The 57,340-nt window shown below is 69.8% G+C and carries 50 protein-coding genes, 2 tRNA genes and 1 pseudogene (2 of these 53 running past the window's edge); 29 read left to right on the top strand and 24 right to left on the bottom strand.

Annotated elements, in window-relative coordinates; all coding sequences use genetic code 11:
• A protein-coding gene (locus tag ACIA1L_RS04670; RefSeq protein ID WP_396071145.1) for a 1-phosphofructokinase family hexose kinase crosses the window boundary here: on the top strand, positions 1–847 show its 3' portion. The gene continues 92 nt to the left of window position 1, outside the view; the window shows 847 of its 939 coding nt (coding positions 93–939); its start codon lies beyond the left edge, outside the window; it ends in the stop codon at positions 845–847.
• Positions 844–1,686: a 5'/3'-nucleotidase SurE gene (gene surE / locus ACIA1L_RS04665; RefSeq protein WP_396071144.1), complete on the top strand. Its 843-nt coding sequence runs from the start codon at positions 844–846 to the stop codon at positions 1,684–1,686. Before ACIA1L_RS04670 ends, surE begins: the two co-directional genes overlap by 4 nt.
• A gap of 61 nt (positions 1,687–1,747) precedes the next feature.
• On the opposite strand, the gene ACIA1L_RS04660 is transcribed toward surE, so the two are convergent.
• Entirely contained in the window at positions 1,748–2,116 is a 369-nt protein-coding gene (locus tag ACIA1L_RS04660) for an STAS domain-containing protein (protein WP_396071143.1), read from the bottom strand.
• Between the two features lie 362 nt (positions 2,117–2,478).
• Here ACIA1L_RS04660 and ACIA1L_RS04655 point away from each other — a divergent pair, with 362 nt between their 5' ends.
• From ACIA1L_RS04655 to ACIA1L_RS04645, 3 genes are all read left to right on the top strand, one after another.
• Complete coding sequence (locus tag ACIA1L_RS04655) at positions 2,479–3,057, top strand: hypothetical protein (protein WP_396071142.1); 579 nt, start codon at positions 2,479–2,481, stop codon at positions 3,055–3,057.
• A gap of 317 nt (positions 3,058–3,374) precedes the next feature.
• Complete coding sequence (locus ACIA1L_RS04650) at positions 3,375–4,910, top strand: serine/threonine-protein kinase (protein WP_396071141.1); 1,536 nt, start codon at positions 3,375–3,377, stop codon at positions 4,908–4,910.
• A 179-nt stretch (positions 4,911–5,089) separates the two neighbouring features.
• Positions 5,090–6,346: a hypothetical protein gene (locus ACIA1L_RS04645; RefSeq protein ID WP_396071140.1), complete on the top strand. Its 1,257-nt coding sequence runs from the start codon at positions 5,090–5,092 to the stop codon at positions 6,344–6,346.
• A gap of 55 nt (positions 6,347–6,401) precedes the next feature.
• On the opposite strand, the gene ACIA1L_RS04640 is transcribed toward ACIA1L_RS04645, so the two are convergent.
• Positions 6,402–8,183 (bottom strand): bifunctional metallophosphatase/5'-nucleotidase, encoded by a 1,782-nt coding sequence (locus ACIA1L_RS04640; protein WP_396071139.1) that lies wholly within the window; start codon positions 8,181–8,183, stop codon positions 6,402–6,404.
• Between the two features lie 187 nt (positions 8,184–8,370).
• On the opposite strand from ACIA1L_RS04640, the gene ACIA1L_RS04635 reads away from it, so the two are divergent.
• The 6 genes from ACIA1L_RS04635 to ACIA1L_RS04610 are packed head-to-tail and all read left to right on the top strand — an operon-like array spanning position 8,371 to position 14,041.
• On the top strand, positions 8,371–9,192 hold the full coding sequence (locus ACIA1L_RS04635) for a hypothetical protein (RefSeq protein ID WP_396071138.1): 822 nt from the start codon (positions 8,371–8,373) through the stop codon (positions 9,190–9,192).
• Positions 9,189–9,764 carry a DUF4129 domain-containing protein gene (locus ACIA1L_RS04630; RefSeq protein ID WP_396071137.1) on the top strand — a complete coding sequence of 192 codons (576 nt, stop codon included), beginning with the start codon at positions 9,189–9,191 and terminating at the stop codon, positions 9,762–9,764. The genes ACIA1L_RS04635 and ACIA1L_RS04630 overlap by 4 nt, the downstream gene beginning before the upstream one ends.
• Positions 9,761–11,086 (top strand): DUF4350 domain-containing protein, encoded by a 1,326-nt coding sequence (locus ACIA1L_RS04625; RefSeq protein ID WP_396071136.1) that lies wholly within the window; start codon positions 9,761–9,763, stop codon positions 11,084–11,086. Before ACIA1L_RS04630 ends, ACIA1L_RS04625 begins: the two co-directional genes overlap by 4 nt.
• Positions 11,083–12,069, top strand: a complete 987-nt coding sequence (locus ACIA1L_RS04620; RefSeq protein WP_396071135.1) for an AAA family ATPase — start codon at positions 11,083–11,085, stop codon at positions 12,067–12,069. Before ACIA1L_RS04625 ends, ACIA1L_RS04620 begins: the two co-directional genes overlap by 4 nt.
• Before the next feature lie 7 nt (positions 12,070–12,076).
• A complete protein-coding gene (locus tag ACIA1L_RS04615; RefSeq protein WP_396071134.1) occupies positions 12,077–13,396 on the top strand; it encodes a DUF58 domain-containing protein in 1,320 nt (439 codons plus the stop codon).
• Between the two features lie 60 nt (positions 13,397–13,456).
• The gene (locus ACIA1L_RS04610) at positions 13,457–14,041 is read left to right on the top strand and encodes a biotin transporter BioY (protein ID WP_396071133.1); all 585 of its coding nucleotides are present in this window, start codon (positions 13,457–13,459) and stop codon (positions 14,039–14,041) included.
• 78 nt (positions 14,042–14,119) lie between these two features.
• On the opposite strand, the gene ACIA1L_RS04605 is transcribed toward ACIA1L_RS04610, so the two are convergent.
• Positions 14,120–15,109 carry a stage II sporulation protein M gene (locus ACIA1L_RS04605; protein WP_396071132.1) on the bottom strand — a complete coding sequence of 330 codons (990 nt, stop codon included), beginning with the start codon at positions 15,107–15,109 and terminating at the stop codon, positions 14,120–14,122.
• Positions 15,110–15,150: 41 nt separating this feature from the next.
• On the opposite strand from ACIA1L_RS04605, the gene ACIA1L_RS04600 reads away from it, so the two are divergent.
• Positions 15,151–16,089: an RDD family protein gene (locus ACIA1L_RS04600; protein ID WP_396071131.1), complete on the top strand. Its 939-nt coding sequence runs from the start codon at positions 15,151–15,153 to the stop codon at positions 16,087–16,089.
• Here the strand turns inward: ACIA1L_RS04600 and argS are convergent.
• A pseudogene (gene argS, locus ACIA1L_RS04595) lies at positions 16,076–17,743 on the bottom strand (arginine--tRNA ligase). The gene ACIA1L_RS04600 and the pseudogene argS sit on opposite strands and share 14 nt — an antisense overlap.
• A 265-nt stretch (positions 17,744–18,008) precedes the next feature.
• Between argS and ACIA1L_RS04590 the strand changes: the two are divergent.
• Complete coding sequence (locus ACIA1L_RS04590) at positions 18,009–18,869, top strand: dienelactone hydrolase family protein (protein ID WP_396071130.1); 861 nt, start codon at positions 18,009–18,011, stop codon at positions 18,867–18,869.
• 19 nt (positions 18,870–18,888) lie between these two features.
• Positions 18,889–19,326: a protein phosphatase gene (locus tag ACIA1L_RS04585; RefSeq protein WP_396071129.1), complete on the top strand. Its 438-nt coding sequence runs from the start codon at positions 18,889–18,891 to the stop codon at positions 19,324–19,326.
• A gap of 75 nt (positions 19,327–19,401) precedes the next feature.
• Here the strand turns inward: ACIA1L_RS04585 and ACIA1L_RS04580 are convergent, their stop codons facing one another.
• The 5 genes from ACIA1L_RS04580 to ACIA1L_RS04560 form a co-directional block, all read right to left on the bottom strand.
• Complete coding sequence (locus ACIA1L_RS04580) at positions 19,402–20,124, bottom strand: class I SAM-dependent methyltransferase (RefSeq protein ID WP_396071128.1); 723 nt, start codon at positions 20,122–20,124, stop codon at positions 19,402–19,404.
• A gap of 76 nt (positions 20,125–20,200) precedes the next feature.
• Positions 20,201–21,817 (bottom strand): methyl-accepting chemotaxis protein, encoded by a 1,617-nt coding sequence (locus ACIA1L_RS04575; protein WP_396071127.1) that lies wholly within the window; start codon positions 21,815–21,817, stop codon positions 20,201–20,203.
• 71 nt (positions 21,818–21,888) lie between these two features.
• Complete coding sequence (locus tag ACIA1L_RS04570; protein ID WP_396071126.1) at positions 21,889–22,692, bottom strand: TrmH family RNA methyltransferase; 804 nt, start codon at positions 22,690–22,692, stop codon at positions 21,889–21,891.
• An 11-nt stretch (positions 22,693–22,703) separates the two neighbouring features.
• Entirely contained in the window at positions 22,704–24,248 is a 1,545-nt protein-coding gene (locus tag ACIA1L_RS04565; protein WP_396071125.1) for an aldehyde dehydrogenase family protein, read from the bottom strand.
• A gap of 68 nt (positions 24,249–24,316) precedes the next feature.
• Positions 24,317–24,850 carry a flavoprotein gene (locus ACIA1L_RS04560; RefSeq protein WP_396071124.1) on the bottom strand — a complete coding sequence of 178 codons (534 nt, stop codon included), beginning with the start codon at positions 24,848–24,850 and terminating at the stop codon, positions 24,317–24,319.
• A 35-nt stretch (positions 24,851–24,885) separates the two neighbouring features.
• On the opposite strand from ACIA1L_RS04560, the gene ACIA1L_RS04555 reads away from it, so the two are divergent.
• A complete protein-coding gene (locus ACIA1L_RS04555; RefSeq protein ID WP_396071123.1) occupies positions 24,886–25,428 on the top strand; it encodes a dihydrofolate reductase family protein in 543 nt (180 codons plus the stop codon).
• 137 nt (positions 25,429–25,565) lie between these two features.
• Here the strand turns inward: ACIA1L_RS04555 and ACIA1L_RS04550 are convergent, their stop codons facing one another.
• The 4 genes from ACIA1L_RS04550 to ACIA1L_RS04535 all read right to left on the bottom strand — a co-directional run bounded on the left by ACIA1L_RS04550 (position 25,566) and on the right by ACIA1L_RS04535 (position 28,891).
• A complete protein-coding gene (locus ACIA1L_RS04550; RefSeq protein ID WP_396071122.1) occupies positions 25,566–25,955 on the bottom strand; it encodes an HPF/RaiA family ribosome-associated protein in 390 nt (129 codons plus the stop codon).
• Between the two features lie 91 nt (positions 25,956–26,046).
• Entirely contained in the window at positions 26,047–27,159 is a 1,113-nt protein-coding gene (gene mycP, locus ACIA1L_RS04545; protein ID WP_396071121.1) for a type VII secretion-associated serine protease mycosin, read from the bottom strand.
• Positions 27,156–28,487, bottom strand: coding sequence for a hypothetical protein (locus ACIA1L_RS04540; RefSeq protein ID WP_396071120.1), 1,332 nt, complete (start codon positions 28,485–28,487; stop codon positions 27,156–27,158). Before ACIA1L_RS04540 ends, mycP begins: the two co-directional genes overlap by 4 nt.
• Positions 28,487–28,891 (bottom strand): hypothetical protein, encoded by a 405-nt coding sequence (locus tag ACIA1L_RS04535; protein WP_396071119.1) that lies wholly within the window; start codon positions 28,889–28,891, stop codon positions 28,487–28,489. Before ACIA1L_RS04535 ends, ACIA1L_RS04540 begins: the two co-directional genes overlap by 1 nt.
• Before the next feature lie 284 nt (positions 28,892–29,175).
• Between ACIA1L_RS04535 and ACIA1L_RS04530 the strand changes: the two genes are divergently transcribed.
• Positions 29,176–30,249 (top strand): FG-GAP repeat domain-containing protein, encoded by a 1,074-nt coding sequence (locus tag ACIA1L_RS04530; RefSeq protein WP_396071118.1) that lies wholly within the window; start codon positions 29,176–29,178, stop codon positions 30,247–30,249.
• A gap of 558 nt (positions 30,250–30,807) precedes the next feature.
• Here the strand turns inward: ACIA1L_RS04530 and ACIA1L_RS04525 are convergent.
• The gene (locus ACIA1L_RS04525; protein ID WP_396071117.1) at positions 30,808–30,966 is read right to left on the bottom strand and encodes a hypothetical protein; all 159 of its coding nucleotides are present in this window, start codon (positions 30,964–30,966) and stop codon (positions 30,808–30,810) included.
• A 139-nt stretch (positions 30,967–31,105) separates the two neighbouring features.
• Between ACIA1L_RS04525 and ACIA1L_RS04520 the strand changes: the two genes are divergently transcribed.
• From ACIA1L_RS04520 to ACIA1L_RS04490, 7 genes are all read left to right on the top strand, one after another.
• Complete coding sequence (locus ACIA1L_RS04520) at positions 31,106–31,405, top strand: NUDIX domain-containing protein (protein ID WP_396071116.1); 300 nt, start codon at positions 31,106–31,108, stop codon at positions 31,403–31,405.
• Between the two features lie 134 nt (positions 31,406–31,539).
• Positions 31,540–32,685: a hypothetical protein gene (locus tag ACIA1L_RS04515; protein WP_396071115.1), complete on the top strand. Its 1,146-nt coding sequence runs from the start codon at positions 31,540–31,542 to the stop codon at positions 32,683–32,685.
• 641 nt (positions 32,686–33,326) lie between these two features.
• Positions 33,327–33,539, top strand: a complete 213-nt coding sequence (locus tag ACIA1L_RS04510; RefSeq protein WP_396071114.1) for a type II toxin-antitoxin system HicB family antitoxin — start codon at positions 33,327–33,329, stop codon at positions 33,537–33,539.
• Positions 33,539–33,757 (top strand): type II toxin-antitoxin system HicA family toxin, encoded by a 219-nt coding sequence (locus tag ACIA1L_RS04505; protein ID WP_396071113.1) that lies wholly within the window; start codon positions 33,539–33,541, stop codon positions 33,755–33,757. Before ACIA1L_RS04510 ends, ACIA1L_RS04505 begins: the two co-directional genes overlap by 1 nt.
• A gap of 127 nt (positions 33,758–33,884) precedes the next feature.
• Entirely contained in the window at positions 33,885–34,127 is a 243-nt protein-coding gene (locus ACIA1L_RS04500) for a hypothetical protein (RefSeq protein WP_396071112.1), read from the top strand.
• 361 nt (positions 34,128–34,488) lie between these two features.
• Positions 34,489–36,237 carry a hypothetical protein gene (locus tag ACIA1L_RS04495; protein ID WP_396071111.1) on the top strand — a complete coding sequence of 583 codons (1,749 nt, stop codon included), beginning with the start codon at positions 34,489–34,491 and terminating at the stop codon, positions 36,235–36,237.
• A gap of 271 nt (positions 36,238–36,508) precedes the next feature.
• Positions 36,509–37,036, top strand: a complete 528-nt coding sequence (locus ACIA1L_RS04490) for a YcxB family protein (RefSeq protein ID WP_396071110.1) — start codon at positions 36,509–36,511, stop codon at positions 37,034–37,036.
• 273 nt (positions 37,037–37,309) lie between these two features.
• Here the strand turns inward: ACIA1L_RS04490 and ACIA1L_RS04485 are convergent.
• Both ACIA1L_RS04485 and ACIA1L_RS04480 read right to left on the bottom strand, forming a co-directional pair.
• A tRNA-Ile gene (locus ACIA1L_RS04485) sits at positions 37,310–37,383 on the bottom strand.
• A gap of 71 nt (positions 37,384–37,454) precedes the next feature.
• Positions 37,455–38,729, bottom strand: coding sequence for an NAD(P)/FAD-dependent oxidoreductase (locus ACIA1L_RS04480; protein ID WP_396071109.1), 1,275 nt, complete (start codon positions 38,727–38,729; stop codon positions 37,455–37,457).
• Between the two features lie 199 nt (positions 38,730–38,928).
• On the opposite strand from ACIA1L_RS04480, the gene ACIA1L_RS04475 reads away from it, so the two are divergent.
• The gene (locus tag ACIA1L_RS04475; protein ID WP_396071108.1) at positions 38,929–41,028 is read left to right on the top strand and encodes a BTAD domain-containing putative transcriptional regulator; all 2,100 of its coding nucleotides are present in this window, start codon (positions 38,929–38,931) and stop codon (positions 41,026–41,028) included.
• Here ACIA1L_RS04475 and ACIA1L_RS04470 read toward each other — a convergent pair.
• On the bottom strand, positions 40,979–41,950 hold the full coding sequence (locus ACIA1L_RS04470; RefSeq protein ID WP_396071107.1) for an MsnO8 family LLM class oxidoreductase: 972 nt from the start codon (positions 41,948–41,950) through the stop codon (positions 40,979–40,981). The genes ACIA1L_RS04475 and ACIA1L_RS04470 overlap by 50 nt on opposite strands.
• Before the next feature lie 365 nt (positions 41,951–42,315).
• Between ACIA1L_RS04470 and lanKC the strand changes: the two genes are divergently transcribed.
• From lanKC to ACIA1L_RS04450, 4 genes are all read left to right on the top strand, one after another.
• The gene (lanKC, locus tag ACIA1L_RS04465) at positions 42,316–45,000 is read left to right on the top strand and encodes a class III lanthionine synthetase LanKC (RefSeq protein ID WP_396071106.1); all 2,685 of its coding nucleotides are present in this window, start codon (positions 42,316–42,318) and stop codon (positions 44,998–45,000) included.
• Positions 44,997–46,226, top strand: a complete 1,230-nt coding sequence (locus ACIA1L_RS04460) for an MFS transporter (protein WP_396071105.1) — start codon at positions 44,997–44,999, stop codon at positions 46,224–46,226. The genes lanKC and ACIA1L_RS04460 overlap by 4 nt, the downstream gene beginning before the upstream one ends.
• A 47-nt stretch (positions 46,227–46,273) precedes the next feature.
• Positions 46,274–47,455, top strand: coding sequence for a benzoate/H(+) symporter BenE family transporter (locus ACIA1L_RS04455; RefSeq protein WP_396071104.1), 1,182 nt, complete (start codon positions 46,274–46,276; stop codon positions 47,453–47,455).
• Positions 47,456–47,566: 111 nt separating this feature from the next.
• A complete protein-coding gene (locus ACIA1L_RS04450) occupies positions 47,567–48,916 on the top strand; it encodes a phospholipase (protein WP_396071103.1) in 1,350 nt (449 codons plus the stop codon).
• 5 nt (positions 48,917–48,921) lie between these two features.
• On the opposite strand, the gene ACIA1L_RS04445 is transcribed toward ACIA1L_RS04450, so the two are convergent.
• Positions 48,922–48,997 (bottom strand) — tRNA-Asn (locus ACIA1L_RS04445).
• Positions 48,998–49,213: 216 nt separating this feature from the next.
• On the opposite strand from ACIA1L_RS04445, the gene ACIA1L_RS04440 reads away from it, so the two are divergent.
• Positions 49,214–49,522: a hypothetical protein gene (locus ACIA1L_RS04440; RefSeq protein ID WP_396071102.1), complete on the top strand. Its 309-nt coding sequence runs from the start codon at positions 49,214–49,216 to the stop codon at positions 49,520–49,522.
• A gap of 349 nt (positions 49,523–49,871) precedes the next feature.
• Here ACIA1L_RS04440 and ACIA1L_RS04435 read toward each other — a convergent pair whose 3' ends face one another.
• The 6 genes from ACIA1L_RS04435 to ACIA1L_RS04410 form a co-directional block, all read right to left on the bottom strand.
• Positions 49,872–50,891 (bottom strand): sugar phosphate isomerase/epimerase family protein, encoded by a 1,020-nt coding sequence (locus ACIA1L_RS04435; protein ID WP_396071101.1) that lies wholly within the window; start codon positions 50,889–50,891, stop codon positions 49,872–49,874.
• Positions 50,892–51,048: 157 nt separating this feature from the next.
• The gene (locus ACIA1L_RS04430) at positions 51,049–52,098 is read right to left on the bottom strand and encodes a xylose isomerase (protein ID WP_396071100.1); all 1,050 of its coding nucleotides are present in this window, start codon (positions 52,096–52,098) and stop codon (positions 51,049–51,051) included.
• Between the two features lie 593 nt (positions 52,099–52,691).
• Entirely contained in the window at positions 52,692–53,870 is a 1,179-nt protein-coding gene (locus tag ACIA1L_RS04425) for a Gfo/Idh/MocA family protein (protein WP_396071099.1), read from the bottom strand.
• A 23-nt stretch (positions 53,871–53,893) separates the two neighbouring features.
• Positions 53,894–54,934 carry a substrate-binding domain-containing protein gene (locus ACIA1L_RS04420; RefSeq protein ID WP_396071098.1) on the bottom strand — a complete coding sequence of 347 codons (1,041 nt, stop codon included), beginning with the start codon at positions 54,932–54,934 and terminating at the stop codon, positions 53,894–53,896.
• Between the two features lie 61 nt (positions 54,935–54,995).
• On the bottom strand, positions 54,996–56,078 hold the full coding sequence (locus tag ACIA1L_RS04415; protein ID WP_396071097.1) for an ABC transporter permease: 1,083 nt from the start codon (positions 56,076–56,078) through the stop codon (positions 54,996–54,998).
• A 254-nt stretch (positions 56,079–56,332) separates the two neighbouring features.
• On the bottom strand, positions 56,333–57,340 hold the 3' portion of the coding sequence (locus ACIA1L_RS04410; protein WP_396071096.1) for an ATP-binding cassette domain-containing protein. It continues 726 nt past the right edge of the window; the window shows 1,008 of its 1,734 coding nt (coding positions 727–1,734); the start codon falls outside the window, past its right edge — the gene reads right to left on this strand; it ends in the stop codon at positions 56,333–56,335.

The following is a 57,340-nucleotide window of genomic DNA, read 5'->3' as shown; positions in this document are numbered from 1 at the left end:
CCCCGGCGGTCAAGGTGTCTGGCAGGCCCGCATGATCACGCTCCTGGGCGCGCAGGTCACCCTCTGCTCCGCCGCGGGCGGCGAGGTCGGCCGGGTCCTGGAGCCGCTGCTCAAGTTCCACGGCGTCACGCTCAAGACCATCAAGCGCGAGTCGGGTACGGGCTGGTACGTGCACGACCGCCGCAGCGGCAAGCGCGAAGAGCTCGCCGAGGACCCGGGACAGCCGCTGTCCCGGCACGAGATGGACGAGCTGTACAGCCTCGCGCTGGCCGAGGGACTGCGCGCCGGAATCGCCGTGCTCAGCGGCCCCGCGCACCCGTCTGTCGTGCCCGCCGAGGTCTACCGCCGGCTCGCCACCGACCTGGGCGCCAACGGCTGCAAGGTGATCATCGACCTGTCCGCCGCGCACCTGATGGCCGCCCTGGAGGCACGCCCGTACGTGGTCAAGGTCAGCCACGAGGAGCTGCTCCGCGACGGGATGATCAAGGACGCGTCGGTCAAGTCCATCACCAAGGCCCTCTTCAAGCTGCACGACGACGGCGCCCAGGTCGCCCTGGTGTCCCGCGCCGATGAGGGCGCACTGGCCCTGATCGAGGACACGGTCTACGAGGTCGACATGCCCCGGATGGTGGCCGCCGAGTCGCGCGGCGCGGGTGACTCCATGACCGCGGGAGTGGCCGCCGTACTGGCACAGGGCGGCACGCTGTGTGACGCTGTGCGTACGGGCGCCGCCGCCGGTGCCCTCAACGTCACCCGCCACGGACTCGGGACGGGCCGCATCGACGCCGTCCAGGTACTCACCGAGCGGGTACGGCTGACCCCCGTCGACGCGAAGGTGCCCGCATGACGCCACGCATTCTCATCACCAACGACGACGGCATCGACGCCCCCGGCATCCGTTGGCTGGCCCGCGCAGCCGCCCGGCAGGGCTTCGACGTCGTGGTGGCGGCACCGATGACCGAGGCCAGCGGCACCAGCGCTGCCATGACCGCGGTCGAGAAAAACGGCCAAATCTGCGTCGAGCCCCGCGAACTGCCGGGGGTCAAGAACGTTCCCGCGTACGCGGTAGCGGCCTCCCCTGCCTTCATCGTCCTGCTCGCCATGCGCGGCGCCTTCGGCCCGCACCCCGACATCGTCCTCTCCGGCATCAACCGGGGCGCCAACGCCGGCGCGGCCGTGGTTCACTCGGGCACGGTCGGCGCCACCCTGACGGCCTCCCACGCCGGGCTGCACGGCCTCGCCGTGTCCCTGGACGTCCTCTCCCCCGCCAACGGCACCGCGGCGAGCGGCGGCCAGGCGATCGCCGACCTCGACAAGGCCGATGACGAGAAACGGCACTGGGTGAGCGCGGCCGAGCTGGCGGTCAAGTTGCTGCCGACGTTGACGCACACCCCGCCCGGCACCGTACTCAACGTGAACGTGCCTGACCTGCACGTCGATGGCATTCGGGGGTTGCGTCGGGCGCGGTTGGCCCGATTCGGCCAGGTCCAGATGAGCATCGCGGAGGCTGGTGAGGGCTTCGTCCGCACGGCGGTCCAGGCTGCCGACGAGGAGCTCGAGCCGGGCACCGACCTGGCCGCTCTCGCCGAGGGCTACGCGGTAGTGACGCCGATCCGGGCGCCCGGCGAGGCCACCGATGTAAAGATCAACCTCGAGAACATCGTCGTCCAGACGCCCGCGATCTAAGCGCACACAAAAGCGGCGGCCACCTGCACAGGTGGCCGCCGCTTTTCCAGGTCTGCGAAGATCAGGCGCGGGAGGGCACCTTCTGATGGGCCGGGTCGCCGCAATTCGTGCACGGCTCCGGTGCGCCGAACAAGCCGAGCAGGCCGGTCACCCACAGCTGGCGGTGCGCAAACCGACTCGGCCGGGTCACGACCAGCTTCACCCCGCCGACGCTGGCGAGCTGGAAAGCAGCCACCAGGGCAGAGATGCCCACGGAGTCAATGAAAGAGACGCCGTGCATGTCGAGCTCAATGCGCTGCGGTGTGCCCGCGGCCAGCTGCTGCGCCACGGCATCCTTGATTTCGTACGCGTTCTCGACGTCGATCTCACCCTGCGGTGAGATCTCCACCACACCGGTGGTCCTCATCGACGTCGTTATCGACAACGTCACGTGTGTTACCTCCACCCACCCGGGATGCCCCAGGCGTTCTCTCCTCGTACGAGAGGGTCCGCACACTCACGGACGTCCCTCGCCGGGGGCGGCGTTTACTACCCCCGTAGGGTCCGGTGAAACCGCACCGGACAGTAGCGCGCCAAACTGACAGGTGGCTGTGTGCCACCTATGAAGTCACCGCGCGCCATGTGCGAAACCGGAGCAAGCGTACCCAGGCCGGTCTATCGAATAATGGGCGCGGGGCCGTCCACATGTGACGGACCACTGCTGTTCACGACACGTTTGCGCGCCGATCGAGGTGGGCAACCCACCAGGCAGTGACCGAGCGCCGCAATCGGCGATCGCAGGAGGTAGAGACGATGTTTTCCCGTAAGAGCACGGCCGAGCGCACCGCCGCCGAGGCCTGGGACTACCTGTCGTCGGCCATGGCGTCGGCCGGCGAGAGCGCCCGAGATGCCGGCAAGATCACCGCAGGCTACGCCGGCGCGAAAGCCACCGAACTGGCCGGCAAGGCGTCCCAGCAGGCGGACAAGGCCGCGAAGCACAGCCACAAGCTGGCGGACAAAGCGACCAAGGAAAGCCACCGGCTGGCCAAGCGGGCGACAAAGGAAAGTCACCGCCTCGCCGACAGAGCCAGTAAGGAAAGCCACAAATTCACGAAGGAAGGCCACAAGCTAGCCGGCAAGGCCGGCGCGCGGGTGAACGCGGCAACCGACGAGGCCTGGGCCAGGGCACACCTGGCCGCCGACGCCCTTGCCGGCCGCAAGCCGGGCCTGCCGTGGGGGCTCATCCTCGGTGCCAGCCTGATCGGGGTCGCCCTCGGTTGGGCCGCAGCCGCCACCGCCCGCGCCGCGGCCGAGCGCCGGGCCGAGAACGAGCAGCTCGAGCTGGCCGAAACCGCGATCGTCGTCACCCCGACGTACGACGCCCCCAAGTAACGACTTCGGCAGTACTGACTTCGGCGGGTGACTGCCGGGCGGAGCCCTTTGCCGCCCGGCAGTCACCCGCCGTTCTTGTGCGCGCACCTCGGTTGACACCGCGCGCTACTCTCCCGTTTCGGTGGGTGGCAGAGCCATCCGTACGGGGAGAAAACTGACCTTGTGCCTGCTTGACGGCACCATTCGGGGGGTTCTGTCCGCAACCCACCGACCTCGCCGGAGCAGGCGAGCAATCTGTATCGTTGTCCGCGGCTCGGGGGCCTGACCTCGAGTCGTCCGGTCCGGTCGTGGCAACACCCGAGTAGATAGGTCCGCTGGTGCTCAGTTCGGGAAGTCTCCTGGACAACCGCTACCGGTTGGACGAGCGCATCGCCACCGGTGGGATGGGCGACGTGTGGCGGGGCACCGACGTCGTGCTCAACCGGACGATCGCCGTCAAGGTGCTGCGCACTGCGATGCTGACCGACCCCGAATTCGCAGCCCGCTTCTACGGCGAGGCCCGGATGATGGCCGCGTTCCGACACCCCGGCGTCGTCGAGGTCTACGACTACAGCGCAGGCGATGCCGACGACGAGGAGCAGTGCGCCTACCTGGTCATGGCGTTTGTCGACGGGGAGCCGCTCTCCGCCCGGCTCAAAGAGCAGGGCCGGCTCGGGGTCGCCGAGACCATGTCGATCGTCTCGCAGGCCGCCGACGCCCTGCACGCCGCGCACGAGAACGGCACCGTCCACCGTGACGTGAAGCCCGGCAATCTCATCGTCAAGCCGAACGGCGCGGTGATCCTCGTCGACTTCGGGGTGGCCCGCTCCGCGCAGGTGACCAGCGTGACCGGCCTGAACGCCATCGTCGGCACCGCCCTCTACATGGCGCCCGAACAGGTCTCCAAGGGCAATGTCAGCTCCGCGACCGACATCTATGCGCTCGGCGCCGTGGCGTACCACTGCATTTCCGGCGTGCCGCCCTTCGACGGCGACAACGCGTTGCAGGTGGCGTTGCGGCATCTCGAGGACGACCCCGAGCCGCTGCCCGACACCGTGGCGCCGCCGGAGGTGCGCGCGCTGATCAGCCGGGCAATGGCGAAGAAGCCGGCCGACCGGTTCGCGAGCGCCGCAGAGTTCGCCGAGGCCGCGCTGGCCGTGACGGGAACCCTGGACTGGCGTGCACAAACCGGCACCGGCCTCACCCGCACGGCGATCGTGCGACCCGCCACCGGCGGCGCCTCACTCCACGGCGCCGCCAGTTCGGGCGCTCGGATGACCCGGCAGTCCTCGACCCGGACCGCGATGACCCGCCCGGTGGCCGCCGGTGCGCCCGGGCGGATGCCGGTGCAGCGCAACCTGCTCGAAGCTGCCCCGGCGCCAACCGCCGCCCCGCCACGGCAGTCGAAGGGACAGCGGGCCGCGCTCCTCATGGTCATCGCCCTGTTTGTCGTGGCCGCCGGACTCGGCGCCGCCATCTGGGTGAACAGGTCCAACTCCAGCGACGCGGACCAGAACCGCACCGGCGACCCGGCGGTCACGCAGCCCGCGGAGGAGACCGAGAGCCCGCTCGAGCCAGCCAAGGACGAGCCCACCAAGGCCCCGCAGCGCAACGATCCGCCGCAGCTCCCGCCGGTGACGTCCAAGCCCGCCACGTCGGCTCCGGCCACGGCCACCACCACCAAAACGGTGGAGCCGACCGCCACGACGACGAAGCCATCCATCCCGCCAGTTCCGTCCACCCCGCCGTCCGTCGACCCCAAGCCGAGCGACGGTGACGGTGGCGGCAGCAACAACGGCGACGGTGCGGGCGGCGACGCGGGTGGCGCCGCCGGCGCAGGCATCGCCAACGGCGTGGGCGTCGGCACTAACTAGCGCTTCCCACGCACACAGCAGTTACGCGGGCCACAGGCCGGTTCAGGGCAGCACCGACGCCGGCCGGCGGATGGTTTCCATCGGGTTGCGAGGCAATTCTCAGGTCCGGGGCGTGGTAGCCGATGAAGGGGGCTCTGGCACGCGCTGCACCCGAGCTGCTACCCGGAAAGGCCCCCCGAATGACCACGCAGACCCCGTACGGCCCCCCGAGCGCGGAACCTCCGCAGTTCGTCGCGGGTCATGCGCCGCTCCCGCCGGGTGAGTTCTCGACGTCAGCGACTCCGCAATTCGGCATTCCGCAGGAGCCGGGTTACGCGCCGACGGCATACGGCTCGCCCGCCCAGGTAGCACCGGACTACGCGCACCAGACCTACGCACCAGCGGGCTACGCACAAGCGGGCTACGCACAGCCGGGCTCCTCGCAGCCTGGGCACGCGCAGACTGCATACGCGCAGACTGAATACGTGCAACCAGCCGTAGCTGCACAGCCGCAGGTCGCCGGCCCGGAGATGGCGTCGCAAGTGCCGTCGGGACTGCCCGACCGCCGCCCGGCCGCAGTGGCGGAACAGCAGCTCGTCGCAGCGGCTCACCCGACCATGCAGCACCCACCGGCGTACGCCCCGCCAGGAGAACTTGCCGCGCCGATGTACCCGCAGGAGGGTGCGGTCGGCTACCCGCAGCCCGTCGCCTACGCCCAGCCGGCTGTGCTCGAATCCCCGGCCGGACCCGACTGGTCGCCGCAAGCTACCGCCGGATACGCCGAGGTGCTGCACCCTGGTGAGGGCGCCGACGCTGCGGCTTACCCGGTCGAGGCTGCGACGGCCGCGTACCCGCCGAGTGCGTATCCGACGGCTCCGCCGTGGGCCTCCGGTGCCGCTGCGGCGCCTGTCGCTGATCAGCCGCGGAGTCAGGCGGCTGTCGTCGCGCCGTACGGGGTGGTGCCGCAGGTGGGCGGGCTGCTGGTCCCGTACCCGGAGGAGCTGAAGAAGGCACCGCACGCGCAGGCGCCGGCGGTGTGGCCGGTGCTGATCTTCACGCTGTTCTTCAATGTGCTCGGGGTCATCTCGGCGGCGCGGCGGGCGGGTCAGGCCCAGCGGGGCCGCAACAAGACGGCGCCGTACTGGCTGGTTTTCGCGGCCACGTTCGCCGTCAGCTCCGTCTTCTGGCTGGTGATCGGGGCCAGTGTCGCCGTGCCGGTGTACCTGAACATTCGGGAGGGTGCGACGGTCACCGCGCTGGAGGAGCAGGTGCTGAACGACGGACAGCTCGCGAAGGCGAACGTCAAGGCGACCGAGGCGGACTGTCGGGCCGCCGGTGAATGGATCAGCGGGCACCGTGACTTTCTGTGTCAGTTGAAGCTCGAGGACGGGCGCACCGGGCAGGTGCTGGTGACGTCGGACGACCAGGGCAACTGGCGGCCGCTCGAAGATAAGTGACTTGTCGTGGCGCACCCTGGGGGGCCGGGGTGCGCCACGACAGACAGCGTGCGGGTCAGAACACGGGGACCCCGGCCCGGACCAGGCGCCAGTTCGAGACGGCGAAGTCCGCAGGGTTGATCGCGCCCTTGGCCTGCGCCCAGTCGATGAGCAGCTGCCGGATCTCCTGCTGGGCGTTGTAGACCTGCTCCTTCACGATCCCCGGGAAGTTACCGCCGCCGCTGCGCCGGTAGTTGTTCACTGCGACCACGAAGCGGGCGTCGGCGGCCACCGGCGCTCCGGCCAGTTCGAGCCGGGTGATCCGGGATCCGATCGGCTGACTGATGTCGATGTCGTAGTCGAGGCCCGAGAACACGTCGTAGTTGTAGTCCGGGATGGCCGGGTCGTTGATCGTCGCCGGGTCGGGCGTCGCACCGACGGGCAGCGTCACGAAGTACCGGGCCGAGAACTCCAGATAGGTGCGAACTTCGGCGCCCGTCAGCACCACCGCTTCGAGCGTGTTGTCGTAGATGTAAAGCCCGGCCACGTCCTTGATCTTGACGTCGCCCTTCGGGAACACCGCGGTACGGCTGAACGGCGCCGTGATCGCCAGCACCGGCAAGGCCGCGTGCTCAGTGCCGGCCAGGGCGGCAGTGACCGTGTCGATCTGCACCTTGTTGATGTAGTCGAGGATCGCCGTGTCCTTGTAGCGGGATTCGGCGGCGGACAGTTCCTCGGTGGACTGGGCGACGACCTGGTTCACGTACGCGACAGTCTTGTTGTGTTGTGAGCGCACCGCGGCGAGCACCTTGGGGTCCTCGGTGACCGTGTTGGTGTTGAGCGCGGCGGCCTTCTTGCTGGTGATGCTCCAGCGGCCGCGTTCGCGGACCAGGGTGAAGTCCATCCGGGTGAGGCGCTGGCCCCACTTCGACGGCTCGGAGAGCAGCACCTGGGCACCGGTCTGCTGGTTCGCGACGAAGCGCTCCGGCACCTCGCGGTGGGCGTGGCCGAACAGGATCGCGTCGATGCCGGGGACCTGCTCGGCGATCAGCGCGCACGGGTTCTCGTTGGGCAGCTCGGGGCCGTAGCTGCTGGTTCCGCTGTCACCACCGTGTGCGGAGATGAGCACGAGGTCGGCGCCGCGGGCGCGCATGATCGGCACCCACTTCGCGGCGGTGGAGATCATGTCCTGGAAGACGAGCTTGCCCTCGACGTTGGCCTTATCCCAGATCGCTACGCCCGGGTTGGTGAGACCCAGGATGCCGACCCGCAGGGTCGGTGCGCCCGGACCGAGACACACCTTCTTGATCACGTACGGGGTGAAGGCCGGCTTGCCGCTCTTCGCGTCGACGGCGTTGGCCGCGAGGGCGGGAAACCCGAGCTGGCGGATCCACAGGTGCAGCAGCGGCAGCCCATAGTTGAACTCATGGTTGCCCAGCGTGACAGCGTCGTAGTGCAGGACGTTCATCGCGCGGGCCATCGGGTGCCGCTCGCCGGTGGAGGTGATCGGCTCCTGCTTGGCGTAGTACGTAGCCAGCGGCGTGCCCTGGATCGTGTCGCCCGCGTCGAGCACCAGCGTCGCCTTGCCCCGGCGCTCGGCCCGGATCTGGTTGACCAGGGCGGCCAGTTTCGCGACGCCGACGTCGTTGTGCGCGCTGTCGTCGTACTCGAGATCCCTGTAGTAATCCCAGTTGAAAACGTTACCGTGCGTGTCGGAGGTGCCGAGCACGGTCAGGTCGTACGTCTTGGGGCCGGCCGGGTGTGCCTCGGCGGCGCCGGAAGCGACGACGGGTGCGGCCGCACCGGCAGCGGCGACAGCGAGCACGCTGCGCCGGGAGACGCCTGCGGGAAGGGTCATACCGAACTCCTCGAGCGAAGGTCCAGGCACCTCGCGGGCACCCACCGACGCACCATAACTGTCCATGCATCGATGCATGTTCGGCGGGATCAGGGCACACCGTGGAGCAGGTCCTGGAACGCGCTCGGGCGCGGTGACCGAGCGCCGGGTGCCCGCTCCGGGGGCCCAATCGCCTAGGATCGCCGCCATGTCCGCGCAGCCTGACCTGCCCTTGCGTCCGATGACGCTGGGTGAGCTGCTCGACGCCGCTATGACCCTGCTCCGGGCCCGGGCCTTGCCCCTGCTGCTCACCGCCGGCGTGCTCGCGGCGCTCGAGCAAGCCCTCCTCGTGCCGTTACGCGCCGCCGCCTCGCTCGATCCCCCGTGGTACGAGCCCAGCCGGGACGACTTCGGGACCTGGTGGTCGCTGATCGCCGTCGGATTCGCCACCGAGGCGTTCATCATCTGTGTGGTCGGCGCGGTGGCCGCCGCGGCCGCCGGACCCGCACTGATCGGCCGGCCGCTGCGCACCCGCGAGCTGTGGGCGCGAACCCGACCGGTGCCCACGCTGCTGGCCGCCGCGGGCCTGGGCCTCGCCTGCGGGCTGGCCGCGTTCGCCGGATTCCTCGGCTGGCTCCTGGTCTACGGACTTTTCGGCCTGGTCAGCGCCGTCATCGTGATCGATCGGCGTGGGTCGTTCGGCCGCGCCGCTCAGCTCGGCTCCCGGGGCATGCGCGGGGTCTGGACCCGGCTTGCCGCGTACCTGACCTGGTTCGCCGTCCGGTTCGTGCTCGGGGTGGGCTGGGTTTCCGCCGCCGAACTGGTGGGGGGAAACCTGCCGGCCTGGGCCGACTGGATCGCTCCGGTCGCGTGGGGGCTCGCCAACACCGTCGCGTACGCCGCACTGGCCTGCGTTGACGCGGTGCTGCTGCTGGAGCTTCGGATCCGTACCGAAGGCCTCGATATTGCTCTCAGCCGAGCCCGCAGCCGCGGCGAGGACCTGGCCGCAGTGTTGGTGCGCACGCGATGACACGGTCCTGGGATGAGTTCGCCGCGGCGGTGTTCGACGTTGTTCCGCCCGGCCTGCTCCTGCTTCTCCTGCTCGTCGCTGCCGGTCTGATCGGCGCACTGTGGTACTGGTTCCCGGCTTGGGTGCCCCGGCGACTGCCTCGGCTGCGGATGCCCCGCTGGCGCCGGCCGCGGTGGCGCCGCCGCCTGAAGAAGACCAAGGCCAACCCGGTCTCGGCGCCGACCGAGCCGCCAGCCTTCGCGCCGACCGTCGTGCTGCCGGATGGGATGTTGCTCGCTGACCGGTTCGCCGCCGAGGGCCGCTTCGCGGAGGCCATCCGGCAACGGCTGCGCGACGTCGTCGGTGACCTCGCCGCCGCCGGTGTCGTCACCCCGCTGCCCGGCACCACCGCCGCCGAGGTCGCGGCGACTGCCGCCCGGCACCGGCCGGCGGTCGCGGCGCCGCTGGGCGGCGCCACCGACATCTTCTCCGACGTCTGGTACGGCGACCGCCCCGCCGAACGCACCCACGACGACCGGATGCGTGACCTGACCAACGAGGTCCGCACCCGGATGCGAGGTGGTACGCCGTGAAGAACCCCCGCCGCCTGCGCCTGATCGTCCCCTTCGCGGTGGTGCTCGGCCTCGCCACGGCCACCGGCATCGTGCACGCCGTCGAACAGCCCGACCCGGAGGACATCACCTTCCTGTCCCCCACCAGCGACGCGGGTGACGGCGCCAAGCAGCTCGCTGACGGCCTGACCCGTGCGGGCGTGACCGTGGACGTCCGTAAGGACAGCCCGCAGGCGCTGACCGCGCTCGCTACGGGCGACGAGGTGACGCTCTTCATCACCACGCCGGAGCTGGTGCATCCCAGCTATCTGCGGCGATTCAGCACGCAATCGAACCGGGTGCGGGTCGTGCTGGTGGCGCCGACTCAGCGGCAACTGGATGATGCGTGGCTCGATGTCCGGGTGGGCGGCCCGCGTTGGACGGCGGCTGCACCGGAACCGGACTGCACGATCACTCCTGCCGCGGCGGCCGGACCGGCGGCGGCCCTGCGGTGGCGGTACGAGGCGCTCCAGGACACTCCGCAGTCCTGCTACGACGGTGGCCTGGTCGAGCTGGGCAGGACGGGCCAGCTGAGCCTCGTCGGTGCGGCGGATCCGTTCCGTAACGACCGCGCCGACGAGCACGGCAATCAGCGACTCGCCCTCGGCCTGCTGTCGCGGTCCTCCCGGGTGGTGTGGTTGGACCTGCACGAGCGTGAGCCGGCGCCGGAGCGCACTCGACCACCAGTCGCACCGACTGCGGATCCCCGTGACCCGTGGGGCACTGGCGACTCGCAAGGAGACCGCGCTGACGGCTCGGGGAGCAACGGCTCGGGCGACGGCCGCGCCGGCGACCCGGAGGATTCCGCCCAGGGCAGCGGCCGCAGCGAGCAGGAACAGGACAACCCGCTGCTGAACGCGTTCCCGCCGGGGGTGTGGGCGGCGCTGCTGCTGCTCGTCCTCGCGGCGATCGCCCTGGCCCTGGCCTCGGCTCGGCGGTTGGGCAGCCCGGTCACCGAACCGTTGCCGGCCCGGGTCCGCGCCGCCGAGACAGTTCGTGGACTGGGCGGGCTCTATCGGCGGGCGGGTGCGCGGAGCACGTCGCTGCGGACCGTACAGTCGGCGGCGCGGTCGCGGTTGATTGAGCACTTCGGCCTGCCATCCGGCACCTCGGTGGACGAATTGGCCGCCCGGGTGGCCGCCGAGACCGCGCTACCCACCGACGACGTCCGGCATGCGCTCGGCGGCGGCACCGAGGACAGCGACGCGGAGCTGGTACGCGCCGCGACCGTCGTACAAAACCTGGTCCGGTTTGTGACCGGCGGGCAGAACTGGCACCACGAAGACGAGGGGAATCTGACGTGACGTCGTTCGAATCCGGCGCGGTATCCGGCGAGGCCGCCGCGGCCCGCGACGCGTTGCAGCGCCTGCGGACCGAGGTCGCCAAGGCGGTCGTCGGCCAGGACGCGGTGGTCGGCGGCGTGGTGATCGCGCTGCTCTGCGGCGGCCACGTGCTGCTGGAAGGCGTGCCCGGCGTCGCCAAGACCCTGCTGGTGCGGGCGCTGTCCACGGCGCTGGACGTCGACACCAAACGGGTCCAGTTCACGCCTGACCTGATGCCCGGCGACGTGACCGGCTCGCTGGTCTACGACTCGCGGTCCGCGGCGTTCAACTTCCGGCCCGGCCCGATCTTCACCAGCATGCTCCTTGCCGACGAGATCAACCGGACGCCGCCGAAAACCCAGGCTGCGCTGCTCGAGGCCATGGAGGAGCGGACGGTCAGCACCGACGGCGAAACCCGCCGGCTGCCCGAGCCGTTCATCGTGGTCGCCACCCAGAACCCCATCGAGTACGAAGGCACGTACCCGCTGCCCGAAGCACAGCTCGACCGGTTCCTGCTGAAACTGTCGGTGCCGCTGCCCGAGCGCGCGGAGGAGCTGGGTGTGCTCCGGGCGCACCACAACGGTTTCGACCCGCGCGACCTCAAGGCCGCCGGGGTTTCCCCGGTGGCTTCCGCCGCGGACCTGGCCGCCGGGCGGGAGGCGGCCCGCCGGGTTGCCGTCGCCGACCCGGTCCTCGAATACGTCGTCGACCTGTGTCGGGCCACCCGGGTCGCCCCCGCGCTGGAGCTCGGCGCCTCGCCGCGCGGCACCACCGCCCTGCTGGCCGTCGCGAAGGCACGGGCATGGCTGAGCGGCCGCGAATACGTGCTCCCCGACGACGTGCAGGCGTTCGCCATTCCCGTCCTTCGGCACCGGGTGCGGCTGCGCGCCGAGGCTGAGCTGGACGGCGTCACCACCGACTCGGTGCTGCGGAGCGTGCTCGGCGCCGTACCCGCACCCCGCTGAGCCGGCCGTGGTCACGAGGCGTTTCGCGCTGGTCCTGGTCCTGGGCATGCCACTGCCGGTGTTGCTGCCCTCGCCCTGGCTGCTGACCCTGGCCGTCGTCGGCCTGGTCACCGGCGCAACGGTGGTGGACCTGCTGGTCGCGGCGCCGGTGACTGCGGTGATGTTGCGCCGGACCGGCGCCGAGACGGTGTGGCTCGGCGAGACCACGACCACCACGCTGACGGTGACGAACACGGCAGGCCGGCCGATGTGGCTGCGGCTGCGCGACCGCTGGGTGCCGTCGGCCGGCGCGGATCGCACCGAACACCGGCTCAACCTGCTGGCCGGCACGCAGGCCGAGGTCACCACGACGCTCACGCCGACCCGGCACGGCGACCGGGCGGCGGTACGGGTTTCGCTGCGCTCGTACGGCCCGCTGGGGCTCGCGTACCGGCAGCGGCGACAGCGGTGGGATGAAAGCCGCACGCCGAAGTGGACTTTGCGGGTGCTGCCGCGCTTCCCGTCCCGCCGGCTGCTGCCGGAGAAGCTCGCCAAGCTGCGCATTTTCGACGGTTCGGTGGTCACCCGGGGCCGCGGCCAGGGCACCGAGTTCGACGTGCTGCGCGAGTACGTGGTCGGCGACGACGTCCGCTCGATCGACTGGCGGGCGTCGGCCCGTACCCATGATGTGGTGGTCCGGACCTGGCGCCCGGAGCGGGACCGGCGGGTGGTCTGCGTGCTGGACACCGGCCGCACCTCGGCGGCGCGGATCGGCGACGAGCCGCGCCTGGACGCGGCGATCGACGCCGCGCTGCTGCTGGCGGTGTTGGCGTCGAAGGCGGACGACCGGGTCGACCTGCTTGCGGTGGACACCGCCGTCCGCGCCCGGGTCGAGGGCGGCGGGCACCGGACGAAGCTGCCGCGGCTGATCAGCTCGCTGGCCGCGTTGGAGCCGGCCCTGGTGGAGACCGACTTCGGGCTCGCGGCGAGCACCCTGTTGCGCCGGGACCACAAACGCGCCCTCGTGGTGATCTTCGCCGCATTGGACGCGGCTCCGATCGTCGAAGGGCTGCTGCCGGTGCTGTCCCGCCTGACGACGCGGCACCGCGTGCTGCTTGCCAGCGTGCGCGACCCGGAGACCGCGCTGCTGGCTCGACTGCCGGAGAGCGGCGCCACCGCGGACGACGTTCACCTGGCCGCGGCCGCCGAATTGGCCCTCGCCGAGCGCACCCGGGTGCGGGCGCTGCTGCAGCAGCAGGGAGTGATCGTGGTCGACGAACCGCGGGAGACGTTCGCGTCCAAGGTGTCCGACGCCTACCTCATGTTGAAGGCGGCCGGGCGGCTGTAGGACGTACGGGCTTGATAGCTTCGCGCCTGCACTGTCCGAGATCTCTCCCAGAGGACCCCTATGTCGCAGGCTGTCACCCTCAGTCCACCCCGTACCGCCGTGCTCGCCGACCTCATTCCGGGGGCGCTGGCCCGTGACGTGCTGCTGGTCGCCGGCGGCGCCGGGTTCGTCGGCCTGCTCGCGCAGGTGTCGGTGCACATCCCCGGCACGCCGGTCCCGATCACCGGCCAGACGTTGGGTGTGCTGCTCGTCGGCGCGGCGTACGGCTGGAAGCGCGCCGCCGCCACCATCACCCTCTACGCCGCGCTCGGCCTTGCCGGCGTGCCCTGGTTCGCCGGCGGTAGCGGCGGCTACGTCGGCGCGTCGTTCGGCTACATCATCGGTTTCGTCCTCGCGGCGACCGTCGCCGGCTTCCTCGCGGAGCGTGGCGCCGACCGGACCGTGCTGCGGTCGCTGCCGGCGATGCTCGCCGCGTCGGCGATCGTCTACGCGTTCGGCGTGACCTGGCTCGGCTTCTACGCCGGCATGGGCGTCACGGAGACACTGGAGAAGGGCCTGGTTCCGTTCCTGATCGGCGACGCGATCAAGGTGGCGCTGGCGGCCGGGCTGCTGCCCACGGCGTGGGCCCTGACCGGCCGGCGCTGACCTTTCTCAGGCTTCGTCAGGCTTCGACGGGCTTCGACGGGGCTTCGACGGGGCTTCGACGGGCTTCGTCAGGCTTCGTCAGGCGGAGGGGAGCTCGGTTTTCGCGTATTCCAGCTCCGAGCTCTCCCCGCGCCGGTCCGCGGCCGCGCCGACCACTAGCGCATAGCCCAGGAACGCCAGCCACACCACGGCACCGATCCCGATCCGGATCGCGTCGGGCCAGCCCGAGGGCGTCACGTACGCCTCGAGGACACCCGCGACCAGCAGCATCGCGACCAGCCCGAGCGCCACCAGGATCCCGGCGCGGGCCCGCTCGGCCAGCGCCCGGCCGCGGGTGCGGTGTGGTCCCGGCGCGATCCAGGCCCAGCCGATCCGCAGGCCCACCCCGGCCGCGACGAAGACGGCGGTCAGCTCCAGTAGGCCGTGCGGCAGGATGTAGGTGAAGAAGGTGGAGCCGTAGCCGGAGCCGGTCATCATGCCGCCGATAAGCCCGAGCTGGAACAGGTTCGTGGCGAGGATGTAGAACACCGGCACCACCAACACGCCGGAGGCCAGGCACTGCCCGGCGATCATGGCGTTGTTGGTCCAGACCCGCGCGGCGAAGTTCTGCGCCTGGAACTCGCTGTAGTAGTTGACGAAGTCCTCGCCGGCGTACTGCTCGGCTTCCGCGGCGGACATGAACATCGCGACGATGTCGGGATGCTCCGCGAAGTAGACCATCAGCCCGCCGGCGAACAGCACGCTCAGCACCATCACGGACAGCCACCAGCGTCGCGCCCGGTAGAGCTCGAGCGGCAGGGTCGTGGTGAAGAACCGGGCCACCGGCCGCCAGGAGTAGCTGCGGCTGCCGGTCAGCGAGGACCGGGCCGCGAGCACGAGCTGGGACAGCGATGCCAGCAGGATCGGATCGGGCGAGTGACTGCGCACCACGGACAGGTGGGTGGCCGCGCGTTGGTAGAGCAGGACCAGCTCGTCGGCCTCGGCGGCGGTCAGCTTCCGGCGGCGGGTGAGGGCGTCGAGCCGGTTCCACTCCCCGCGGCGCTCGCCGACGTACGCATCCAGGTCCACCGGCGCAGCGTAGCGGGCAGCGATGGGGTTAACTAACGCCCATGACGGTGGCGGTGACGGGCGCAGAACGGGCAGAACAGCTCGTCAACGGCGAGGCCGTGGAGGTCGACGTCCGTTACGCCCGGATCGGCTCGCGTGGTCTCGCCCTCTTGCTCGACCTGATGGCGCAGGTCCTCCTCGCGATCCTGCTCCTCGTCGTGATCCAGATCATCACCTTGGCCGCCGGCGCGGAGGCCGCCCTGGTCCAGGCGATGTTCACCGTCGGCCTGATCCTCGTCTTCGTCGGCTACCCCACGGCGGTCGAGACGTTCACCAACGGCCGCAGCCCGGGCAAGCGGGCACTGGGCCTGCGGGTGGTCCGCGAGGACGGCGGCCCGATCCGCGTCCGGCACGCCCTGGTCCGCAGCCTCGTCGGCCTCGCCGTCGAATGGCCCGGCCTGCTCTTCCCGCCGCTCACCTGGGCGGTGGCGTTGACCACCATGCTCTTCTCCCCCCAGGGCCGCCGGCTCGGCGACCTGGCCGCCGGCACCTTCGTCATCCACGAACGGTCCGCCGCCCCGTGGGGCTGGTCGCCCGTCATGCCACCGGCGTACGCCGGCTGGGCCGCCCAGCTGGACCTCACGAACCTCGACGACGAACTGGCCCTGGCCGCCCGGCACTACCTGGCCCGGGCGGCGCAGATCCGGCAGCCGATGAACGGCCAGTTCGCGTACTCCCTCGCCACCGAGGTGAGCGCGAAGATCGGCGTGCCGGTGCCGCCGGGCATTCCAGCCTGGGCCTACCTCAGCGCGATCCTCGCCGAACGCCGCCGCCGGGCCGCCGACCGGGCCCAGGCGAGCCGAGCCCTCACCCAGCGCATCTGGCCCGGCTTCGGCCGACTCGAGTGGGCGGCCCCGCGCGTCGGCCCCACCTGGGACCCGGCCGTCACCCACCCGCCGCTGCTCGGCGTCATGAAGGAAGACGGCGTCACAAAGGGGTAGGGGTAGCGATCCCCAGCAGGTCCAGCCCCTGCCGCAGGGTGCGACCGGTCAGCTCACACAGCGTCAGCCGGCTCGCCCGGACCGCACCTGCCGACTTCAGCACCGGACAGTTTTCGTAGAAGCCGCTGAACAGCGCCGCCACCCCGTACAGGTAGGCGGCGAGCCGGTGCGGCTCCAGCGTTTCGCCGACCGCCAGCACCACCGGCTCGAACGCCGCCAGTTCCAGGGCCAGGGCCCGCTCGGCCGGGTGGGTGATCTGCACCGGGCCCCGGTCGCTGCCGGCCCGGTCCAGGATCGACCGGGTCCGGGCGTACGCGTACTGCAGGTAGGGCCCGGTGTTGCCGGTCAGGGCGAGCATCCGGTCCCAGTCGAACACGTAATCCGAGCGCCGGTCCCCGGCCAGATCGGCGTACTTGACCGCGCCCGCACCGACCGCCGTGGCAGCCGCTGGACTCGGCGCGAGCGCCGCCGTCCGGGCCTCCGCCTCGTCGAGCACGGCGGCCAGCGGTACCGCATCGCCGGACCGGGTGCGGAACATCCGGCCGTCGGTGCCCAGGATCGACCCGAACGCGACGTGTTCCGCGGTCACGCCGTCGGGCAGCCAGCCCGCCGCCGCGGCTACCGCGTACACCAGCTGGAAGTGGGTCCGCTGCGGCGCGCCGACCACGTAGAGCAGCCGGGTCGCGCCGAGGTCGGTGACCCGATGCCGGAGGGCGGCCAGGTCGGTGGCCGCGTACCCGAAACCGCCGTCGCTCTTGCGGACGATCAGCGGAAGCGGCCCGCCGTCCCGTCCGGTGAAGCCAGCCGGGAACGCGCACAGCGCGCCGTCGCTCTCGACCAGCAGCCCATTCTCACTCAGCTCAGCCACGACCGACGCGAGCTGGTCGTGATAGCTGCTTTCGCCCGCGAAATCGGCCGCCGTCAGGGTCACCCCGAGCCTTTCGTACGCGGCCAGCAGGTACTGCTGCGACGCCGCCACCAGCCCCCGCCACAGCCGAGTCGTCTCCGCGTCGCCGGCCTGCAACGCCACCACCCGCAGCCGCGACCGGTTCCGGAACTCCTCGTCGGCGTCGAACTTCGCCCGCGCCTTCTGGTAAAACGCCGTCAGTTCCCCGGCCTGCGCCACCCCGGTGGCACCCTAGTCCCGCAGCTGCTCGATGAGCATGCCGAACGCGGTCCCCCAGTCGCCGACATGATTGGCCCGCACCACGTCGTGCCCGAGCCACTCCAGCGTCCGAGCCAGCGCGTCGCCGATCACGGTCGACCGCAGATGCCCGATCGTCAGCTCCTTGGCGATGTTCGGCGCCGAGTAGTCCACGACGACGGTCTGCGGCTGCCCGACCCGGGGCACCCCCAGCCGCGCGTCCCCGGCCAGCGCATCCACCGCGCTCGCGATCGCCGCGTCCGTGACCGTCAGATTGAGGAAGCCGGGTCCGGAAACCTCCACTGTCGCCAGCCCGGCCAGCTCGGCCCGCTCGGCGACCTCCACCGCGATGGCACGCGGCGCCCGGCCCAGCTCCCGGGCCAGCGCCAGCACCACCCCGGACTGAAAGTCGGCGTGCTGCGAACGCCGCACCGCCGGTTCCACGGCCGCCTGCGCGACCTCGGCCAACGCGGGCGCCAGCCGCGCGGACAGCAAAGCTTCAAGATTCATGACCAGACCCCTCGACGGTACGCGGCGACGAGCCGACCGGACGGAGTCACGACCACACCTGCGACCACCGGCGGACAACCCGCCGGTGGAGGACACGTGCTAGCTCAACCGGAAGGCGATGACCCGGCGTCGCTCACGACTGATGCTCTGCACGCCGCCCACCTTAGCGGCCCCGTCCGGCCGCAGCGATCGGGTTGTCCCGCTCCCCACCCGCACCCATCTTTGATATAGATAGATCTATATCAATTTAGGGAGTGTCCTGAAGATGCTGCGCAACGCTGCCCTCTCCCTCCTGACGACCGCCACTGTCATCCTGAGCGCCGCCACGGCGCCCACCCCGGTCGCCGCCAATCCGTACGAGCGCGGCCCCGCACCGACGGTGGCCGGCATCGAAGCCACCCAGGGTCCATTCACCACGGCCACCGTCACCGTGCCGCGGTCGAGCGCCACCGGCTTCGGCGGCGGCACCATCTACTACCCGACCACCACCACCGCGGGCACCTTCGGCGCCGTCGCCATCTCCCCCGGCTACTACGGCACCAAGGGCAGCATCGCCTGGTACGGCAACCGAGTGGCCTCCCAAGGCTTCGTGGTGTTCACGATCAACACCTTCAGCATCGTCGACGATCCCGACAGCCGGGGCGCACAACTGCTCGCCGCCCTGGACTACTTGACACAGCACAGCAGTGTCCGCACCCGGATCGACGCCACCCGGCTCGGGGTCATGGGCCACTCCATGGGCGGCGGCGGCAGCCTCGTCACCGCGTCGGCCCGGCCGCAGTTGCAAGCGGCAATTCCGCTGACGCCGTACCACGACACGACGAACTGGTCGGCGGTGAGCGTGCCCACCCTCGTGATCGGCGCCGAGAACGACTCCACGGCACCAGTCGACTCGTACGCCGAACCGTTCTACGTCAGCCTGCCGGCCACGCTCGACAAGGCGTACCTCGAATTGAACAACGCCGGCCACTCGGCGCCCATCGTGGCCAACACGACGATCGCGAAGTACAGCATTTCGTGGCTCAAGCGGTTCATCGACAACGACACCCGCTACGAGCAGTTCCTCTGTCCCGCACCGAGCGGACCGACCATCCAGGAGTACCGCGACACCTGCCCACACTCCTGACTCGGCCAGAATGGGCTGGGTGGACGAAACCTGGGACGCGGCCGCCGCCGGCGTGCTTGCGCTGCCGTCGGGGCGGCTGATCCGCGGACGGGGTTTGCGCAAGCCCCTGCCACCGGGTGTTGCCCCGCAGTTCGGTCTCTATCTGCTGGGGCGGCCGCCCGCGCCGCCGCCCTGGGAGAGCCGCTGGCTGCGCTGGCCCGACTTCCGGCTGCCCACCGACCGGGACCTCGCTGCCGCCACCCTTCGAGAGCTCTGGGACCGGTCCGCCGTGCAACGGGTGGAGGTCGCCTGCGGGGGCGGGCGAGGACGAACCGGCACCGCACTGGCCTGCCTCGCCGTGCTCGACGGCGTAGCACCCCCGGACGCGATCGACTACGTCCGGGAGCGATACGACCGGTACGCGGTGGAGACGCCATGGCAGCGCCGCTATGTTCGAGCCTTCAGTCCGCCCGGATAGCGATCGCCTCCAGATACGCCGAAGGCACCTTGACCGTGCTGTCCTTTGCGACGTTGTGCCGGTTCACGAGGTCGATCAGGTCGGCATACAGCAGCTTGCCGTCGTCGTCGCTCGAAGCTTCGAAGGCTTCAGCGTGGGACCGTAGTGGGCCCGGAAGTACTCGACGAACGCCTCGGCAGACACGAACCGGAACACGAAGTCGCGGCGGACCGTCCGCAGGTCGGCAATCTGGTCACCGAACAGCTCCCGCAGCCGCGGCTCGCTGCCCCATTCGGCCGGAGCACGCAGGCCTGGTGGGGGCGGGACGCGGCGGCCCACCGTACGGAAAAGTTCGCCGATGAAGCCGTCGGGCGCCCAGTTCGCGAGGGCGATCGTGCCGCCCGGGCGGCAGACCCGAAGGATTTCGGCGGCGGTGCGTTCCTGGTCGGGGGCGAACATCACGCCGACGACCGAGAACACCGCGTCGTACTCACCGTTGTCGCTGGGCAGCGCCTCGGCGTCGCCCTCGGTGAACCGGACCGGCAGGTGCTCGGCCTGCGCCCGGGCGCGGGCCCGGTCCAGCAGTTCGGGCACGTAGTCGACGCCGGTCACCTCGCACAGGCAGCGGGCGGCAGCGATGGCGGCGTTGCCCGTACCCGTGGCGATGTCGAGCACCCGCGACCCGGCGGACAGGTCGGCGGCCTGGACCAACCGCTCGGAGATGGGCTGGATGAGGGCCGCCACGGCGCCGTAGTCGCCGCTGGCCCACGTCTTCTGCTGCCGGGCCTTGATGCCGGTCAGCTCGGAATTCATCGTCATGACTCCGACGCTAGAATCCCGGCCGGCCGGCTCCCACCCAACGTCAGGGCTCCGACAGTTCGGGGCAGGATAGGCCCTAGACGGTGAAGCTGGCGACGAGCTTCTGCAATTCGCTGCTGGTGCGGGCGAGGTCCTCGGCGGAATCCTGCGCCTGCCGGACCACCGTCGTGGTTTCGCCGACCGCGGTGGACACCCCGGCGATGTTCATCGCGATCTCCCGGCTGCTCTGCGCGGCCTCGGCCACGTTGCGGCCCATCTCGCCGGTGGTCGCCGTCTGCTCCTCGACCGCCGCGGCGATGAGGTTCTGGAAGTCGCTGATCCGCGTCACCACGTTGCCGATTTCGGCGATGGCGGAGACGGCGTCGCCGGTGTCCGACTGGATCGTCTGCACCAGGCGGGAGATCGTCTCGGTGGCCTTCGCGGTTTCCTGGGCCAGGTCCTTCACCTCGCCCGCCACGACGGCGAAGCCCTTGCCCATCTCGCCGGCCCGGGCCGCTTCGATGGTGGCGTTGAGGGCGAGCAGGTTGGTCTGCTCAGCGATCGAGGTGATCAGCTGCACGACGGCACTGATCTCGGCGGAGGACTCCCCGAGCTTGCCGACGCTGACGTTGGTCCGGTCGACCACGGTGACCGCCTCGGCGGCAACCCGCGCCGCCTCGCCGGCGTTGCGGCTGATCTCGTCGATGGCCGAGCCCATTTCCCGGCTGCCCGCTTCCAGCGTGCGGACGTTGCCGGAAACGTCACCGGCCGCTTCCGCCACCGCGGACGCCTGCTGATCGACGTGGTTGCTGGAGTCGGCGACGCGGTTGGAGATCGCCGACATCTCCTCCGATGCGGTGGAGATCGTTCCGGCGTGTCCGGCGATGGCGGACACGGTCTCGCGCAGTGATTCCGCCGTCGTATTCAGCGCCAGACCGAGGCGACCGAGCTCGTCACCGCGCTTCAGGTTGGTCCGGGCGGTGAGGTCCCGCCCGGCCAGCCGGCCGAGGGCGGCGACCACGATCGTGAGCGGGCGCACGACCGACCGGGTCGCCCACAGCGCCAGCAGCACCGCCGCGATCAGGGCGATCAGCAGCGTGCCGCCGAGCACCTGCATGCTCCGCGTCTTGACCTTCGCCGCATCGGCGGTCAGCTGCTCGACCCGCTTGACGACCGAGTCGTACAACTGGGTGGTGACCTCCAGCACGAGACCCCAGGAATCGGACGCCTCGCCGCCGTTGATCTGATTCATCACCGCCCGCAGGGTGGCCTGGCTGTCGTCCGCCTCGAGCATCTTGTAGAGCTTCTCGTCCCAGGCGAAGAAGTCGTCCCAGGCTGGCTTGAGCTTGTCGAACGTGGCCTTCTCGGCAGCGGTGAAGCTGCTGGTGTCCATGTCCTTCAGGATTTCGTAGACCGACGTCTTGGCGTCCATCAGACCCGGGCGGTTGAACTCTTCCTCGCTGCTGAGGTATTCGAACCCGAACGCGGCGACGTCGTTCACCCACAGGGACTGCCACCCGGAAGCGTCGGCGGCGTAGTACTCGATCTCCTGGATGCCGGTCCGGGCGGCTTCCAGGTCCGCCACCCGGCCGTGCGCCACGCTCTGCTCCCGCATGCCCCACCAGCCGGCGCCGGCGGCGAGGACGATCAGGCTGGCGAGCACGAGGAAGGACGCGCCGAGCCGTTTTCCGACGCTGACGTCTGAGATGCGCACAGGTAGCACTCCGGGTGATATTCGGGTCTCACCCGCCTGTTCGACCGCAGCGCCCGGATTCTGAGCCGGTGTCAGCTACGTCGCTGTCGCGCCGCCTCGTAGAGCGCGACCGTCCCCGCGGCGCCAGCGTTCAGCGAGCTAGCCGCCCCCACCATGGGAATTCGGACAATCTGGTCGCAAGCCTCGCGCCAGGCCGCACTGAGGCCCTGCGTCTCGTTACCCACAGCCAGCACAGTCGGACCGGTCAGGTCATGCTCGGCGATCTCCACCGCGCCGGTCTCATCGGTGCCCACCATCTGCACCCCCAGCGGCTCCGCCCAGGCCACGACCTCCCGATGGCTCGGCACCCGCACCACGGGCAGGGCGAACAGCGAACCGGTGGACGCCCGCACCGCTCGCGGGTCGTACGGGTCGGCGGCATGCCCCGTCACGATGACACCGGCGGCCCCGAACGCGTCCGCCGAGCGCACCAGCGTGCCGATGTTGCCCGGCGTCGTCGGCCGGTCGAACACGACGACCAGCAGATCCGGGCGTACAGAAATCCGCTCCGGGTCGTCGGCCGGCAAGCCCACCACGGCAAGGAGCTCCGGCGTCTCCTCGTCCTTACCACCCAGCTCCCGCATCAGCTCAGCGGACAGCAGCGCCCGCGGCGCCCTTGCGGTGTCGATCAACTCCCGCGCCCACCGGGACAGGCCGGGGCCCTCGGCGTTGAGCAGCATCCGGATCTCATGGCCGTGCTCCACGGCCTGCGAGATCGGGCGTACGCCCTGCACGAGGAACTCCCCGGCCCGCTGCCGTTTGGTCCGGTTGACGAGCAGCGCCTGCCACTGCTGGAAGGTCGCATTACGGGTGGTGATCCTCAGAGTCCTCGGCACGCCGTCCGAGGTTACGGCGTCGGCGGGAAGCTGGTGTAGTCGGGGAAGTTGCCGAACAGCCGCTCGTCGGGCTCACCCACGGTGACCGCGTGCACGAGCAAGTCGCCGCCGACGAAGGCACCCTTCCACGAGGCGCCCCGCCCACCGAACGTCTCCTCCCGGTCACCGCGCGAGCGCGGCTTGTTGATCCCCACCTTGTACGCCTGCACGTCCTGCGCCAACTTCGCGGCCAGCTCCTCGTCGTCCACGGCCAGGCTGGCGACCAGCGAACCGTTGCTGGCGTTCATGGCGGACAGCAGCTCGTCCGGGGTGTCCACCACGATGATCGTGTCGACCGGCCCGAACGGCTCGGCGTGCATCAGCCGGGACCGACCCGGCGGGGCCAGCAGCGCGGTCGGACCCACGTACGCGCTCACATCCTGCCCCTCAAGAAACCGCCCAGCCGCAGCCGCGCCGCGATGCAGGGGCACCGCCCCGCCGCGGATCGCCTCGTCGACCTTACGGCGCAGCTCGTCGGCCTTCGCGGCGCTGATCAGCGGACCGAAGTCGAGCTCGGGCAGCGGGTCGCCGGCCCGCTCCACGGCAAGCGGGTGTCCGAACCGGACGGACTTCACCACCGGCAGATAGACGTCGAGGAAAGCGTCGACCAGATCCCGCTGCACAACGAAGCGCGGATAGGCGGTGCAGCGCTGCTTGCCGTACTCGAAACCCTTGCGCAGGTGACCTTCGAGCAGATCCCACTGGGAGAATCCCCAAATCCCCCAGGCGTTGAGACCTTCCTGCTCGATGAAGTGTCGCTTGTCGGAGTCGAGCAGTGCCGCGGCCACCTTCCCGCCGTTCGACCGCCCGCCGACGAAGGCCACCGCCCCGATCCGCGGATCCCGCACGAGAACCTCGGACAGCTCCTCGCCGCTGCCGGACAGCAGTGTCACGGGCAGCCCGGCCCGGGCCATCAACGCGTGTGCGAGCGTCAGACACACCGCGCCGCCCTGCGAGGGGGTCTTGGCGATGACCGCGTTGCCGGCGAGCAGCTGCACCAGCTCGGCGTGCACCAACACGCTCATCGGATAGTTCCAGGAGGCGATGTTGCTGACCGGGCCGGCCAGCGGCTCCCGGCCGGCCACCTGGCGTTCGATCTGCTCGGCGTACCAACGCACGCCGTCCAACGCCCGGTCCACATCGGCGCAGGCCAGCCGCCACGGCTTACCGATCTCCCAGACCAGGGTCAAGGCAAGCAGATCGCGGTGCACAGCCAGCGCTTCCACAGCGGCGCACACCCTGGCCCGGCGCTCAGCGAGTGGGACGCCAGCCCAATCGTGATGCTCTCGCGCGGCGGCACGCACCGCTTCCGCCGCCGTCGCGGCATCAACCCGGGAGACGTGGGCAACGACGGTCCCGTCCACCGGGGTACGCAGCTCCGCCGGCGCACCGCTGTCCTGCCAGGCACCGGCGTACAGATTGCGCAGCCGACTCCCGTCGAATATCTCCGGCGCGGCCGCCAACACCTGAGCGAAGACGTCGTTCCATGCGGTTCCGGGGGCAAGGATCAGGCTCATACCCCACTGTGCGACCGCCCCCGCCGCGCCGCCACGTATCCGACACGGAAGAATCGACGAACTTCTCTCTACGGAAAGCGCGAATCTTTCCGCACGCCCGCCAACAAATCCAACCCCGCAAACCCATCCACCGCGAAACGTACGCCCTCAGCCTGCAAAGCCCGCACCGCCTGCTGGTAAGGCACCCGCGAGGCCAACGCCGAGTTCACGGCCGGCACCACCACCGTCGGCACACCCCGCCCGATCACCTCAGCAACCGAACTCAACGGGTAGGTATCGGCGATCCCCAGCGCCAACTTGTTGATGGTGTTGAACGTCGCCGGCACCACAAGCAGCGCATCCGCGACCGGCGACACCCGCCGACCGTCCGGCGCGTACTCATAGGTCGTCCGCACCGGCCGACCACTCAGCCGGGCCAGCGCGGCAACATCGGCGAGCCCCACCGCGCTAGCCGTCGCCGTCACATCCACCGTCCACCCGCGCGCCACCGCCTCCGCGATGACGTCACCCACCACGGCCGCATTCCCCGCCCCGCACACCAGAATCCGCAGGTCGTTCCCACTCCCGGCCTTACTCTGCACATTGCTCTCGGCACTGCTCACGGCCGATAAGGGTACGCACGTGCTCTCATGGTCCGATGGCGACACTGCTGTACTCGGCCACCATGTCCCTCGACGGCTATATCACCGCCCCCGGCGGCGACATGTCGTGGCTGACGTCCTACCTGGGACCCGATCCACTAGTCGACGACCTCAGCGCCAACGTGGGCGCCATCCTCGCCGGCAACCGCACGTTCCGCGGCGACGACCCGTACCGCGACACACCCGCCGAAGGGCAGGCGTTCGGCGGAGCCTGGTCGGGGCCGCAGGTGGTGCTGACCCATCACCGGCCGTCCGCACCGTGGCCCGGCGTCACCTTCGCCACCGACCTGATCACCGCGGTAAACCTGGCCCGGGAAGCCGCGGGCGACAAGTACGTCAACGTGTTGGGTGCCGACGTGGCCCGCCAATGCCTCGCCGCAGGTCTCCTCGACGAAATCCTGGTCTGCATCGCCCCAGTCCTGCTGGGCGGCGGCACCCGGCTCCACGACGAGGAGTCGGGCACCCCCACGCGGCTGGAACGCATCCGCACCGCGGAGGTGCCCCACTCGTCAGACCTCTGGTTCCGCGTCCTGCGGTAGACCCTGGGTTCTGCGCCCGTCAGACCTGTGGTCTCCGCGTCCGTCAGACCCTGTGGTCTCCGCGTCCGTCAGACCCTGGGCACTGCGTCCGTCAGACCCTGGGCACTGCGTCCGTCAGACCCTGGGCACTGCGTCCGTCAGACCTCTGGTTCCGCGTCCTGCGGCAGGTCGGTCAGGCCGGTCCGCAGATGCCGGTTGTGCCGCGGCTCCTGCCGCGTCTTCGAATCATCCAACCGCCGCCGAAGATCATCCCGCACATCATTGAGGGCCGCGTGCAGATCCTCCTCACCGGAGGTCGTCACAATCTTCTGCCGCCCCGCAATCCAGCACTCCAGCGTGACCTTCTGCCCCCGAGCCTCCCGGTCCTTCACGGAAACCTCCAACTCGGTGGTCTCCGCATGGAACCCCGCCAGCCGAGCATCAAGCGTGGCGAACTGCTCGGCAATCCAGTTGCGATCACCCTGCGAAAACCCCGCCCCCGCCCGCAGGCACTGCTCAACGGTAGCCGGATCTGCCACGACGCTCATCCGCGTCTCCTCTCGAAGCGAACTAGGTGATCCACTCCTTACCCGCAATCCACCGGGAATCCACCTCAATCCGCCACTTGAGGTATCCGCCCTAACGCCGCCGCACCAGGAGAGCCACCACTCCCCCACCGATCAACAGCACAACCAAAGCCGCCCCACCTGCAATAACAAGCGGACTAACCCGCTTCACCGGGGTACGGCCCCCTCCCGCCTCGACCTGCACCGGCTGCGTCGACGCGCTCGGGACCACGGTGGGCGGGGCCGGCGGCACCTCAGCCGTCAACGCCGCCATCAGATCCAGCCGCCCATAGCCGTAGACGTCATCCCGCCCCTCAGCCCCGGCATCCACCGCCGTAGCCGTCAACCGATGCACCACCTCAGCCGCACTCATCTCCGGAAACCGAGCCCGAATCAACGCCGCCGCCCCACTAACGACAGCCGTCGCATGACTGGTGCCCTTGCCTCTGACATATCCGGTTTCCGTGTTTCCAGTAGTAACTATGTCGACACCCGGAGCGACAAGATCCACCTGTGGGCCAGTGACAGAAAAGTCAGCGACCTTCCCGGATCGGTCGACCGCACCGACAGTCAGCACCTCCGGATATTTGCCGGGGTAGTTGTCGCCATAGTCACCTCGGTTGCCGCTGGCCGCGACCAGGACGACATCGGCTGCCTGAGCCGCCCGGATTGCCGCACGAATGGGTTCATCGTCCCCGCCGCCGATCGACATGTTGATGACTCTCGCACCACGTGCAACCGCCATGGAAATAGCGTCTGCCAACTGCTTACTACTGTTGAACGAGTTGGTCGCAATGCGTATCGGCAAAATCTTGGCGGCGGGCGCCAGACCGAGGACCCCGTTATCCGCACCGTGCCCTCTACCGACGATGACTCCGGCCATCGATGTGCCGTGACCGCTGGAGTCACTCCGACCATCGCCGCCATCAGGATTGACAAGGTCTCCGCCGGCAAGTACCGCATTAGTCAGGTCCTGGTGTCGTGCTACACCACTATCGATCACCGCCACGGTCAATCCGTCACCCTGTGTGATCTGATGAGCGTCGCCGACTCGCAAAGCAGACAGATGCCACTGCTTTCCCCGGATTTCATCCGCTGCTGCAGCTGGGGCAGACCATGAAGCCACGATCCCCAGAGCGATCAAAGCGGCGGCAAAGACGCGACCTCCACCAGTCACGAAGGTCACCGGTTCATCCCGATCACACCTGGACCCGGGTGGTGGTTTCCCAAATCACGACTGGGTTCAATAACCGGTGCGACTCCCTCTTGGACATCCCACGTCTGGTCCGCGCTTCCGCTGATCAGCGAACCTTCTGCATCAGCCTGCCGGCCCCGGCTGGCACCAGACATGGGCATAATCCCCTGTCCCCCGTTGGCGATGCCGCCCTGCCTTACCCCGGGACCGTTCACACTCGGCCTCTGTACCGAGCCATTCGACTGCGGCTTGGGCACCACACCGCCCGAACCTGGCCTTGCTCCCACACCATTCACGCCAGGCATCGAAATAACGCCGTTCCCACCCGGCCTCAGCCCCGCAGGATTGCCGCCAATGACTGCGCCCGACGGTATGGCGGTGCGCACCGGCACCTGTCGGCCGGCGGCCGCGGGGCGTCCGCCCGATTGCCCCGGTAGCCCACCAGCAAATCCACCGCCGACGCCGCTGGTTCCGGTGCCCGGAGTAAGGCCGAAGAAACCGCTCGCGCCGATAACTCCACCTGGCAGGCCAGCGCTTCCTCCGACCGGGGGCGGCGTACCGATCGGGGGTGCCACCGCCGTTGGTGGGGCGACAGGAAGGGCGCCTGCAAGACCGAGACTGTTGCCGGGCATCGAGGTTGCCAACCCAGCGCCGGCTCCACCCGAGCTGGATGGAACGAGCGGTGGATCATGCGGAATGGGAACAGGGATCGGTTTGGCGGTCAATCCTTCAGGGAGAATCGGACTGGGACCGCCCCCACCCGCTACAGCTCGTTGAGTCCCCGCCCCGCCGCCGCCTTCAATCTCGACACCTCCAGTGCGTTCCGGGTTGGCGAGAAAAAGCGCCGGGGCTTCGATCTGGGCACTGTAGTCTCCGATCGCCGCTTCGGCTTTGCGCATGGCGGCGCGAGCCTTCTCGTCGTACTCGTCTTCGGCGCCGTCCAGCCATCGCGGGATGAAGTCGTCGCTGGCTTCGGCACGAAAATCGACCAAGGGGCGAATCTCGGCCTGGGCCTCTGAAAGGGCGTCGAAGACGCCGCGCAAGCCCGCGCGGGTATCCTCGGAGCGGGTCAGAGTTTCGTTCATCGACTGCGCCAGCGAGTCCATGACGCCAAGAAAGTTCTGGGCGGATGTGTTCCGCTCTGGGGGCCACACCGCGGCTAGTGCTTCCCGGGCTTGCAGGAGGCGACGGTGCTGGGTGCGGACGTCGTGGGCGAGACCATCCCAGGAGAGGACGCGGTCGGCGCCGGTGCAGGCGTTTTCCTGCTCGATCATGGCCCAGATCGAAGGGAGGCTGTGGGCTTCCCAGTTGCCAGCCATCACGCCACCCCTTCGGACTGCCGCTTGCCGAGGTCAGCCTCGGCTTGCATCTTGGCGATGCCGGTCATTGCGTCTTGCAGGATCCCGTCGATCTGTTTCTGAACGGTGGCAGACGACAGGTCAGCGCCTGCGAAGTCGCGGGCGACTGCCTCGGCGACTTCTGCGAAGGCCTCCGCCATGAAGCGATAGACCCGCAAGTTGGCCTCGGTGTTTTCGAGGGCCAGCCCGTAGCGCTCCTTGGCGGCGCGGACGATGTCGCTGTCGATCTTGGTGCCGAAGACGACGCCGTGGCCGTGGAGGTCGATACCTCGGTTGGCGGCCGAGATGTAGCCCTTCGTGTCCGCGTGCATGGTCTTTGCGAACTCGCCGACACCGTCGGTGTCTATCTGGATGCCCTCTGGCATTTCGCCCTCCCCGTCGCCGCGACACCACAGCATATCGATCGATGACCGCGCATGTGTGCCCGTCGCGGTCGCTGCCGCTTCTCACACGTACGGCGGGTGGGAAACGTTCAGACGTCAGACATTGGGGCGGGGAAAACGGCCTCCTAGCGTACGCCTGCGTGGGGGCTGGCGGGGTTTTGCTCGGGGTTAGACAGCTACCGGACTGAATAACCATATTTGCCCAGGTCGGCGCTAGTTTTTCCTCGACAGTTCGCCTTCCAGTGCTCGGCAGAACGGGGAGAACCATGTTTTCGACTACGCGCCTTCTGATCCTTCCGGCGGTCGCCGCCGTCACGCTGCTCGTCCAGGCACCTGCCACCGTCGTCTCGGCGGCGCCGCCGGTCGGGGGTGGGTTCAGTGGGGTTGCTGGCGACTTCAACGGTGATGGGCGTGACGATGTGGTGACATTTACGCGGGGTGCGGCCGCCGACGTCTACGTCGCGCTCTCGAACGGTTCCGCGTTTGTCGGCACCGGCGTGAAATGGCACAACTACTTCGCGGCGGGAACAGAGACACCGCTAGTGGGAGATTTCAACGGGGATGGCCGCGATGACATCGCCACCTTCACCCGCGGCGCCGCAGCCGACGTCTACGTCGCCCTTTCCAACGGCTCTTCCTTCATCGGTACGGGCTGGAAATGGCACAACTACTTCGCCGCCGGCTCGGAGATCCCGGCTGTCGGTGACTTCAACGGTGACGGGCGCGACGACATCGCCACCTTCACCCGCGGCGCCGCAGCCGACGTCTACGTCGCCCTCTCGAACGGCTCGTCGTTCGTCGGCACCGGCGTCAAATGGCACAACTATTTCGCCGCCGGCAGTGAGCTTCCGGCCGTTGGCGACTTCAACGGTGACGGGCGCGACGACATCGCCACCTTCACCCGCGGCGCCGCAGCCGACGTCTACGTCGCCGTCTCCAACGGCTCTTCCTTCATCGGTACGGGCTGGAAATGGCACAACTACTTCGCGGCCGGCACCGAGCTTCCCACCGTCGGTGACTTCAACAAGGACGGCAAGGACGACATCGTGACCTTCACCCGCGGCGCCGCAGCCGACGCCTATGTCGCGCTGTCCAACGGTTCCTCGTTCGTCGGCACCGGCGTCAAGTGGCACAACTACTTCGCTGCGGGCGCGGAGATCCCGGGTACGGGCGACTTCACCGGCGACGGCCGCGACGACATCGTGACCTTCACTCGCGGCGCCGCAGCCGATGCCTACGTGGCACGGTCTACCGGCTCCTCATTCGTCGGCACCGGCATCAAGTGGCACAACTACTTCTGCGCTGGCACGGAACTGCCCCAGCCCGGAATTCTCTGGTGACCTCCAGCCTCCGGCCCGATGGTCGGCGACGCCGCAACGGCGCCGCCGACCATCGGCATTCCCGCGCCGTGCCGCCCGCCGCCTGAGCCAACCGCCGCCCGGAGCCGCCCGGAACCGGCCGGAGCCGGCCGGAACCGCCCGGAACCGGCCGGCTCCAAGCGACCGCCGGCTCCGAGTCACCGCCAGCCTCAACCGACCGTCAGCCCCAACGACGGCTGGCGGAGAGGCCGCTCGAACAGGATTGCTGCCGGGGTGGATGGAGCCGGGCCGGAATGCGGATGTGCCGCTCCGCATTCCGGCCCGGGGTCACCGCATGACACCGCTGACCGGCAAGCACGGAAGAACGACGGTTGCGGTCCGGCCGCCCGCCCACGCCGGGGCAGCCGGACCGCCCGTACCGCGAGCACCGCACCACTGAGGGCTGCGCGGACGTTTCGCGACGAGGCAATGTGCCGGAGCAGTCGGGAATGGCGCCCTTCGACGGCTGACGGGGGCCACGAAGTTTTCAGTATGCCGAGCCCTGCGAGAAGGGCGAAAGGCCGCGACCCTGACCCATAGTTAACTTTCTATTTCGATGATGACGCGGCGATGTCGCGCCATCTCGTTGTCGATCCGGCCGAAGCCGACCTCCACCCATCCTTGTGGACAGATGCCATGCTGGTCGCATCCCATGGCATTGATGAACGTCAGTTGATGATCGCCGGAACTGGCCTTCACATCGCGATGGCGGGACCGGCCGGCATCGGCAGCACGGGGGTGCCCGATGCCGGCCGGGGCATAGCCCCCACAGCACCGCATGCGTATAGTTCGTTATCGATGTAGCCGACTCCTCCCCCCGTGGGAGCCGGCTACGTCCTTGAATCAGCACAGCGCGAGTCCCGGAGAGATCTCTTCCGCCTGCGACCGCGCACCCGCTGGTCTCGTCTGGGGCGATCTTTTTGACGACGCCGACCGGATGCTGCTCGTGGATCCGGCGTACAAGAAATTCTGGAACTTGCCCGGCGGCGCTGTCGATGCGGGCGAGTCGCCTCGGGCTGCCTGCATCCGGGAAGTTCGCGAAGAGCTGGGCCTGTTTCCGCCGATCGGGGCACCGCTGATGACAGCGGCACTGCCGGCCCGCGCCGAGGGCGTCCCGCGCTACGTCGAGCTCGGCTGAACGGCACCGCGCACCTGCCGTTTCGGTCAACCGCCCTAGTCCAAAGCGGCGGTTGAGGAAGCTTCGCCGATCCGCTGCCGGCAACCGGCCTAGGCTCCATTTGTCCCATTCGTGCAGTGCGTGAGGAGTACGCCATGCCCACCGTACAAATGCCATTGAGCCGTCGCATCCTCGTCGCGGCAGCCGCAGCAGTGACCGTCACACCGCTGCTCACCTCGCCGTCACACGCGGCACCCGCGGACGTCGGCGCCGTCGCCCTCGCACCGACCGGCACCGCGGCGATATCCGTGGCACGCAACAGCAACGGCCGCTTGGAAGCCTATGCCCGCGGCACCGACAACGGACTATGGCGACAACGCCAGACCGGCGCAGGCAGCGCCACCTGGTCCGGCTGGACCAGCCTCGGCGGCGGCCTCGCCGGAGCACCACGCGCCGGCACCAACACCAACGGACGGCTCCAGGTCTTCGCCCGCGGCACCGACAACGCCCTGTGGACGCGACGCCAGGTCACGGCGGGCAATTCCGCGTACACGGCATGGAGCAGCCTCGGCGGCGGCCTGGTCAGCAATCCGACAGTGACCCGCGACGCGCTCGGCCGCCTGGTGGTCTTCGCCGAAGGCACCGACCACGCACTCTGGATGCGGCGCCAGGCCTTTGCCGGCAGCGGATCGTGGACCCCGTGGAGCAGCCTGAGCGGCGGCCTCAACGGCGAGACAAGCGCTTCGCTGGATGTGTACGGCCGACTGCACGTCTTCGCCCGCGGCACCGACAACGCGCTCTGGACCCGCCGCCAGAAGGTTCTGGGCGGCAACTCCTGGACCACCTGGACCAGCCTCGGCGGCGGCCTCACCAGCGACACCGCGGTCTCCCTCGACGGCAGCAGCCGCCTGCACGTCTTCGCCCGCGGCACCGACAACGCCCTCTGGACCCGCCGCCAGAGCTTCGCAGGCAGCGGCACCTGGACCACCTGGACCAGCCTCGCCGGCGGCCTGAGCAGCAACCCGGCCGTATGGCGCAACAGCAACGGTCGCCTTCAGGTCTTCGCCCGGGGCACCGACAACGCGCTCTGGTACCGCTACCAACGGCCGAACGGCACCTGGAACGTCTGGACCAGCCTCGGCGGCGGCCTGACGAACGAGCTGGCGGGCGCCCAGACCAGCAACGGTCGCCTGCAGGTGTTCGTCCGCGGCACTGACAACGCGCTCTGGACCCGCCGCCAGACCAGCACGGGCAGCAACTCCTGGACCGCCTGGTCCAGCCTCGGCGGCGCCCTCACCTGATCCCGTCCGGCACTATGGAGGCGCCCCGGTTTCCGGGGCGCCTCATCGTTCGCGACGCCTGCCCCTCATGCTCGGCGCCCGAGTTCTCCCCGTAAGCGATCACCGGGCCGGGACGTCGCAGCGTCACAGCGGCAGCCCCCTCGGTGCTGCCGAAGCTCGATATTCCAGGGTCAGAGGCGGGCACGCAGCCATACCAGTCGGGCACTCAAAGCTAGGCACAGGACGGGGTATCGCGGCGACCAGCGCCAAGGTCAAAATCAGCGATATGGGTGCCGCAGCGTGCGCTGTCGTGGCCTTCGGAGCAATGATCGCGCCAAGGGTTCAGCGGCTCGGATGACGGCTACTGCTGCACCTTACTGCTCCGCCGATCCCGCCCGAGTCATCACCTTCAATGGGCAACGTCGTTCACCCGTGGGGTTTCCGGGTGCTCGGCCCCGGAGCAGACATAACGAGTGGATCCGGTCCGCGCTTTCGCGGAAACACTCCACCCATCCACTCCTGAAGCGGACGTTGCACCATGCGAACCACCTGATCGTCGTCGCAATCGACCCGCTGCCGGTACGTTTGACCAGCTCACGGGGCAGAAGAACGCTGCAGGAGTAGGCAGACCTCTGATCACCGAACCGCGCTAGGGTGGCTACATGGCCGAATCTCGCACGATAACGGTGCCGGTCGTCGTGGAGCGCGACGAAGACGGCGTGTGGTGTGCCCACGCCCAACTGCGCCCTGGCCTGGGGGCGCACGGGGAGGGCGACACCGAGGAAGCCGCACTCGAGGATCTCCGCGATGCGCTGACCGGCCTCATTGAGGAGTTCGGCGTACCCCGCGAACTCTCCATCACCGTCGCGGCCTGATGCCTCCGCTTCCATCCGTTTCCGGCACCCGAGTCGTCCGCGCGTTGGAGCGGCATGGCTTCAAGGTCGCAAGAGTGACCGGCAGTCACCACATCATGCGACACTCAGACGGACGTGGAACCACGGTTCCGGTGCACGGCAACCGCGACGTCGCCAAAGGAACCCTGCGCGGCATCCTCAACGACGTCAGCATGACGATCGACCAACTCGCCCTCTGATCTCGCCCTCTCCCAGGACGGACGCGCTCGCTCGGAGGCCGGGCTAGCAGCACGATCAAGAGGTAAACGCTCCCGCACATCCCGCCGACGCGGTTTCCGCTGGAACGCGACCCTTACTCTCGCGGACATGACCGTCGATGCGCTTTCAGACGTTGCATCACAACGCTTCGAGCACGACTTTCTCCACCGGCCCGAAGAAACGCGGAAGACGCTGACCACCTGCTTCCACCGCTGCGATAAGCTGCGTATTCGCGACAGCCGCACTGGTGTAGCTTTCGGATTCCTCGATGACGCGACTTCGCTGACGTCTGACCGTACATTCGGATTCATCGCTGGAGTACCGGGCGGCCTGGTGGTGGCCACAATCTAGCTCGTTTCGCGATCACGACTGGACTAGCCGGGCGCGTCGCTCAGGCCGCCGAATGGGCGAGCTTCCACCCGGACAGCGACTGGCATCTACATGGAATTCTCAATCCACGGCATCGGCGCGTGCTGCGTCATGCCCACCCGCGCCGCGCTGCGGACATGGCGCTCCGGCCGTCAGCGCATGAACCGACTAGCTCACCACCGGCTCGGAGTCGCACAGACAGGTAACGCCGTCCGCGCGACGCGCCCGATCGTGATCTCGCTGAACCCGGCCGGTGAGCTCCGCCGCCGCTATGTTGGGTCACTGCTGCCATCCGCGCCGGAGCTCGGCATGACGGCAAAAGGGACACCTCGGGAGACTTGTCATGAAGCAGATAAAGAAGAGCTGGATCATCGCGGCCGCCGTCGTGCTGGTCGTTGGGGGCGGCTTGGTCGCCGTCAAGCTTCGGCAGTCCGATTCAGCGGAGCCCCGGCCAGTCGTCCTGGCGAACCCCCCGCAACTCGACGCCGAGCGGCGAGCGCTCGACATGTCCATGAATATCTACAGCCCGGTAACCGATCGATTCTCCATCGAGTACGGCACCGCCTTTGCCGAAGAACGTCCTCCTGCCGAGACGGCTGCCATCAAGGCAGGCGTCGCCGACGTGATGGAACGAGAGCGTCTCGTCAACACTGGACGCCTGCAGTACATGGAGACCTCGGTCGCCGCACTCGGCGACCCGGCAGTCAAGGACGCGTTCACCACGTTCAAGCAGCGCTACGGCGCAGTCGTCGACTACTACGCGCAGTACCGGATCGATGCAGCGAACGTCACCGAATCGGTAGCCGGTCCGTGCGCCAAGCTTGCGCAGGTGAACTTCGCCAAGAAGAGCTTCGCCACCGACTACACCCAGGCCGCCGACAGCTGCCTGGCAGCGCTTGCCGCCGCGAAGCAGTCCAGCAGCCCTACGGCCACGACGTTGCTGACGGATGTCGAAGGCCTCGTGCAGAAGCGGCGCGTTTCCTTCGAGAAGGCCATCGGTGGAGAAGGCGCCCGGCAGACGGCCGCGAACATCACGGCGCTGCTCACTTTGCTCGATGTGAACGAAGACCTGAAGGTCATCCAGACGAGGTACGAAACGACAGAGAAGACTTTGTACGCCAAGCTCGTCAATGACGCCAACAGTGCCAACGAAGCGTTCGGCGCGGCGCTCAAACCCCTTGTCGCGACTGCAGGGCCGAAGAAGGACGGAGGGCGACCGGACTACCAGGCCACCAAGGACGTCAAGATCGGCGAGCTCAAAGCTGCCCGCGCAGCGTTGGCGCCCGCAGTGAACAAGTATCTGGCCGCGTACAAAGCCGCCTACAACGAACAGAAATCGCCGGAGGCGGCCTCCCAGAAGGCAAGCCCGGAGTACGAGGCATTCAAAACGGCCGAGCAGAAGGCCTCAGCCGCCAGCAACGCCTTGGCCGAAGACCCTGTGTCGGGTGACGAGGAAATCGGCACCGCCATCGAACTGCTCAAGCGCGACTACGACGCCGAGGTCACCTTCTTCAAAGGCCTCGTCGAGTCGTACCCGGCGTACACATCGCTGTTCTCGGAAAGTTCGCAGCAGTGTTCGGGTCTCCTCGTCGGGAAGGACAACGGCCTCGACGACCGCAAAGCGAAGCTCGACGCGGCCGCCGCGCGTTGTCAGGTGGCACTCGACGGCTTGAAGAAGTCGGTGAACTCGACCTACGCCGACTATGCCCTCAAGATCGAACGCCGGATGAAGCAGCTCCAGGAGTACGCGGCAGCCACCGCGCAGGGTGAGCGCGAGCTTGCCGGCTTCCAGGCAGAGGTTGCCGGTTTCCAGAACAAGGTAGCCGAGGCGGAGGCTCGGAACGCCCCGGACGCGGAGCTGCTCGCCCTGGCCGCTGAGATCAAGGGTGGCACCGCGAAGATCAAGGAGAGCAAGGCAGGCTTCGACTTCGCCGCTCGTGGATACCTGAGAACGGTCAAAGAGCTCCCGGTCTTGTTCGGCGATGTGTACGACAAGCAGGTACCCGCCAGGCTGAAGACCTACGGCAAGGTCAACGACGCCCGTACCGACGTCCTGTCCTTCGTCCTGGAGGGCAAGATCGCATCGGCGTGAGCTGCTGGGCTGGGCTGCCCGACCCGAGTCCCGACTTTCCGTTGTTCGAGGTTCGCTTTCACCGCACGCTGGCGAAGCCGAGGTGATCGGCAGGCGATTGCGGCGTCCGTCACCTGGACGTAGACCAGTCCGGCGGGCGTTGACGAGCAGGCCTAGGCTGTCGTGGATCTTGCTGATGTCGATGCCTCGCTGGCGGTGCACCATCGCGCGGATCGTTGGAGGTCGTGCACCCCGATCCAGGGCAGACCCCTAGTCAGTGATCGGAGAACGCATGCACACGGCACCCGGCGTCATCGTGGAGATGGCCTGGCAACCACAGAAGGCCGATTACCGGGCTGCCATGCGTGCTGCCCTGGTCACGCCCGCACGCAAAGTTCTCTGGGTCGTCGTCGTCTGCCTCCTGGGCCTGTGCCTGTGCGTCATGATCCTGCTGGGGCTGGTCACCGGCCGGTTCGATATGCCGTTCGGAACCCTCGCGATGGTGGTCCTGGGGGTGGGGCTCCCCCCGGTGCTGCCCGCTCTGTTCCTGGAAGCGGCCTGGCGGACCAACCCCACCGTCCGCGCTCCTGCGCATGCTCGGATCGACCCCGCCGCGGGCATCAGCTTCACCCAGGGCGGCAGCTCCGTCACGCACAGTTGGGCGGCGATCGGGCCGATCCGAGAAACGGATGAACACTTCCTCATCGGACTCGCCGCCGCCAAGGCGATCGTCATCCCGCTGCCGAAACGGAGCCTGACCGACCCGGCGCAGGTGCAGTACCTGCGCTACCTGTTCCAGAACTTCCTCGTACGTGCGTAGCCGCCACACGCACGGCTGAGACGGAGCGGTGCGGTGCCCGCCGGGTCCCGTTCGAACGCGGCCTGCCCAGATAGGTCCGATCTCGACCCATAACCTTCGATGGACCAAGTCGTTTACCTGATGGTGAGTGGGTCGGACGTGGCGCCAGGCGATCCGCACCAGCAACGCGCAGCCGCGGCACCGTGGGGTCCCCGGAGGCTGAGCCCCCCGGAGCAGATATGACGAGTGGATCCGGTCCGCGCTTTCCGCGGACACACTCCACCCGTCCACTCGTGGGGCGGGCGGGACTCGAACCCGCGACCGAGGGATTATGAGTCCCCTGCTCTAACCCACTGAGCTACCGCCCCGTACCGGCGGCGATCCTATCCCGCGGCGTCCAGCGCAAGCTAGCGATCTCCCTCACGCAACGATGCGCCGCTCAGGAACGCCGTGCTGCTCCTGCCATGGCGCCGAGGGAGAAGAGGACTGCGCCGGCGGTGCGCCAGCCGCCGGCGAGGGCGCCTTGGATGGAGGGGCTGTCGCGGTGGTCGCCGGCGACGAAGAGGCCGTCGCCGAGGGATACCGGTTTGCGGAGGCGGCCTTGGGGGGCGGGTGCCGCGGGGAGGGCGTGGGGGATCGGGATCACGCTGATCAGGTCCCAGTCGTCGGTGGGTACGCCGTAGAGCCGCGCCAGTTCGACTCGGAGCACCGTTTCGGATGCGCCGGAGGGGGCGGCGACGCCGACCGTGGAGGCGGCGATCAGGGATTTTCCGGCGGGGGCGTACTCGGGGGCAGCGTTGGAGAGGACGACGGTGTTGGCGACGATCTCGCGGCGGTCGCCGTCGAGGATCAGGGTGGGTTCGTCGATGGGTGCGTGGGGGGCGCCGAAGTAGTAGGTGGTGAGGCCGCGCATGTCGGGGCGGGGCAGGGCGGGGAGCAGCGCGGAGGCGGTGACCGGGTCGGTGGCGACGATCACGGCGCGGCAGCGGACTTCGCCGCCGTCGGTGACTACTCGGCCAGGGGCTACGGCGAGGGCGCGGGCGTTGACTAACAGCTGTGGGTACGGCAGTGGTCCGGCGATGGCCGCGGGCAGCATGGCCATGCCGTTGGCGGGGACACCGATTCTTCCGCGGGCGAAGGAGCGCAGGACCATGGCGAATACGTGGCTTGACGTGTCCAGGGCGCGGTCGGCGAAGACTCCGGACAGGAAGGGGCGCAGGACTTCTTCGATGATGCGGTGGGACAGTCCGGCTTTGCGCAGGGCTTCCTGGGTGCTCATTTCGGGGGCTTCGAGCAGTCGTTCGGGGGCGTAGGTGGCGCAGCGGGTGGCGAGGGCCGCGAATTTGAGGCGGTCGGAGAGGGAGCCGACGCCGCTGCTCAGGGTTTGACCGGCGGCTGCCGGGTCGCGCAGGGGGTTTTCGAGGCGGTGCAGCTGGCCGGCGCGGCGGACGAGGACGCCGGGCGTGAAGTAGCGCATGTCCAGGGCGTCGAGGTCGGCGAGGGCGGGGACCCGGGGGTAGGCGGTGTTGAGCACCTGGAAGCCGCGGTCGAGCCGCCAGCCGTCGATGACGTCGGTGGCTACTCGGCCGCCGATGCGGTCGGAGCCTTCGACGAGTAGCCATTCGACGCCGGCCCGGTCTAACCGTCGGGCAGCGGCGAGCCCGGCGAGACCGCCGCCAACGATGACGACGTCCACCTCTAGCGGCTGCGACACGGGCACCTCACAGGAGGACAAACAACGCAGACCTCAGCCTAGCGGTGGACACCGTGGTCGGCAGCGAAAGAAGCAAGGAGCGGTGGAGCCGGTGGCTGAGCCGTTGTCAAGATCCCAATCTTGCCCGCTGTGCCTCGACCGAGTTGATCATTACGGTTCCCACGACATGGGGCGGCCACCTACGAGCCCGGAGGAACTGATGAGCGGACCGACCATCCTCGCGAGCTGCGCGCCGGAGCAGGTGCCGGTGCGGCATCGGATCGAGGCGGGGGCGTGGGAGGACGCGATCGACCGGGCCTGGCAGGTGGCCGGGTGTTCGGGGGTGTTGTCCGCGGCGGCGGCTTGGCCGGCGGCGATGGTGCTCTATCTGCAGGGTGATCTACGGGCGGCCGGCGCGGTGCTGCGCCGGGTCCCCACGGGGGGTGCGGATCGGCCGGCGGATCGGGCGCTGGTCGCCGGGTGGTCGGCGTGCGTCCGGTGGGCGCAGGGCGACAACGCGGGGTGCCGGCACGACGCGGACCTGGCGTACGAGCTGGCACAGGCCTGCGCCGATCCGCGGGCGTTGGCTACCGCGCACACCATGCTGGCCTTGCTGGCCGCCGCGGAGGGCGACCGCCGGGGCAACGACCGGCACTATGCGCTGGCGTTGACGGCCGCTGAGCGGTCCGGGGATGCCACGTTGGTGCTGCGGATCCGTGCGAACCGGTCGTCACAGCGGCTGGAGGAAGGCGATCTGGCGGGCGCTCTCGCCGAGCTGGACGAGGCGTTGCCGACCGAGGGCGCACACCCGGCGATGGTGGGACTGGCCCAGCACAACCGGGCAAGTGCGCTGCTGCGGGCCGGGCGGCTGGGTGCGGCTCGCGAGCAGTTCCACACGGCCCGGACCACGCTGCAGCGAATCGGCAGCAGCATCGTCGCCTATCCGCTGACCGGGCTGGGGGAATGTCACGAGGTACGGGGGGCGCTGCCGCAGGCGCGCGCCGCGTACGAGGAGGCGGCGCTGGTCGCCCGGGCCTCGGGATTACCGCATTCGCTGGTGCCGGCGTTGTGCGGGCTCGCCCGGGTGCTCGCGGCGACCGGCGAGCCGGTGGCGGCCGGGCAGGCGGCGGCACGGGCGGTCGCCGAGTCGACAGCACTGACCGAGGCGTCCGCGAACGCCGCGGTGGGTTGGGCCGTCTGTGCCACCGATCCGGCTGTCGCGCGGGAGCACGCGGACAAGGCGATCGCGCTGGGCCGGGCGGGGCGTGATCCGGCCGGGCTGGCCGACGGCCTGGAGCTCGCCGCCATGTCACGGTGGGCACTGGCCGAGCGGCAGCGGACCGACGAACCGGATCGGCTGCTGGCGGACGCGGAGCGGGTGTGGGGCGACATCGGCGATCCGCTGGGCAGCGCCCGGATCGCGTACGCCCGGGCACGGCTCGGCACCGGAGCGGCGGCGACGGCGGCGCGGGTCGTCGCCGAGTACCGGCTGCGCGCACTGGAGATCGACCCGGCTGCGGGGACCCGGTCGCTGGCGCATGGCCCGCGGGTCTCCGACAATGCGGTGAGCGTACGGATGCTGGGGTCCTTTGCGGTCCTGCACCGCGGCGAGGTGTTGCCGGCAACGGCCTGGCAGAGCCGCAAAGCGCGGGATGTGTTGAAGCTGCTGATCGCCCGGCGTGGCCGCCCGATGACCCGGGACGCGATCGGCGCGGCCCTGTGGCCGGGCGAGAGCAAGGTCGGCAACCGGTTGTCCATCGCGCTGTCCATTCTGCGTACGGTGCTGGACCCGGACCGGAAGTTTCCGCCGGACCGATTTCTCGTGGCAGGGGCGGCGGGGGTTGCCTACCGACCGGATGCCCTGCCGGTGGACGTGGACGTGTTCCTGCAGATCGCGGCCGCCGGGATCGCCGCGCAACGGGCCGGCCGGGCCGGGGAGGCGCGGATGCTGTTGGCGGCGGCGGATGCGGCCTACACCGGGGATGTGCTGGACGACGAGCCGGACCTGGAAGCGGTGCTGCCGCTGCGCGATGAGGCGCACACCATGTTCCTGGCGACGTTGCGGGCGTTGGGCGCCGCCGGTGAGCAGGCGGAGGATGTGGACGGCGCGGTGGGCGCGTGGTCCCGGCTGTTGCGGCATGATCCCTACGACGAGGACAGTGCGCTGCGGTTGATCGCGGTGTTGCAGGCCGCCGGCCGGCACGGGGAGGCCACCCGGCAGCACCAGACGTACGTGCGGCGGATGCGGGAGCTGGATCTGCCGGCGGCGCCTATGCCACGCCCGCCGGGCGGGACCGGGCAGCTGCCGCGTACCCGATGAAGCCGTCGGCGATCTGCCGCAGTGTCCGGACCCGGCCGGGGCCGTCGCGTTCGATCGGGGCGACCATCACCTCGTCGGCGCCGGTGGTCTCGGCCAGCGCGCTCAGCCGGTCCGCCACGGTCTGCGGGCCTCCGACGATCAGCGATCCGACACCGCCGGGGTCGGTGCCGCGGCGCCGGTTGCCGTAGCCGGCGATGACCTGACCAGCCAGCCGCTCGGCGGCGCGGTCGCTCTCCGCGCAGAGCACGGCCACCGAGATGATGGCGTACGCCTGCGGCGACGACCCGATGCCCCGGAATTTTGAGCGGTACCGCGCCAGCACCGGCTCGGGCCGGGTGGCGCCGAGGTGGTGGGCGAAGGCGAACGGCAGGCCCCGCGCGGCGGCCAGCTCGGCCCCGCGCACGCTGCTGCCCAGCACGAACACCGGCACCGGCCGCACCCGGGGTGCCACCTCGACCGTGCGGAACGGATGGTCCGCCGGAAGGTCTGCGCGAACGAATCCGATCAGTTCGTCGAGCCGTGCCGGGTGCGCGGCCGGAACCCGGTCAGCCGAACCCAGTGCCTCCCGGACCGCCGCCGACGTGCTGGACACGCCGGCGGCCGCGCCGACGCCGAGGTCGATCCGGCCCGGGTGCAGCGCCTCCAGGGTGGCGAACTGTTCGGCGACCACCAGCGGGGGGTGGTTGACGAGCATGACCCCGCCGGCCCCGACCCGGATCGTTGCGGTCCGGGCGGCGAGTGCGGCGATCAGTACGGCGGGTGCGCTGCTGGCGATGGTCGGCTCCGCGTGATGCTCGGTGACCCAGATCCGGTGGTAGCCGGCGAACTCGGCCGCCCGAGCCACCACTATGGACTGTTGTAGAGCGTCGTAGGCAAGCTGCCCTTGCGGGGCCGCCGTGGACTCCAGAACCGACAACCGCATCACGGGCTTCCCTTCACTACCAATGCTTCTCGCTGCCCACGCTAGGTCGCCGGTATTTCGGTGGGCTTTCGGCGGGAACCGACAGCGGACCCACAGATCACCGGAAGGCCGCTTCCTAGCGTCGATGGCAGCACGTGACCAACCACGTGAGCACCGCACAGATGAAGGAGCACTCGCATGTCCAAGGTTCTGAAGCTGCAGGAGCTCGACACCGATTCCGGCATCCCGGAGCTGGAGTCGTGGAGCGTCTCGTCCTGCGACACCGGCAGCTGCAACGGCTGACGTCTCGGATGAGCTGTGACAGGCCCCGGCGATCCCATGCCGGGGCCTGTCACTGTCGACGACGCGTACGAGGAGAGGCCGCCATGCAATCGTGGGAGTCACTGCAACCGTTCACCTGGGCCCACCACCGGTGGTTCGAGCCGCTGGGGCGGTACCGGCCCGGCCCCGAACATCTCGCCGAGTTCCGGTCCGCCATGCCGCCGGGCTGGACTCTGCGCCGCCGCGGCCTCTGGTTCATCGCCGATCGCGCCGGCGTCGAGCTGCCTGGTCAGGGCTGGAAGCTGCACGTTTCCACGACCAGCGAGCACAGTGTGCGGGTGCTGCGCGCGGCGTTGCCGATCCTGCGGGACACAGGCACGCTGTTCAAGTTCCTGCTCGATCCCACCGCGGTCGACTACACGAACGGCAAGCTCGGTGCGCGCACGGCGAGCGGCAAGTTTCTCACCGTCTATCCCGACACCGACGATTCCTTCCGTACGGTCGGTGCGGCCCTCGCCGAAGCCCTGGCCGAGTACGGCGGCGGCCCCTACATCCTGTCGGACCGACGGTGGCCCGGCTCGACAGCGGTGTACTACCGCTACGGCGGCTTCACCGGCGTCTCGCGGCTACGGCCCGATGGCACGCGCAGCCTGATGATCCGGGAGCCGGGTGGTGCGCTGGTGCCGGATCAGCGCAAGCCGTACTGGAGTCCGCCCGCGTGGGTCGAGGACCCGTTCCCGGAAGCCGCGGAAAACACCGATGACGGGCTGCTCGGGGGCCGCTTCGAGGTGCGGAGCGCCATCACCTTCAGCAATCGCGGCGGGGTCTATCTCGGCACCGATTCCGAGACCGGTGCCGACGTGGTGCTCAAGGAGGCCCGGCCCGGCGTCGTGGTGGGCCGCCCGCCCCAGCCCGCGGACGACGTGTTGTGCAAGGAACACCACCTGATCCTCGCGTTGGCGGACACCGGCCTCGTGGTGCCGGCTGTCGCACACTTCACCGAGGGCGGCCACGCGTTCCTGGTCGAGGAGCGGCTGGATCCGCAGACGTACGGCCAGTTCTGCATCCGGCACAACCCGTTGTACAAGTTGGACTTCGCGCCGGAGTTGTGGATCCGCTACTACGGGGCGCTGCGGGACGTGTGGCGGCAACTCGCCGAGGTCATCGCCGCCGCGCACGAGCGGGGCATCCTGCTCGGCGACCTGTCACACACCAACGTGATGGTCAATCCCGGCACCGAACGGATCCGGCTCATCGACCTCGAGGCGGCGGTCCGCGAGGACGTCGACGCACACCTCGGGGTGCACACGTCGGGCCTGTCGAGCCCGCGGCAGGTCGCCACCGGACGAGCCGACCGGGCGGGCGACTGGCACGCGTTCGGCGGCCTCATGCTGGGTGGGATCAAGCTGGCGACCAGCACCATCGGATTGCATCGGCCGGCGCTGGACCGCTATCTGCGTACGCTGACCGCGGACCTGGCCCTGCCCGCGGATCTCGGGCGGCTGATCGCCGACCTGATGGACCCGGACGCCAGCCCGGTAGCCGCGGACGTGGTGCGGCGCCTCGACGCGCTGTCCTTCGACGACCACCTGCCCTGGCGCGAACCGGTGCCGCTGGCCCGGCCGGCGACGGCTGCCGATGGCCCGGACGATGACGAGCTGGCCGCCGCGGTGACGGAGGCGGTGCGCTACCTCACCGGCACCGCCGATCCGGACCGCACCGACCGGCTCTTTCCCGCGCACCCGATGGTGTACGAGTCGAATCCGCTGGGCGTGGCCTGGGGCGCGTACGGCGTCCTGCACGGCCTGTGGCACCTCACCGGCGCGGTGCCGGAACGCCTGCTGGCGTGGGCGCTGCAGCGGGAAGCGGGTCCGGCGGCGTGCCCGCCCGGCCTCTACAACGGGCAGGCCGGAATCGCCTGGGTGCTCGACGAACTGGGCCACAGTGCCACCGCCGCCGCGCTGATGGACCAGGCCCGGAGCCATCCCCTGCGGTTCACCACCCACGACGTGCTGCACGGCACGGCCGGGTACGGCATGGCGTGCCTGCGGCTGGCCGAGCGGCTCGGCGACGACCGGCTGATGGCCGACGCCCGTGCCGCCGGCGCGGCGCTGGAAGCCGCCTGCATCCGCGACGGATCCACAGTGCACTGGCCGGATCAGGAAGGCCGGACTCGGGTCGGGTACGCGTACGGCGGCGCGGGCATCGCGCTGTTCCTGCTCTATCTGCACCTCGCTACCGGTGCGGAGAAGTGGTACGACCTCGGTCGCGCGGCGTTGGCCCATGACCTGCGCCAGGGTGTCCTGCACGACGACCGGCTGTGGGTCTTCCCGCGCTACGCCGACCGGGACGACCAGGTCCTGCGCAACTACTGGGACGAGGGCACGGCGGGGGTGTCCACGACCGCTCTGCGCTATCTGGTGGCGCGGCCGGACGACGAGCTGCGCCGGGTCGTACCGCAGCTGCTCGCCGACTCGTGCCGCAAGTACGTCGTTTTCCCGCAGCTGTTCCACGGGCTTGCGGGGATGGGCACCGTGCTGCTCGACGCCGGTGAGTTGCTGGGCGAGCAACGGTGGCTGGACGAGGCGCGCCGGGCGGCGGCCGGCGTCCTGCTGGACCGGGTGGACCGGCCCGAGGGCCTGGTCTTCCCCGGCGAGCAGGCACTGCGCGAGACCACCGACCTGGCGACCGGCTCGACCGGCGTCGCGTTGTTCCTGGACCGGCTGCGGAAGGCCCGACCGGGCACCCGGACCAACACCACCTTCGTCGTCGACGAACTGTTGCCGTGAGGCTGCGGTCGGTCGCCGTGCTGCGCGGGAGCCGCGACTTCCGGCTGCTGTGGCTCGGTCAGTTCACCTCGGAGTTCGGCAGTGCCGTGGCGTTCGTGGCGACCCCGATGATCGCGATCGCGGTGACCGGCTCCCTCACCCAGGCCGGGCTGCTCGGCACGGTCAGCTACCTGACGTCCTGGCTCGGGGCGGTGCCCATGGGTCACCTCGCGGACCGCGTCGCGCCCCGGCGGCTGATGCTGGCCTGCGACGCGGTACGGCTCGTCGTGTCTGTCGTGCTGGCCGTGGGCGTGACCGCCGGCTACCTGTCGCTGGAGCTCCTCGCCGGGTGTGCGGTCGTGTCAGCACTGGCGATGCTCGGATTCCGGCCCGCGGCGAGCAAGCTGTTGCGTGCCCTGCTCCCCGCTGAGCAGCTGCCCACCGCCGTGGCTGCCAACCAGGTACGCGGGCAGCTCGCCGCACTGGCCGGGCCGGCCGTCGGCGGTGGACTGTTCCACCTCGGACGCAGCATCCCGCTGGTGGTGGACGCGGTCTCGTACGCGGTCTCGTTGTGCTGCGTGGGCAGCCTGCGACCCGCCGCCGTGGCACCGCCGCCGGACACCGGGCCGCGGTCCGGGTTCGGGTACGGGTTCCGCCTGGTGTGGGAGATGCCGTTCCTGCGGGCGCTGACCGCGTACGGAATCATCACGAACTTCGCGGTCTCGATGGTGCTGTTCGCCCTCATCCTCGGGCCGGGCGCCGCGTCGGGCGGGGCGGCCATCGGCACCGCGCTGAGCGTCGGCGCGATCGCCGCGATGGTGGGTTCGATGGTGGCGCCGCGGCTGCACCGCGCGCTCGGACTGCCCGCGCTGCTGCTGGTCGTCGTCGGTGTCCGGCTGGTGACCACCCTCGGTGCCGCGCTGCTCGGCGGGCCGGTGGCCGCGATCGTCGCGCTGGCCGCGGTCCTGCTCCTGCAGCCGGTTGCCGGGGCCGCGACCGAGACGGCCCGGATGCTCATCGTCCCGGCCGACGTCTACGGGCGGATGTCCGGCACGACGTCGTTCCTCACCTCGGCACTGCCGCCGATCGCGCCGCTGCTGGCCGGAGCCGTCCTCGACACAGCCGGTGCGGGCTGGGCGTTCGGCATCGTGGCGGCATTGTTCGCGGCGGCGGGACTGGTGGTGGCGGTATCGGCGGCGGCACTGACGATCGGGACGGCTCCCGTGCCGGCGGCTCATCCCCAGTAGAGTCACCGCGTGCCGCCGTTTCCCCTGCTCACCGCAAGCCGCTCCGAGTGAACGCCGGGCTGCGGGCCAAGGCCCTCGGTCGGGTGGCGCCGCCGTCCGCGGTGACAGCGGGGCTGGTCGCCGTGTTGGTCGGGGTGACCAGTTCAGCAGCCATCGTGTTCGCCGCCGCGGAGGCCGCGGGTGGCACGCCCGGACAGATCGCCTCGTGGATGCTGGCGCTCGGCGTCGGCATGGGCGTGACCTGCATCGGCCTGTCGCTGCGTTATCGGGCGCCGGTGGTCACCGCCTGGTCGACGCCCGGGGCCGCGCTGATGGTGACCGGCCTGGACGGGGCCACCATGGGGCAGGCGATCGGCGCCTTCGGAGTGTCGGCGTTGCTGATCACCCTCAGCGGACTGACCGGCTGGTTCGAGCGGGTGATGGACCGGGTCCCGGTGCCGCTGGCCGCCGGGCTGCTCGCGGGAGTGCTCGTCCAGTTCGGGACCGGGCTGTTCGGCGCGCTCGACGACGACCTGGTCGTGGTGCTGCCTATGTTCCTCGCCTACCTGGCGAGCCGACGCTGGCTTCCCCGCTACGCGGTGCTCGTCGCGCTCGCCGTGGGTGTGGCGGCGGCCGCCCTCGACGGTTCGCTGCGGCCGGACGCCGTACGCCTGGCCGTGGCTGCGCCGGTCCTCACCGTGCCGCAGTTCGACTGGCAGGTCATCGTCAGTGTCGGTCTGCCGTTGTTCGTCGTCACGATGGCCTCCCAGAACCTGCCGGGTGTCGCGGTCCTGCGCAACGCCGGCTACCAGGTTCCGGTCTCTCCGCTGATCGGCTGGACCGGCGGCGTCAACCTGGTCCTGGCGCCGTTCGGCTGCTTCGGCCTCAACCTCGCCGCGATCACTGCGGCGATCTGCACCGGCGAGGAGGCCCACCCCGACCGCGACCGGCGTTACCTGGCAGCCGTCTGGGCTGGCTCGTTCTACCTGATCGTGGGCCTCTTCGGCGCGACGGTGGCGGCGCTGCTCACCGCGCTGCCCGCATTCCTGGTCCTGGCCGTCGCCGGATTGGGGCTGCTCGGCACGATCGGCGGCTCGCTGGCTTCGGCGCTGGGTGACGAACGCTGGCGCGAACCGGCCCTGGTGACGTTCCTGGCTACCGCGTCCGGGGTGACCTTGCTCGGCATCGGTTCGGCCTTCTGGGGACTGCTCGCCGGGGTCCTGACCGCCCTGGTCACCCGCCGCCGCTGAGCCACACTCATCGAGCGTGATCATTGCAAGATCAGCTCGGGCAGCGTATATAGACGGTCATCATGATATTCCGCGTGCGACGCCGCGCGCCGGAGTCGAAGGGGCCACCGTATGCGCCCGTTGTCCACCGCCGTACCCGTCATCGTGGCCCTGGCAGCCACGCTGGCGCCGACCAGTGCCGCCCGGGCCGCTGCGCCCACCGGCACCTACTACCTGCAAAGTGTCACGACCGGCTTCAACACTGCTGCCAGCGGCGATGCCGTCGTGCAGCACCGCCCCAAAGGCAACGAGGACCACCAGCAGTGGACCGTACGGGCCGACGGCACGGCGTACCTGCTGGAGAACGCCGACCTGCCCGGGCGCTGCCTCGCCCGCACGAGCACCGCGCCCAGCATGGCCGCCTGCACGACGGCAGACGCGCGCTGGCAGATCACCGCTGCCGGCGCCGACCAATACACGGTCAAGGACCCGAACACCGAACGGTTCCTCACCGCAGTGCCGGCCGGCGACGGCTGGGCCGACGCACTTGCCCTCGGCACCGGTGGCACTCTCGCCCGCTGGTACTTGACGCCGCTCGTGCCGCCGCGCACCCCGGCACCCGCCGACGGCGACCGCACCCTGGACCAGGTGACGTTCCTGACCACGCACAACGCGTTCGCCAACGGGGTCGACGGTGGATTCGCGCCGCCCATCTTCAACCTCTTCCCCAACCAGAACCGCGGCCTCAACCAGCAGCTCGCCGACGGCGTACGCGGCTTCATGTTCGACATCCACCAGACCCCGGACGGGGCAATCCTCTGTCACAACAGCTGCACCCTGGTGTCCCGCCCGGTCGCGTTGTGGGTCGACCTCAAACGCATCGTCGACTACCTGAACGCGCACCCCACCGAGATCGCCACGGTGTTCCTCGAGGACTACGTGTCACCGACCGTGCTGCGCGCCGAGCTGGACCGAGTGCCCGGACTCGCCGCCATGCTGCTCCGGCCGGACCTGGAAGGCGTACGGGAGCGCGGCTGGCCCCGGCTCGCCGACCTCCGGCAGCGCAACAAGCGCCTGCTGATCTTCACCGACCGGACCCGCGCCGACGACCAGGCAGGCGGGTTGACCCGGGACAGCTTCGGGGTGCAGTACCAACGGGAATGGACCGTCGAGAACTTCTGGTCGATGGGCTCCGGCGCCGGCACTTCCGACTGGTCCTGCTTCAGCCGCTGGCATGGCGGCGCGAACCACGTCCCGCTGACTCAGACCCAGCCGGGCTTCCGCCCGCTGTTCGTCATGAACCACTTCCGGGACGTGCCCATGTCGCCGACGATCTCCAGCGACAACGCGAAGGTGTTGAACCGGGCCGAGCGTTTCTGCGCGCCCGCCGCCCGGAAGAAGCCGAATTTCGTGGCGGTGGACCGTTACGACCTGGGGAATCCGGCTAGTGCGGTCAGTCAGCTGAATACCTACACATACTGAGGTGGTGGCTCCCCCGATTGGACTCGAACCAATAACCTGCCGGTTAACAGCCGGCTGCTCTGCCAATTGAGCTACAGGGGATCAAACAGTCCGACCTCCCGCTTCGCGGGCTGTCGTGGTGACCGGAGAAACAATACAACACCGGAGGGCAGTGGCGCTTGCGGGGTGTCCACGACACCCCGCAGGCATCGGCGACGGGCCGCTAGCGAGGGAAAACCCGGCGGGGCGAATGACCGGGCGGCAGGATGGGTATGCACCGGATCAGACGCACACGCGTCACGGACGGAAGGAGCCGCCATGCGCGGAAAGCTCATGTTCATCACGGGTCTCGCGGCGGGCTTCGTCCTGGGCAGCCGTGCCGGCCGGGAGAAGTACGAGGAGATCGCGGCGAACGCGAAGAAGGTGTGGGAGCACCCGACGGTGCAGGAGGCCGCCGGAGTCGCCCAGGCGCAGGCCAACAAGCTCTACACCGAGGGCAAGGACAAGATCAACCAGTCCAAGCTCGGTGAGAAGCTGCACTCTGCCAGCACCACCCCGACCACCTCGGGCAGCGCCGACCTGTCGACCTCCGGTCTGAGCTCCACCAGCACGGGCACCAAGATCTGACCTACCCCGCCCGCACCGCGACGGCCCGGCCCACGTGGACGTGGGTCGGGCCGTCGCGCATCCAGCCACTTTCTCCCGCGCCGCGTCGCCGTTGGGGCCTGCACGCGATCGGCGACGACGAACGGCTTCTGCCCGCCGATGAGCAGGGCCGTGGTGAGCTTTCGACAGCCAGCTCGAAGCGCGCCACGACGCTCGGGCTCCCGCCGCGACATCGCGCGGGCTGGGATCGCGCGGCCTGGGATCGCGGTCTGGGATCGCGCGGCCTGGGATCGCGCGGGCCGGGATCGCGCGGGCCGGGATCGCGCGGGCCGGGATCGCGCGGGCCGGGATCGCGCGGGCTGGGACAGCGTCAATGGTCCGCTGGCCGTGCGGAGGAGAAGGCAGCGTCAAAGGCAGCAGCTGGTGCGTCGAAGGCCAGGTTGCGGACGAAGTGCAGGGCTTCGGGGGCGCCGATCAGTCGGTCCATGCCGGCGTCCTCCCACTCGATCGAGAGTGGGCCGGAGTAGCCGATCGAGTTGAGGGCCCGGAAGCAGTCTTCCCAGGGCACGTCGCCGTGGCCGGTGGAGACGAAGTCCCAGCCGCGGCGGGGGTCGGCCCAGGGCAGGTGGGAGGCCAGCCGACCGCGGCGGCCGTCGCCGGTGCGGACCTTCGCGTCCTTGCAGTCGACGTGATAGATGCGGTCGGCGAATTCGAGGATGAAGCCGACCGGGTCGAGGTCCTGCCAGACGAAGTGGGAGGGGTCCCAGTTGAGGCCGAAGGCGGGGCGGTGGCCGATCGCGTCCAGGGCGCGGCGGGTGGTCCAGTAGTCGTAGGCGATCTCGCTGGGATGGACCTCGTGGGCGAAGCGGACGCCGACCTCGTCGAAAACGTCCAGGATGGGGTTCCACCGGTCGGCGAAGTCCTGGTAGCCGCGGTCGATCATGGCTGGCGGGACCGGCGGGAACATGGCGACGGTGTGCCAGATGGACGAGCCGGTGAAGCCGACCACCGTGTCGACGCCGAGGGCCGCGGCAACGCGGGCGGTGTCTTTCATCCGGTCGGCGGCGCGTTCCCGGACACCCGCCGGGTTGCCGTCGCCCCAGAGCGAGGCGGGCAGGATGTCCCGGTGGCGTTCGTCGATCGGGTGGTCACAGACAGCCTGGCCGACGAGGTGGTTGGAGATCGCGAAGACCTGCAGATGATGTTTGGCGAGCTGTTCCCGCTTGCGGTCGAGGTAGTCGTCCTCAGCGAGGGCGCGGTCAACCTCGAGGTGATCGCCCCAGCAGGCGATTTCCAGGCCGTCGTAGCCCCACTGGGCGGCGAGCCGGCAGACTTCCTCGAACGGCAGATCGGCCCACTGGCCGGTGAAGAGCGTGATGGGTCGCGCCATAAGTCAGCTCCCTGTTCGTGCGGACGAAGAGGGTTCCGCGGACCGGCGTGAGGGATGACCGGCGACGGCAACCGTCCCGCGGCGGGCGATGCGGCCGCACCGGGGTTTGCGCCACCCGGTCGGCCCGCCCAGGACGGGAGGGATACCGCCCTGAACTCTAGGGGGCAGCGACCCGCTCAACAAGGGGCGCCGCGGCGAGCGCCACCGCAGCCACCCAGTCGATGTCGAGGTGTTCCGTGCCGGGCACCGCACCGGCGAGCAGCCGCCGCAGCCCGGCGTCACTGACCTCGGTGGTCGCCCTCAGCGGTGCAGGCGGGGCTGATTCCGACGGTACGCGGCACAGCACCCGCCACGGCCCCGGCGGGGACACGCGCAACGCCTCGGTCACGTCCCCGGCGTAGCCGCCATCCGGGGTGGTCACCGGGCACGGCCCCCGGTCGGCCAGGTAGCGGCGCAGCGTTTCGGCGCCGGCCACCGGATCGGCCAGTTCCAGCGCCGCCGCCGCTTCCAGGCGGATCACCGCGACGCCGGCGCCGGTGAGCCGGTCGAGGTAGGTGGTGGGGTGTTCCCAGGTGCACGCCACGTGGGCGAGGTCCAGGCAGACACCGAGGCGGTCCTTGTCGAGCCGGGCGAACGCGGCGGCGACCGAGGCGGAGCCGTCGAGCACCGCGCCGGGTGCGGGGCGGAAGCCCACTCGGACCGCGCGGCCGGTGTGCCAGGCGACCTCGGCGAGGCCGCCGGAGAGCCGGCCCAGGATGCGGGAGCAAGCCTTTTCGCTGGCCTCGTCCCAGGCTCCGCGGCGGCCCAGGCCGACGGTGGTGACGGCGCCGCGTACCGCGTCGTCGGGCAGCAGGTCGACGAGGATCCGGGCCAAGTCGAGGGTGTATTCGAGTCGGGCCGGGTCGCTCCAGTCCGGCTGCACGGCCTCGTCCAGGGCGTACGGCTCTCCACTGAGCGTGACGACTTCGAGGCCGCGGGCGTCGATTTCGGCACGGAGCCGGGCACGGGAGCGCGCGTCGATCGCCAGGGCGGCGGCGAGGGTGGGCGGCAGCCAGAGGCTCACACCGAGCGTGTCGGCGTGCCGGGCGATCCGGTCGGCGGCGTACGAGTCGAGGTGGGAGACGACGTCCGACAGAGTGCGGGTGGGCCGGGGGCCGGTGCCGTGGCTCACGTGGACGATCCGTCCCGAGTGGTGGCGCAGACGCATCGGAATCCCTTCCCTCCTCGGCGACACAGTGCCTGCCGCATGCCGACACGATGCCCGCCTCTGACGCGGCGACTGCCGCTGAACCGACGCGGTGTTCGTCACGACACGGCAGGGGAGCTGCTGGTGGCGCGAACCGGCGGGTATCTGTCTTCTGACACGAGCCTCGGCGGCTTGTCGGATCAGCGGCGCACTCGCCGTGCGACACGGTGATCGGCTCTGCCATGATCCACAAAGGCCGGTGCGCGCGGCGCTGATTGTCGCGTTTGGCCTTCGTGAGCTGCCGGAACGTCAAACATGACGACAAGATGACAGCCGGGTAGCGAGTGCACGATCCTTGCATCAATTGCACACTCGGACAGGCCACGGACGGGGGTGGCCGGCCGGACCAGGCACCCGGCCGGATGCGGGCGCAACGGCCGGACGTCGGCAGCGCATGGCCGTGTGGCACGGGACTCTGCGGTGCCCGTACCTGAGAAATGGCGGTCCGGCAGCGACCGGGAACCCTGCGGTCGATGCCGGACCCTCCGCCCGCCGGTGGGCCCGCTCGATCCGGGCGCAACCGGATCGCCCTCGCGGGCCCACGACGGAGCTGGTCAGACCGTCGCCAGCTCGGCCTCCACGGGGACCCAGGCAGCGGAAGCCGCAGACCGTTCCACCGCATCCAAGACCAGCTGCACCTGCAGAGCGTCGGCAAAGGACGGTGTCGGGTCCTCCCCCGCGGCAATCGCCGCCACCAGGTCGCGCACCTCGTGGGTGAACGTGTGCTCGTAGCCGATGGGATGGCCGGGCGGCCACCACGCCGCGAGATACGGATGGTCCGGCTCCGTCACCAGAATCCGGGTGAACCCCTGCTCGCTTGCCGGCGTGGTCGCGTCGTAGAACTCCAGCTCGTTCATGCGCTCGAAGTCGAACGCCACCGAACCCAGCGACCCGTTCAGCTCGACCCGCAACCCGTTCTTGCGGCCGGTGGCGAACCGGGTCGCCTCATAGGTCGCGACCGCTCCCCCGGCCAGCCGGGCCAGGAACAGCGCCGCGTCGTCCACGGTGACCTCGCCCGACCCTGCACGCCCGTTGGCGGTCAGCCCGGACGACCCGGTGGGCAGCGGCCGTTCCCGGACGAACGTCTCGGTCAGCGCGCTGACGCCGGTGATGAGCTCGCCGGTGACGTACTGGGTGAGGTCGACGATGTGTGCGCCGATGTCGCCCAGGGCACCGGAACCGGCCATGTCCCGGCGCAGCCGCCACACCAGCGGAAACTCCGGGTCGACGATCCAATCCTGCAGGTAGACCGCGCGGACGTGCCGGACCACGCCGATTCGGCCCTGCGCCACCAGCTGCCGCATCAGCGCGACAGCCGGCACGCGGCGGTAATTGAAGCCGCACATCGTCCGGATGCCGTGCGCCTGTGCGGCGGTCGCGGCCCGAGCCATCTCACGGGCCTCGGCCACCGAATTCGCCAACGGCTTCTCGCAGAGCACGTGCTTGCCCGCCGCCAACGCCGCCAACGCGATCTCCGCGTGGGTGTCCCCCGGCGTGCAGATGTCCACCAGATCCACATCGTCGCGGGTCACGACCTCGCGCCAGTCGGTCGCGGACGACTCCCAGCCCAGCGTGGCCGCGGCGGTCGCGGCCCGGACCGCGTCCCGACCGCACACCACCGACATCCGCGCCGAAAGCGGCAGGTCGAACGCGTGGTTGACGGTGCGCCACGCCTGCGAATGCGCGGCTCCCATGAACGCGTGTCCGACCATGCCGACCCGCAGCTGCCCCATCGTGCTCTCCCGTCCGTGGGTGGTCAGAACCCGAGCTTCGCGTACTGTGCCGCATTCGCCTTCGTGATCGTCTCGGAGGCGAGCGTGATCTCCTTGGGCACCTGCAGCTCCACCAGGTCGGACATGCCCTTGTTCTGGCCGATGAGCCGGGCCAGCGAGATCGCCGAGGACGCCATCGACGGGCTGTAGGTGACCGTCGCCTTGAGCGGCGTGTTGTCAGCGGCGATGGCTTCGATGGCCGCCTTGGAACCGGCCCCGCCGACCAGCAGGAACTCCTTGCGGTTCGCCTGGTTGATCGCGGCGAGCACACCGATGCCCTGATCGTCGTCGTGGTTCCACAGCGCGTCCACCTTGGGCAGGGCCTGCAGCAACTCGGTGGCGGCACGCTGGCCGGTGTCCGCGGTGAACTCGGCCGGCCGCCGGTTGGCGACCTTGAAGCCGTACACCGCGAGCGCCTCGTTGAAGCCCGCCGTGCGCTCCTGCGTCAACTCGAGAGAGTCGATGCCCGGAATCTCGCCGATGATCGGGTTGGCGATCCCCTTGGCCTTCATCTGCTCGCCGATGTACGTGCCGGCGGCCAGACCCATGCCGAAGTTGTCGCCCTTGATCTGCAGCCGGTACGCACCCCGGTCCGGGAAAGCCCGGTCCAGGTTCACCACCGGAATGCCGGCCCGCATGGCTTCCAGCCCGACAGCGTTCAATTCCTTGCCGTCGTGCGGCAGCAACACGATGACGTTCGGCTTTTGCGAGATCAACGTGGACAGAGCCGCGCGCTGGGCAGCCGCATCGGTGCCCGCCGCGACGCTGCGAAACTCCACGTCCTCGTACGCTTCCGCCTGCGCTTTGGCATTGTTGGTGATCGCGGCAACCCAACCGTGGTCGGCGCCGGGCGCGGAGAATCCGATGACCACCTTCTGCCCCGGCGCGGCGTTCGGGACGCTGTCCTTGTTGGTGTTGATCTGCGTGTTCTCGGCGGGGGTGTTGCTGGTGCACGCGGCGAGCAGGGCGCCGGCGCCCAAGGCGGCGCCGCCGGTGAGGATGCGGCGCCGGGACAGGTCTCTCATCGTTTTCTCCCAGGGGTGACCGGGCGGCCGTTGCGGGTCGCCCAAAGGGGGTGCCGGGGAATCAGGCGGGCTTGCGCCCGAACAGCTGGGTGAGGGAGCGGTAGTGGAACTGCTGGACCAGCACGGCCGCGACGATGATGCCGCCCTTGACCATGTTCTGGACCTCGGTGGACAGGTTGTTGATCGCGAAGAGGTTGGTGATGGTGGAGAAGACCAGCACCCCGAACAGGGCGCCGATGATGGTGCCGCGACCGCCGCTGAGCAGCGTGCCGCCGATGATCGCCGCAGCGATCGCATCCAGCTCGTACAGGTTCGCCATCGCCGCCTGGGCACTGGTCGCCTGCGAGGTCAACATGATCGCCGCGATGCCGCAGCACAGGCCGGACAGGGCGTAGAGCAGGACAGTGTGGACCCGGACGTTGATGCCCGCCAGCCGGGCCGCCTCGACGTTGCCGCCGACCGCGACCGTGCGGCGCCCGAACGTCGTGCGGTTGAGCAGCACCCAACCCGCGGCCACCACCAGGGCCAGGATGATGACCAGCATCGGAACGCCGGCCACCTTGGTGCTGGCAATTCCGTTGATCGTGCTGTTCGTCGACACCTGCGTCTGCTTGTCAGAGATCATCGCGGCCAGACCGCGGGCGGCGACCATCATGGCGAGCGTGGCAATGAAAGGCACCAGTTTTCCGTACGAGATCAGCACGCCGTTGATCAGCCCGACGACCACCCCGACCACGATCGCGGTGAAGATCATCCCGGCGGCCCCGTAGCTCTGGGTAGCCAGCGTGGTGGACCAGACCCCGGCCACCGCCACGATGGCACCGACGGACAGGTCGATGCCGCCACCGATGATCACGAAGGTCATGCCGACGGTGACCACGCCGATCGCCGATGCCTGCTGCAGGATCGTCCACACATTGCTGGTCACCCAGGTCGCGTCGCCGTACAGCTCGGGGCGGGTGACGGCTCCGATGATCACCAGGACGACGAGGACGCCGATCAGGCCCAGATTGCGGCGGACGGGCTCCGCGGCGTCCCCGCTCCACCAGCTCCGGCGCGGCGGGGGCGGGCCGTCGTGCGCCGTCTTCGGCTCGACCGGCGGGGACTGCGCCGGCACGCCGGGCCGGGTGCCTTGATCCGTCATGCTGAGCCTCCTGTTGGCGTGCCCTCCTGGCCCTCACCGACACGGCCGTGGGTCAGTTCTGCTGAGCGAGGTTCGGTGCAGTCGGTCACGCTGAGCCTCCTGTTGGCGTGCCCTCCTGGCCCTCACCGACACGGCCGTGGGTCAGTTCTGCTGAGCGAGGTTCGGTGCAGTCGGTCACGCTGAGCCTCCTGTTGGCGTGCCCTCCTGGCCCTCACCGACACGGCCGTGGGTCAGTTCTGCTGAGCGAGGTTCGGTCATGCCGGGTCTCCCTCCATCAGAGATCCCGCCATCACGAGATCCAGAATCGCGGCTTCGTCGATCTCGGTGGCTGGGGCTTCGTGGATGAGGTGGCCTTCGCGCATGACGAGGACGCGGTCGGCGAGGCCGAGGACTTCGGGGACTTCGCTGGAGACGAGGAGGACGCCGACGCCGCCCGCGGCGAGGTCGTGGATCACCTGGTAGAGCTCAGCGCGGGCGCCGACGTCGACGCCTCGGGTCGGCTCGTCGAGCAGCAGCAGTCGGGTGCCGCCGAGCAGCCAGCGGCCGACGACGACCTTTTGCTGGTTGCCACCGGAGAGCGTGCGTACCGCGCGTTCGACGGTGCGCGGGCGTAGTTCCAGCAGGTCGGCGGTGCGGCGCGCGGCGGCGCGCTCCCGGCCGGTGCGGGTGAAGCCGGCTTGGGCGTACCCCGCGAAGGTCGACAGGGTCATATTGCGGTAGATCGGCTCGTCCAGCAGCAGGGCCTGGCTTTTCCGTTCCTCGGGGGCCATACCCATGCCGCCCCGGACCGCGGCGCCGATAGAAGCGATCCGCTTGCCGCCGAGGGTGACCGTGCCCCGATCGGCGCGCCGGGCCCCGAAGATCGTCTCCAGCAGCTCGGAGCGGCCCGAGCCGACCAGGCCGGCGATGCCGACGATCTCCCCGGCGTTGACGGTGAGCGAGGCGTCCGCAAACTCACCCTCCCGAGTCAGCCCAACGACTTCCAGCAGCGGCTTCGCGGCGGGCCTCGCGCTCTCCGGCGCCTCGCCGGCTGAGCCAGTGGGCAGCGTCTCGCCGATTGCGCCGGCGGGCAGCGTCTCGCCGACTGCGTCGGCACGCGGCGTCTCGCCGACTGCGCCGGCGGGCAGCCCCTCGCCGACTGCGCCGGCGGGCAGCCCCTCGCCGACTGCGTCGGCACGCGGCGTCTCGCCGATTGCGCCGGCACGCGGCGTCTCGCCGGATGAGCCCGTGCGTGGGGGGAAGACGTATTCGATGGTGCGGCC

The organism is Actinoplanes sp. NPDC051859, from assembly GCF_044452725.1.
In the GTDB taxonomy this organism is placed as follows: domain Bacteria; phylum Actinomycetota; class Actinomycetes; order Mycobacteriales; family Micromonosporaceae; genus Actinoplanes.
Note: the sequence above shows the minus strand (reverse complement) of the source record. Positions and strands in the feature narration are given on the sequence as shown.

Excerpts from the sequence above, each read along its gene's own strand:
- surE (WP_396071144.1), top strand. The coding sequence starts at position 844 with ATGACGCCACGCATTCTCATCACCAACGACGACGGCATCGACGCCCCC.
- ACIA1L_RS04655 (WP_396071142.1), top strand. The coding sequence starts at position 2,479 with ATGTTTTCCCGTAAGAGCACGGCCGAGCGCACCGCCGCCGAGGCCTGG.
- ACIA1L_RS04645 (WP_396071140.1), top strand. The coding sequence starts at position 5,090 with ATGACCACGCAGACCCCGTACGGCCCCCCGAGCGCGGAACCTCCGCAG.
- ACIA1L_RS04640 (WP_396071139.1), bottom strand. The coding sequence starts at position 8,183 with ATGACCCTTCCCGCAGGCGTCTCCCGGCGCAGCGTGCTCGCTGTCGCC.
- ACIA1L_RS04635 (WP_396071138.1), top strand. The coding sequence starts at position 8,371 with ATGTCCGCGCAGCCTGACCTGCCCTTGCGTCCGATGACGCTGGGTGAG.
- ACIA1L_RS04630 (WP_396071137.1), top strand. The coding sequence starts at position 9,189 with ATGACACGGTCCTGGGATGAGTTCGCCGCGGCGGTGTTCGACGTTGTT.
- ACIA1L_RS04610 (WP_396071133.1), top strand. The coding sequence starts at position 13,457 with ATGTCGCAGGCTGTCACCCTCAGTCCACCCCGTACCGCCGTGCTCGCC.
- ACIA1L_RS04600 (WP_396071131.1), top strand. The coding sequence starts at position 15,151 with ATGACGGTGGCGGTGACGGGCGCAGAACGGGCAGAACAGCTCGTCAAC.
- ACIA1L_RS04590 (WP_396071130.1), top strand. The coding sequence starts at position 18,009 with ATGCTGCGCAACGCTGCCCTCTCCCTCCTGACGACCGCCACTGTCATC.
- ACIA1L_RS04580 (WP_396071128.1), bottom strand. The coding sequence starts at position 20,124 with ATGACGATGAATTCCGAGCTGACCGGCATCAAGGCCCGGCAGCAGAAG.
- ACIA1L_RS04565 (WP_396071125.1), bottom strand. The coding sequence starts at position 24,248 with ATGAGCCTGATCCTTGCCCCCGGAACCGCATGGAACGACGTCTTCGCT.
- ACIA1L_RS04555 (WP_396071123.1), top strand. The coding sequence starts at position 24,886 with ATGGCGACACTGCTGTACTCGGCCACCATGTCCCTCGACGGCTATATC.
- ACIA1L_RS04550 (WP_396071122.1), bottom strand. The coding sequence starts at position 25,955 with ATGAGCGTCGTGGCAGATCCGGCTACCGTTGAGCAGTGCCTGCGGGCG.
- ACIA1L_RS04540 (WP_396071120.1), bottom strand. The coding sequence starts at position 28,487 with ATGGCTGGCAACTGGGAAGCCCACAGCCTCCCTTCGATCTGGGCCATG.
- ACIA1L_RS04535 (WP_396071119.1), bottom strand. The coding sequence starts at position 28,891 with ATGCCAGAGGGCATCCAGATAGACACCGACGGTGTCGGCGAGTTCGCA.
- ACIA1L_RS04530 (WP_396071118.1), top strand. The coding sequence starts at position 29,176 with ATGTTTTCGACTACGCGCCTTCTGATCCTTCCGGCGGTCGCCGCCGTC.
- ACIA1L_RS04515 (WP_396071115.1), top strand. The coding sequence starts at position 31,540 with ATGCCCACCGTACAAATGCCATTGAGCCGTCGCATCCTCGTCGCGGCA.
- ACIA1L_RS04510 (WP_396071114.1), top strand. The coding sequence starts at position 33,327 with ATGGCCGAATCTCGCACGATAACGGTGCCGGTCGTCGTGGAGCGCGAC.
- ACIA1L_RS04505 (WP_396071113.1), top strand. The coding sequence starts at position 33,539 with ATGCCTCCGCTTCCATCCGTTTCCGGCACCCGAGTCGTCCGCGCGTTG.
- ACIA1L_RS04500 (WP_396071112.1), top strand. The coding sequence starts at position 33,885 with ATGACCGTCGATGCGCTTTCAGACGTTGCATCACAACGCTTCGAGCAC.
- ACIA1L_RS04495 (WP_396071111.1), top strand. The coding sequence starts at position 34,489 with ATGAAGCAGATAAAGAAGAGCTGGATCATCGCGGCCGCCGTCGTGCTG.
- ACIA1L_RS04490 (WP_396071110.1), top strand. The coding sequence starts at position 36,509 with ATGCACACGGCACCCGGCGTCATCGTGGAGATGGCCTGGCAACCACAG.
- ACIA1L_RS04475 (WP_396071108.1), top strand. The coding sequence starts at position 38,929 with ATGAGCGGACCGACCATCCTCGCGAGCTGCGCGCCGGAGCAGGTGCCG.
- ACIA1L_RS04470 (WP_396071107.1), bottom strand. The coding sequence starts at position 41,950 with ATGCGGTTGTCGGTTCTGGAGTCCACGGCGGCCCCGCAAGGGCAGCTT.
- lanKC (WP_396071106.1), top strand. The coding sequence starts at position 42,316 with ATGCAATCGTGGGAGTCACTGCAACCGTTCACCTGGGCCCACCACCGG.
- ACIA1L_RS04450 (WP_396071103.1), top strand. The coding sequence starts at position 47,567 with ATGCGCCCGTTGTCCACCGCCGTACCCGTCATCGTGGCCCTGGCAGCC.
- ACIA1L_RS04440 (WP_396071102.1), top strand. The coding sequence starts at position 49,214 with ATGCGCGGAAAGCTCATGTTCATCACGGGTCTCGCGGCGGGCTTCGTC.
- ACIA1L_RS04435 (WP_396071101.1), bottom strand. The coding sequence starts at position 50,891 with ATGGCGCGACCCATCACGCTCTTCACCGGCCAGTGGGCCGATCTGCCG.
- ACIA1L_RS04430 (WP_396071100.1), bottom strand. The coding sequence starts at position 52,098 with ATGCGTCTGCGCCACCACTCGGGACGGATCGTCCACGTGAGCCACGGC.
- ACIA1L_RS04425 (WP_396071099.1), bottom strand. The coding sequence starts at position 53,870 with ATGGGGCAGCTGCGGGTCGGCATGGTCGGACACGCGTTCATGGGAGCC.
- ACIA1L_RS04420 (WP_396071098.1), bottom strand. The coding sequence starts at position 54,934 with ATGAGAGACCTGTCCCGGCGCCGCATCCTCACCGGCGGCGCCGCCTTG.
- ACIA1L_RS04415 (WP_396071097.1), bottom strand. The coding sequence starts at position 56,078 with ATGACGGATCAAGGCACCCGGCCCGGCGTGCCGGCGCAGTCCCCGCCG.